This window comes from Streptomyces sp. AC512_CC834, from assembly GCF_019049325.1.
GTDB lineage: Bacteria > Actinomycetota > Actinomycetes > Streptomycetales > Streptomycetaceae > Streptomyces.
The window spans coordinates 4,681-61,824 of sequence record NZ_JAGMUO010000060.1 but is presented as its reverse complement, the minus strand read 5'-3'; the positions used below and the strand labels follow the sequence as shown (position 1 = coordinate 61,824).

Below are 57,144 nucleotides of genomic sequence, written 5' to 3'. Positions count from 1 at the left end.
GCACGGCGTCGGGATGATCCTCACCGCGGTCGCCGGCTACACCGCTCCCCCGCTGCTCGGTCTCGGCGGCTCGGCGCTGCTGGCCGCGGGACGCATCACCCTGCTGCTGTGGCTGGCGACGGTGCTGCTCGTCGCCCTGCTGGTGATGGTGCGCAACGCGTACGGGGTGCTGACGGTGGTGGTCACCGGCGGCACGTTCGTCCTGGTGTCGTGGCTGGCCGGACCGCAGGTGCAGGCGGCGTTCGCGTACGCGGTGGTGTGGTTCCTGCTGCTCGGCGGGGTGCGCCCGGCGTTCGAGCTGCAGGCCAAGCGGGCGCGGGGCGGCGCGGGTGACTCTGACGCGGACCAACTGGCGCGGCTGACCCACGCGCCTGCCGGGGTGTGGTTCTTCCTGTTCCACGCGGTGTCGCTGTGCTCGCTGATCGGCGGGGGGCGCTGGTTGCTGGAGCTGTGAGGCCCGGCCGGCGTCCACCCGCTCCCCGTGGCTGCGCATATATGCACGGCAATTGCACTGTTGCGTTTTCGGTCAGGTTTCGCCGCTTTTGATCAAGATCTCCGATCGTCCTCAGCCATTAAAGTGGGGCCCATGACCGTGAACCCCGCGCACACCGCCCTCTGGCCCGCCCCGCACGCGAGCGGAGGCGTCGACGCGACCGTCCACGTTCCCGGATCCAAGTCGGTCACCAACCGTGCCCTGGTGCTGGCCGCCCTCGCCTCCGAGCCCGGCTGGCTGCGCCGCCCGCTGCGCTCCCGCGACACCCTGTTGATGGCCGAGGCGCTGCGCGCGATGGGCGTCGAGATCGAGGAGGGCGTCGGTCCGGAGGGCACCGGCGAGTTCTGGCGGGTCATCCCGGCGGGCCTGCGCGGCCCCGCCACGGTCGACGTCGGCAACGCGGGCACGGTCATGCGCTTCCTGCCGCCGGTCGCCACACTCGCCGACGGCGCCGTCCGCTTCGACGGCGACCCGCGTTCGTACGAGCGTCCGCTGCACGGCGTGATCGACGCGTTGCGCGCCCTCGGCGCCCGCATCGACGACGACGGGCGCGGCGCGCTGCCGCTGACCGTGCACGGGAGCGGGGCACTGGAGGGCGGCCCGGTGGAGATCGACGCGTCGTCGTCCTCCCAGTTCGTCAGCGCCCTGCTGCTGTCGGGACCGCGCTTCAACCAGGGCGTCGAGGTCCGCCACACGGGCTCCGCGCTGCCTTCCATGCCGCACATCCGCATGACCGTCGACATGCTGCGCTCGGCCGGCGCCCAGGTCGACACCCCCGAGTCCGGCGGCGAGCCGAACGTCTGGCGCGTCACGGCGGGCGCGCTGCTCGGCCGGGACCTGACGATCGAGCCGGACCTGTCCAACGCCCAGCCGTTCCTGGCGGCGGCTCTGGTGACGGGCGGCAGGGTCGTGATCCCCGCCTGGCCGGCCCGCACCACCCAGCCCGGTGACCGGCTGCGCGAGATCTTCACCGAAATGGGCGGTTCCTGCGAACTGACCGACTACGGGCTCGTCTTCACCGGATCGGGCGCGGTCCACGGCATCGACGTCGACCTCGGCGAGGTCGGCGAGCTGACCCCGGGCATCGCGGCCGTCGCCGCCCTCGCGGACTCCCCCTCGACCCTGCGCAACGTCGCCCACCTGCGGCTGCACGAGACGGACCGTCTGGCCGCGCTCACCAAGGAGATCAACGAGCTCGGCGGTGACGTCACCGAGACCGCGGACGGTCTGCACATCCGCCCGCGCCGCCTGCACGACGGCGTCTTCCACACCTACGAGGACCATCGCATGGCCACCGCCGGCGCCGTCATCGGCCTCGCGGTCGAGGGGGTGCGGATCGAGAACGTGGCGACCACCGCCAAGACCCTGCCCGACTTCCCCGATCTGTGGACCGGGATGCTCGGGGCGTAGGGACGGATCGCCATGCGCCGCTACGGCAAGCACACCGACGAGGACGACATCCGCTCCCGCCCCAACCGCAAGGGCAACCGGCCGCGCACCCACACCCGGCCCAAACACGAGGACGCGGCGGAGGGCCTGGTCCTCACCGTGGACCGCGGGCGGCTGACCTGTCTCGTCGACGACCGGATCGTCATGGCGATGAAGGCACGCGAACTGGGCCGCAAGGCGGCGATCGTCGGCGACCGGGTGGCGCTGGTCGGCGACCTGAGCGGCAAGAAGGACACGCTCGCGCGCATCGTCCGCATCGCGGAACGCACCTCGGTCCTGCGCCGCACGGCGGACGACGACGACCCCTACGAGCGGGTGGTGGTCGCCAACGCCGACCAGCTCGCCGTCGTCACGGCCCTCGCCGACCCCGAGCCGCGCCCGCGCCTCATCGACCGCTGCCTGGTCGCGGCGTTCGACGGCGGCCTCACCCCGCTGCTCGTCATGACCAAGTCCGACCTCGCGTCGCCCGACGAACTCCTCGAGCTGTACGGCGCCTTGGACATCCCGTACGTCGTCACCAGCCGCGAGGAGCTGGAGAACGGCGCCGCCGCCGGCCTCGTACGCGAGCATCTGGACGGGAAGATCACGGCCTTCGTCGGCCACTCCGGTGTCGGCAAGACGACACTCGTCAACACCCTGGTGCCACAGGACCGCCGCCGGGTGACGGGCCACGTCAACGCGGTGACGGGACGCGGCCGCCACACGACGACCTCGGCCCTCGCGCTGCCGCTGTCCTCGGAGTCGGGCGGCTGGGTCGTCGACACTCCGGGCGTACGGTCGTTCGGGCTGGCGCACATCGACCCGTCCCGGGTGATCAACGCCTTCCCCGACCTGGTGCCCGGCACGGAGGGCTGCCCGCGCGCGTGCAGCCACGACGAGCCCGACTGCGCGCTGGACGCGTGGGTCGCCGAGGGGCACGCCGACCCGGCCCGGCTGTACTCGCTGCGCAGGCTGCTGTCGACACGGGAACGCAAGGAAGGCGACTGACCTCCGCGTTGTTTGCCGTGGCGTGCCACCGGTAAGTGCATAATCGCACCAAGCCGGAACCAAGCCTGAGCAAAGAGCCTGAGCAAAGAGCCTGACGAAGCCACTGATCGACAGCGACGCAGCGGTCACGGGTACGGGACTACGGGAGGACAAGACATGGCGTGGCTGCTGGTCATAGTGGCCGGGGTGCTCGAAACCGGCTTCGCCGTCTGTCTGAAGCTGTCGCACGGATTCACCCGGCTCTGGCCCACCGTCGCCTTCTGCGCCTTCGCGCTGGGCAGTTTCGGTCTGCTGACCATCTCACTGAAGAAGCTCGACGTCGGCCCCGCGTACGCGGTGTGGACCGGCATCGGCGCGGCCGGGACCGCCATCTACGGCATGGTCTTCCTCGGTGATCTGGTCTCGACCCTGAAGATCGTCTCGATCAGCTTCGTCATCATCGGCGTGATCGGGCTGCAGTTGTCGGGCTCGGCGCACTGACTCGTCGGCGCGCTGAGCCGTCGGCACGCTGAGCCGTCGGCGCACTGACTCGTCGGCGCGCCGACCGCTACGCCGTCAACCGGCGGGGCAGCGCGGTGCGTACGAGTTCCGCCACCCCGCCCTCCCTCTCCGCGGGCGGTGCCGCGACGCAGGACAGGGCGAGCCGTACGGCCAGTTCGCAGGAGCGGGCCAGCTCGGCGTCCGGCGGCGGGAGCGGGCCGGCGCCGTTCAGGACGGCCACGGCGCGGTCACGGACCAGGCGCACGAAGTCGCCGGGCGAGGGCAGCGGACCGTCGGCGCGGCGCTGGGCCGGTACCGCGGAGGCGGACGGCACCGCCGTCAGGGTCGGCGAGGGCAGCCGCTCACTCCAGCAGCCGGTGAGCATGGCCCGGACCAGCGCGTTGTCGTGGGCGGCGGACATCATCCACTCGGCGGTGGCGGTGAGCCGTTCGCGCGGGTCGATGGGCCCGGAGAGCGCGCGCTCCACGCCGGCGAGATAGCCGTCGGCCTCCCGCCGGACGAGCGCCCGGGCGAGGCCCTCCTTGCTGCCGAACTCGTTGTACAGCGTCTGCCGGGACACCCCGGCCGCCGCGGCGACGTCCACCATCCGCACGGCGGACCACGGCCGGCGCGCCAACGCCGTATATGCGGCATCGAGCAGGGACTCCCGGGCTGCAGGCACCCTCGCCTCCCTCGGGCCGAGCGACTTGCTGCACAGATTTGACGGGCATGGGGGCACTGTCAAGGGTCCTCGCGCCCCTTCCCGCACCCCGCCACGCCCGTCAAACCCCTGGTAGCCCCGCCCGGCCCCCGGCAGATAGCGTGGCGGCATGCCCGACTACCTCGACGATCTCCGCCTCGCCCACGTCCTCGCGGACGCCGCCGACGCCGCGACGATGGACCGCTTCAAGGCCCTCGACCTGAAGGTCGAGACGAAGCCGGACATGACCCCGGTGAGCGAAGCGGACAAGGCCGCCGAGGAACTCATCCGAGGCCACCTCGCCCGCGCCCGCCCCCGCGACTCGGTCCACGGAGAGGAGTTCGGCGTGGCGGGCAACAGCCCCCGCCGCTGGGTCATCGACCCGATCGACGGCACCAAGAACTACGTACGCGGCGTCCCCGTCTGGGCCACCCTCATCTCCCTCACGGAAGCCGCCGAGGGCGGGTACCAGCCCGTCGTGGGCCTCGTGTCCGCCCCGGCGCTCGGCCGCCGCTGGTGGGCGGTGCAGGACCACGGCGCGTTCACCGGCCGCAGCCTGACCTCCGCCCACCGGCTCCACGTCTCCCAGGTCTCCACGCTCTCCGACGCCTCCTTCGCGTACTCCTCGCTCGGCGGCTGGGAGGAGCAGGGCCGACTGGACGGCTTCCTCGACCTGACCCGCGAGGTGTGGCGCACGCGCGCGTACGGCGACTTCTGGCCGTACATGATGGTCGCCGAGGGATCGGTCGACATCTGCGCCGAACCCGAGCTCTCCCTCTGGGACATGGCCGCGAACGCGATCATCGTCACGGAGGCGGGCGGCACGTTCACCGGCCTCGACGGCCGCCCCGGTCCGCACAGCGGCAACGCGGCGGCGTCGAACGGGCGGCTCCACGACGAGCTGCTCGGGTACCTGAACCAGCGCTACTGAGCGCCGCCGGCTCCTCCGCCGACTCCCTCTCCGCACCCTCTTGTTGACCGGCGCTTTACCTGCCACTCTGAGAGTTCCCTGACTTGTGAACTTGTGAATCCATGAACCAACTCATGGATCACCGGCAGGAGGTGGCTCCACCCATGCTCGTCCGCGAAGTCATGAGCAAGGTCGTCCTCACCATCGGCCCCGCCCACACGCTCCGCCAAGCCGCCGCCCTGATGTCCGCGCGCCGCGTCGGCGCTGCCGTGGTGTACGACCCCGACGCCGGCGGCATCGGCATCCTCACCGAACGCGACGTCCTCGTCTCCGTGGGCCGGGGACAGGACCCGGACACCGAACGCGCCCACGCCCACACCACCACCGACGTCGTCTTCGCCGCGCCGTCCTGGACCGTGGAGGAGGCAGCGGGGGCGATGGTGCACGGCGGCTTCCGTCACCTCATCGTCCTCGAACACGGCGAGCCGGCGGGCATCGTCTCGGTGCGCGACATCATCCGCTGCTGGGCGCCGGCACGCTCACCCCACAACGCCCCGGTGGTGACCGCCTGACGCGGCGGGCGGGAGGACGAACGGGCCGGACCCCCCTTGCAGGGGATCCGGCCCGCCGCTACGGCAAGCGGTCCAGTGCTGGATGTCAGCCGCGCAGGACCTGGACCGCGGCCTCCAGCCGCTTGCCGAAGTCACCGTCGGCCTGACGGAAGTTGCCGATCGCGCGCTCGACGATGTCGTCGCGGGAGACGCCGGAGAGGGCACCGGCTGCCACAGGGCCCGGTCCGTCTGGAACGGACCGCCGAAGCTGTTCGGCTCGTAGTTCTGAAGTGGGCGAGCTTCTCCAGAAGGAGCTGGTCCTGCGCCAATCCTTAAAGCCTGTCTCTTGTCTCATGCCGTTCCTGATCCTACAATAGACAAGGTCTAAGTCAAGTGCGACTCCAAAGTCACATCTGTTCGGGACCTGGTCCCCCTTGCTGTTAGGCTGGTCTGTATGAGTGACCTTCTGGAACGGCTGCGTGGTCGTGGATGGCGCATGACCGCGCAGCGGCGCGTCGTGGCCGAGGTCCTCGAGGGCGAACACGTCCATCTGACGGCCGACGAGGTGCACGCCCGGGCCGTGGACAAGCTCCCCGAGATCTCCCGGGCGACGGTCTACAACACGCTGGGTGAGCTGGTCTCGCTCGGCGAGGTGCTGGAAGTCGCGACGGACAAGCGCGCCAAGCGCTACGACCCGAACGCGCACCAGCCGCACCACCACTTGGTCTGCGCCCGGTGCGGTGCGATCCGCGACGTCCACCCGACCGGCAACCCGCTGGCCGACCTCCCCGACTCGGAGCGCTTCGGCTTCACCGTGTCGGACGTCGAGGTGACGTACCGCGGCACCTGCCCGAACTGCGCGGCGGCATAAGCCTCGTCACACTCCAGGCTGACTCTGCAGGCATGACCCTGCAGGCAAGCGCGCGGCAACGCACCGAGGGCCGGAACCCTTTCGGATTCCGACCCTCGGCCTTCAGTAGCGGGGACAGGATTTGAACCTGCGACCTCTGGGTTATGAGCCCAGCGAGCTACCGAGCTGCTCCACCCCGCGTCGATGAATGGAACAGTACGTCAACTGAAAGACGAGAAGCAAATCGCTTCCACGTCGGCGCAGCGTCACACGTCACGCCCCACACGTCACGCTGACAGCTCCTGCCGCAACGCGTCCCGCAACCGAGCCGCCCGCTCCCCCACCTCCCGCGGCCCCAGCGACACCGCCAGGTCCGCCCACCGCTGCCCCTCCGCCAGCTCACCCCGCCGCGCGCAGACCAGCGCCAGCCGCAGCGCCGCGCGCCCGTGCCCGGCGTCGGCCGCCCGGCGCCACCACACAACGGCCTCCGGCTCGCTCCCCTCGCGGGCCAGCAGCAGCCCCAGGTTGAACGCACCGTTGCGGGACCCGGCCTCGGCCGCCTCGCGGTACCAGCGCGCGGCCTCCACCACGTCGCCCCGCGCCGCGGCGAGCATCCCGACGCGCACCTGTGCCCGCCGGTGCCCCTGGGAGGCCGCCCGCTCGTACCACTCCTCGCACTCGGACTTCTCCTGCGCCGGCTCACCCAGCTCGTGCGCGGGCTCCGGCGGCCGGCGCGCGTCGAGCACCGTGGCCAGGCGGTACGCGGCCTCCGCGCTGCCGCCTCCTGCCGCGCACCGCAGGAACCGCTCGGCCTCGCGCTCGTCCCCGGCGCGCAGGCGGGCCATTCCGACCTGGAGCGCCGCCTCGGTGTGCCCGGCCGCGGCGGCCCGCTCGTACCAGCGCAGCGCCGCCCGCTCCTCGCTCCGGCCCGCGTGCAGGATCCCGAGGTTGAAGGCGGCGTCAACGCTGCCCGCCTCGGCGGCCTTGGAGAACCACGGCTCGGCGCCGGTCTCGTCCCCGGCGCGCAGCAGCAGGATGGCCAGCGCGTTGGAGGCCTCCCGGTGTCCGGCGTAGGCGGCCCGCCGGTACCACTGCTCGGCCTGCGTGGTGCGCCCCTGCTCTGCGCAGAGCAGCCCGAGGTTGTACGCCCCGTTGTCGTCCCCGGCGTCCATCGCGGCCCGGTACCAGCGTTCGGCGGTCTGGGTCTCGCCGCGCTCGGCGTGCAGCGCTCCCAGCGCGTTGGCGGCGTTGCCGTCGCCGTCCTGTGCGGCGCGCAGCCACCACACGGCGGCGCTCTCGGTGTCTCCGGCGTCCCGCAGCAGGAAGCCGAGCGCGCAGGCGGCGCGAGCCTCGCCGTCCTTGGCGGACGTGAGGTACCAGCGGCCGGCCTCCTTCAGCTCGCCCCGCTTCTCCAGGATCGTCCCGAGGTGCAGTGCGCCCCGGCGGTGACCGCGCGCGGCGGCCTGCCGGTACCACTGCTCGGCCTCGTCGGCCGCGAGGGCGGCCGCCTTGTCGTCGCCGCGGTCCTGCCCGGCGCGGTCCTGCCCGCCGCGGTCCTGCCCGCCGCGGTCCTGCCCGGCGTGCCGGTCCAGTGTCCGCGCCAGCCGGTACGCGGCTTCCCGGTGCCCGCGCTCGGCCGCGGCCCGCATCCACCGCTCGGCCCCGGTGTCGTCGCCGCGGTGCTCCAGCAAGTCGGCGAGCGCGTAGGCGCCCAGTACATGGCCCTGCTCCGCGGACTGGCACAGCCAGTACTCGGCGGCGGGCTCGTCCCCGCGCTCGCGGAAGTGCCGTCCCAGCGCGTGAGCCGCGGCCGCGGACCCGGCCACGGCTGCGATCCGCCACCACCCTGCGGCCTCGTCGGCGTATCCGCGCTGGTGCAGCAGGACGCCCAGGTTGTTGGCGGCGGCCCGGTCACCGGCGGCGGTGGCGGCACGCAGATGGGACTCGGCTCCGTCGAAGTCGCCGCGGCGCAGCAGCATCGCGCCGAGGACACTCGTCGCCTCGACGTCACCGGCATCGACGGCGAGCCGCAGGCGCACTTCCTCCGCGGCCTCGTCGGCGGCTTCCTGAGCCTCGTCCGTGGCCTCCTCCTGACCGGACGGTTGCGCAAAACGCCCCGTCCCGAACAGATTTGCCATGTCCCCCATAACGTCCATCGTCGCACCACCCGCAGCCCTGGTACATCCGGTATACCGCAGCCAGTGAGGTCACTTCAGCGTTTTGTCGACATGCCCACAGGGAGACAAGTCAAACACGAATCTGTCCAACTCCCCTTGGCGGCACGGCCGTCGCTCTCACCGGCACATGCGTTCGCACATCACGAAGGCCCGGATCCCTTTCGGAATCCGGGCCTTCGTGGTCGATCGCACGTAGCTCACGACTTCAGTAGCGGGGACAGGATTTGAACCTGCGACCTCTGGGTTATGAGCCCAGCGAGCTACCGAGCTGCTCCACCCCGCGCCGTTGTGTTCACAACCCTAGCACGGCGCGGGATGGGCTTTGACCAGCTCGAACGCCTGGCTCGCAGCGGCGCGGTCAGCCGCTGTCCGAGCCTCCGCCGGCATCACCGGTCGGCGTCGCGCCCGGACTCGCCTTGTCGTCGCCGGCCTTGTCCGCGCTGTTCTTGTCGGTCTTGTCGGTCTTGTCGGCCTTGTCGTCGCCGTTCTTGCCACCGGCGCTCTCGTCGGCCTTGGCCTGTGCTTCCTCGGCCCGCTGGAGCGCGTCCTCAAGGTCCTTCTGTGCCTCGGCGTACGCGGCCAGATCCTTCTGTTCCAGGGCCTTCTGCCCGGCGTCGAAGGCCTTCTGCGCATCGCTCAGCGCTTCCCGGACCGTCGGATTCGTGGCCGTCGGTGGTGGCTCGGTCGTGTCGTCGCCCTCGTCCGGTGGCTGCTCGTTCTCGGCGGCCTGGGCTCCGAAGACCTTGTTGAGTGCCTCGTCGAGCGTGTCCTCGAAGGCGGTGTTGCCCCCGTAACTCACCAGGACCTTGCGCAACAAGGGGTACTTGAGATCGCCACCGCGGACGTAGACCGGCTCGACGTACAGCAGTCCTCCGTCGAGCGGCACCGTCAGCAGGTTGCCGTACTCGACCTCCGAGTCGCCGCCTCTCAGGAGTCTGATGGACTCGGCGATGTCCTGTTCGGAGTTGAACTGGCTCTGCACCTGTTTGGGTCCGTCGACGGTGGTACTGGTCGGCAGTTTCAGGATTCTGATCTTGCCGTAGTCACTCGTGCCCGCCTCGGCGTCGACCGACATGAACGCACTGAGGTTGTCCCGTCCGTTGGGCGTGAACGTCGTCGTCAGTGAGAACGCCTGTGCCTTCTGGTCGGGCATCTTCATGCTCAGGTAGTACGGCGGTACCGCGTCTCCCGACTTGTTGGTCGGGTCGTCCGGGACCTGCCACACCTCGCTGCCGCTGAGGAAGGTGTTGGCGTCCTTCACGTGGTAGCGCGTGAGCAGCTCACGCTGGACCTTGAACAGATCCTGCGGATAGCGCAGATGCGCCATCAGCTCCTTGGAGATCTCGCTCTTGTCCTTCACCGTGTCCGGGAACGCCTTCATCCAGGTCTTGAGGATCGGATCCTGGGTGTCCCACTGGTAGAGCTTCACGTCACCGCTGTACGCGTCGACGGTCGCCTTCACGGAGTTGCGGATGTAGTTGACCTGATTCTGCTGGGCCACCACCGCGCGCGAGTCGTTGTTGGCGGTCAGCGAGTCGGCGGTGGTGTCGCCGAGCGTCGTACGGGAGGCGTACGGATAGCCGTTCGTCGTCGTGTACGCGTCGACAATCCACTGGATACGGCCGTCCACCACCGCCGGATAGGCGTCGCCGTCGATGGTCAGCCAGGGGGCGACCGCCTCGACGCGCTCCTTGGGCGTGCGGTTGTACAGGATCCGCGAGCCCTCGCCGATCGCGCCGGAGTAGAGGATCTGCGGCTCACTGAAGGCCGCCGCGTACGCCGCCCGGTTGATCGGGTTGGACAGGTCGACCCCGCCGTCGCCCTTGTAGCTGAACGTCTTCTCCCCGGTGTCGTCGGAGTAGTCGATCTCCTTCTGGGGACCGCCGACGATCGAGTAGGTGGTGGTCTTCTCGCCGTAGTAGATCCGCTGCTCGTACTTTCCGAGGTCGCCCTCGGACGGCAGGTTGGACTCGGTGAAGACCGGGCGTCCCTCGGAGTCGACCTGGGTGCCCTTGGCCGCGACCACGCCGTAGCCGTGGGTGTAGCGGAAGTGGCTGTTGATCCAGTTCTTCTTCGGGATGCCGGCCAGGTTCAGCTCGCGCAGACCGATGACCGTGTCCTGGTCCTTGCCGTCCTTGGCGTAGCGGTCGACGTCCAGGTTGGTCGGGAACGCGTAGTAGTTACGCATCTGCTGAAGCTGCTGGAACGTCGGCGAGATGATGTTCGGGTCCATGATGCGGATGGACGCGGCGGCGTCCACGTCGTCACGGAGCTTGGTCTTGTCCTTGGTCTCGCTCTTGCCCGGGTACTCGCTGACCTGGGCGCCCTCGATGCCGTACGCGTCGCGCGTGGCCGCGAGGTTCTTCTCGACGTACGGCGCTTCCTTGGCCTGCTCGTTCGGCTGGACCTGGAACTTCTGGACGAGCGCCGGGTACAGGCCGCCGATGAGGATCGCGGAGAGCACCATCAGGCCGAAGCCGATCACCGGCAGTTGCCAGGTGCGCCGCCACAGCGTGGCGAAGAACAGCAGCGCGCAGATGACGGCGATGCAGAACAGGATCGTCTTGGCCGGCAGATAGGCGTTGGCGTCGACGTACCTGAGGCCCGTCCAGTTGTCGGTCGCCTTGAAGTCGCTGGACTTCACCGCAAGACCGTACCGGTCGAGCCAGTAGGCGACCGCCTTGAGGGCGACGAAGACGCCGATGAGCACCGACAGGTGACCGGTGGCGGCGGCCGTGGCGCGCGCACCCGGGCTGGTGACGCGGAGCCCGCCGTACAGATAGTGGGTGAGCGCGGCGGCGATCACGGAGATGATCACGGCTGCGAAACCGAAGCCGAGCAGGAACCGGTACCAGGGCAGGTCGAAGGCGTAGAAGGAGACGTCCAGTTTGAACTGGGGGTCCTTCTGCCCGAAGGACACGCCGTTGACCCACATCAGCCAGGTCCGCCACTGGCCGGACGCCGAGGCGCCGGCGATCAGGCCGACCAGCGCGGTGATGCCGAGCAGCAGCCACTTCTTGTACGGGGCGATGCCCATCCGGTACCGGTCGAGGTTCTGCTGCTCCATCGACATGGCGCTCAGCGGCGGCCGCAGGCGGTGGGCCAACCAGATGTTGAACCCCACGGCGAGCGCCATCAGCAGGCCGAAGACGAAGAAAAGTCCGATCTTGGTCCACAGGGTCGTCGTGAACACCGACGAGTAGTGGACCGACCGATACCAGAGCCAGTCCGTCCAGAATCCCGCGAACATGGTGAACGCCATGGCCAGCACGGCGAGGACACCAAGTGTCAGCAGCAGGGTTCGGACACGCCGGGACGGGCGGCCCACTCTGATCCGCGGCCCCGTCGGGGGGCCTCCGCCGCGGTCCGGCATCTGGAAAGCCAAGGTGCGCACCTCGAAGTTCGCTGTTGATCCGTCAGGCCCTCGGGTTCGCGGGCCCCCCGTGCGCCCCCGTGATCGCGGGCCCACACTTATGCAACTTACTCATCGTTTACTCGGTTCCCGATTCCGGCCATGAACGAGGCAGGATTGTGACTATGTCCAACACCCCGATGGCAGCGAGCCCCCTCACCCGGGCCGTACTCGAGATCGACGAGTACGTCTCCGGCCTCGGCTGGGACCAGCCCGCACGCCTCTTTGCACTTGTCGACACCGCACGTCTCAGGGCCGATCAGCCCTCGCTCGCGGACCGGCTCGGTCTGCGGGACGAGCCGGAGACCTCCGGCGTGACCCCGATCGAGCAGGACGAAGTTCCAACGGACCAGGCGCTCGACGAGTTCCTGGGCACCATCGCCTGGCCCGACTCGGTGGTCGGCTGCGCGCTCGCCGTGGAGCGCCTGATGCTGCCGCCCTCCGCCGAGGCCCAGGTGCCTCAGGGCCTCAACGAGACGAAGCTGGCGCAGTGGGTGGCGGAGCACCCGGACCGTCAGGAGGTCCGCATGACGGTCGCGGTCCTGCGCGACGGCGCCCGCGACTCGGCCCTGCGGCTGCGGGAGAAGGACGCGGCCACGGAGGTCCTCACGGGCTCCGATCTGGTGCCGGGTCTGGCCCAGGCGCTGACGGCGACCTTCGAGGAGTAGCGGCCGGCCGGGTTCCCCACGACCGCTCGTCGCGTCAGCGTCTCGTCGCGTCAGCCGGTCGTCGCGTCAGCCGGTCGTGCACTTCGGCAGGTCGGCGGTCTTTCCGGAGCTGATGTCCTTCAGCGCGCCGAGGGCGTCGTCGATGGTGTCCACCTTCACGAGGGTGAGCCCGTCGGGGGTGTCCTCGGCCGCCGTCGCGCAGTTGTCGGCGGGCGTCAGGAAGTACCGGGCTCCCTTGTCGTGCGCGCCGATGGTCTTCATGCCGATGCCGCCGATCGGACCGACCTTGCCGTTGTCGTCGATCGTCCCGGTACCGGCGACGAACTTGCCGCCGGTGAGGTCACCCGGGGTGAGCCTGTCGTAGATGCCGAGGGCGAACATCAGACCGGCGCTCGGGCCGCCGACGTCGGCGAGCTTGATGTCGATGGAGAACGGGAAGGTGTGATCGGTCCCGGCGGAGATCCCGACGATGGCGCGCTTCTCGCCGGCGTCGTCGGACGTCTCGGTGGTGATCGTGACCTTCTGCGTCTTCGTGGGCGTCCGGCCCTCCTTCTCCGCGGCGGCCTGCTCCTTGGCGGGCACGACCGTGAAGACGGTGTCCTCGCCGGGCTCGTGCTTGGTCACCAGCTCGGCGACGTCCGCGGGCTTCTTGACGGCGGTGCCGTCCACAGCCTTGATCACGTCACCGGCGTGCAGCCTGCCCTGCGACGGGGAGTCCTTGACGACCGTGGAGACGACCACCCAGGACTTCACCGGAATGTCGAGCGCCTTCAGGGCGGCGACCTTCGCGCTCTCCTGGGACTGGCTGAACTCCTCCGCGTTCTCCTGGGTGGCCTCTTCCTCGGTCTTGCCGTCCGGGTAGAGGGTCTCGTGCGGCACCACGCTGTTGTCGTGGGCCAGCCAGCCGTAGACGGCCTCCACGAGGTTCATCTTGTACTCGGCGCTGGTGACCCGGACGGTGGTCATGTTCAGATGACCGCTCGCCTCATAGGTCTTGTGACCGGAGATCTGCAGCACCGGCTCGCCGTCGTGGTCCCCAAGGGTGTTCACCGTCGGCCCGGGGGACATCTCCGAGTACGGCACGGGGATGAAAACACCCGCGCACAGGAGCGCGATCAGCATCAGGGTGGAGGCGAGCATCGTCGCGGTGCGGCGTGGCATGGCACGACAGTACGGGACGCGGCTGTCAGAGCACCGTCAGGGATGCGACCCGTCAGGCACCGGTGCGGGGCTTCTCCATGGCCTCGCGGAACCGGGCGTATCCGTCCAGTTCGGGACCGTCGCTGCGTGCCTTGCGGGTCCGGTTGGCCCAACTGCCCCACAGGCCCGCACCTACGGCGGCCACCAGTGGAATCAGCAACCAGGCAAGCGCTCCCATGCCCGACCTCCCAACCCCATGCGTGTCCGCGACTGACTGATCAGCAGATTAACCATCCGCAGTGACAACGCTCACGCCGGGGTGCGGGTTACGCAACCGGAGCCACGAGGGCTCTACGCGCCCTCAGCAAGCACCTACCCATTCATCGGTGCCGTCGGAGAACGTCTGGTGCTTCCAGATGGGCACCTCGTGCTTCAGGTCGTCGATCAGCTTGCGGCAGGCGTCGAAGGCCTCGCCCCGGTGCGGACAGGACACGGCGACGACCACGGCGAGATCCCCGACCTCCAGATCCCCCACCCGGTGCAGCGCCGCGAGCGCCCGTACGGGGTACTCCGCGACGACCTTCTCGGCGATCCGCCGCATCTCGGCCTCGGCGCTCGGGTGGCACGAGTACCCGAGCCGGTCGACGTCGGTGCCCCCGTCGTGGTTCCGGACGGTTCCCACGAACAGCGCGGTGCCGCCGGCCGCGTCGTCCCCGACGGCACGGAAGACCTCGTCCACGGAGAGGGGCGTCTCCCGGACGCCGATCAGCTTGACGGGGTCCGCTGCGGCCAGCTCACCGGGGTGGTCGTTCGTGGTTGCCATACGCCCATCGTGCCCCACGCCACGAACCGTGCGGAATAGCGTGATCGCCCGGCACGCGCGCGTACGGCGTTGGAGCCTCCTACAGAGCCTGTGGCCGGAGCGGGCGGGAACTGGCGGGAACAAGGCCGGAACGGGCGGGAGCGAGCCGGCGCGCGCCTCAGATGCGACGCCGGGCTTTGCGCGCCCGGCGCACGACCGCGGCCGCGCCCAGCAGCGCCACCGTCGCGCCCGCGGCCCCCGCCGCCGTCGCGTCCTTGCGCCCCAGGCGCCGCCCGGCGACCGTGTGCCGCCCCGCGACCTCCTCGAGCAGCTCGGCGAGCACCTCCTCGTTCGTGTACTTCGGACGCCAGCCCGCGTCGTGCAGCCGGCTGCCGCTCACCACCCAGGGGTACATCGTGTACGCCAGGTCCCCGGCCGGGGAGGGCGTCAGCCCGATCCGGTGCAGCCGGGCCGCCGCGCCGAGCGCGACCGCGGAGGGCAGCTCCATCCGCCGGATGCCGCTGAGCTCCTCGACCTCCTCCTGCTCCAGCCAGCCGTCGCACCCGACGGCCAGCTCGCCGTCGGCCTTCTCCAGGACGGCGTACTCCAGGGCACTGCACAGGTCGTCGATGTGGCAGAACTGCCAGGCGGGCCGCGATCCGGCCACGACGAGCAGCCGAGGGGACTCGAAGTACCTGGTCAGCGCGGTGTCCATGCCCCCGACCAGCACGCCGGGCCGCACGACGGTCACGTTGAGGCCCGGATGCGCCCGGGGCGCGCGCCGGGCGAGCCGCTCGATCTCGAGCAGGTCACCGACACCCGTGGCCTCGGCAGTGGCGCGCAGCTCGGCGTCCTCGGACAGCGGCAGCTCGTTGTCCGGGAGGGCGCCGTAGACCATCGCGGAGGTGCACAGCACGACGCGGTGCACGCCGGCGGCCGCGGCGGCGGTCAGGACGGTCTGGGTCCCCCGGACGTTGTAAGCCGTCCGGGCGGCCGCGTCGGTCTCCAGGTCGAGGTCGAGCGCCAGGTGCACCACAACGTCCGCACCTCGCAGTTTCTCGGCGATGGCCGGGTCCCGGACGTCCAGAATCTGCCACTGCGCCGCCTCGCACCCGCCGCGCCGTTCGTCGATGGCCACGACCTGTCTGACCTCGTCGGACGCGGCCAGCCGCTCGGTGAGCAGCGCCCCGACACCTGATGCGGCACCGGTGACCGCTACGACGGGTCCGCGCGCGCCGGGGCGGGCGGAACTGGTTGACTGGTTTCGCGCTGCGCGAACCTGCGGATCTGGGGAACTCACCGGGCGTCTCCAGCGGTTGTCTTCAGTACGGGCGCGAGCGACGCGTACGTACCAGGTGGCATCCATCCTGCCGCAGGCCGACAGTCGGCGAAGCACCGAGGCCCGAACGGCTTCGGGTGTCTACGCTGGGTGGTGAAGTCGGGCAGCCGTGCCGCCGGAAAGAACCGGCGGCCCTACCAGCCGAGGAATCCCGTGAGTGACACCCCATTCGGATTCGGCCTTCCGCCGGAGGAGCCGGACGACGGCGACGAGGGCAAGAAGAAGGACCAGCAGAGCGGCGGTGGTCAGGGACCGGCCAACCCGTTCGGTTTCGGGTCCGGAGCCGGAGGCCTTGGCGGCCCCGGTGCGGACAACCCGTTCGCTGCCATGTTCGGTTCCATGAACCCCAACGACCTGGGCGCCGCGTTCCAGCAGCTCGGCCAGATGCTCTCCTACGAGGGCGGTCCGGTGAACTGGGACATGGCCAAGCAGATCGCCCGCCAGACGGTCTCCCAGGGCACCCCGGACGGCCGGAAGGACGCCAGCGTCGGTCCCGCCGAGCGCAATGCCGTCCAGGAGGCCGTGCGCCTGGCCGACCTGTGGCTGGACGACGCGACCGCCCTGCCCTCCGGCGCGGGCACCGCGGTGGCCTGGAGCCGCGCGGAGTGGGTCGAGGCGACCCTGCCCGCCTGGCGTGAGCTGGTCGACCCGGTCGCCGAGCGCGTCGGCAACGCCATGGGCGACGTGCTGCCCGAGGAGATGCAGGCCATGGCCGGCCCGCTGATCGGCATGATGCGGTCCATGGGCGGCGCCATGTTCGGCACGCAGATCGGGCAGGCCGTCGGCGTCCTCGCCGGCGAGGTCGTCGGTTCGACCGACGTGGGCCTGCCGCTCGGCCCGGCCGGCAAGGCCGCGCTGCTGCCGGCGAACATCGAGTCGTTCGGCAAGGACCTCGGCGTGCCGCAGGAGGAGGTACGGCTGTACCTCGCCCTGCGTGAGGCCGCCCACCAGCGACTCTTCGCGCACGTGCCGTGGCTGCGCTCGCACCTGTTCGGCGCCGTCGACGGCTACGCCCGTGGGATCAAGGTGGACACGGCCAAGCTGGAGGACGTGGTCGGCCAGTTCGACCCGCAGAACCCCGAGCAGTTGCAGGAGGCTCTCCAGCAGGGCATGTTCCAGCCGGAGGACACCCCGGAGCAGAAGGCGGCCCTGGCCCGTCTGGAGACGGCTCTGGCGCTCGTCGAGGGCTGGGTGGACGCGGTGGTGCACACCGCCGCCAAGCCGCGCCTGTCCTCCGCCGACGCGCTGCGCGAGACGCTGCGCCGCCGTCGCGCCTCGGGCGGTCCCGCGGAGCAGACGTTCGCCACGCTGATCGGCCTGGAGCTGCGCCCGCGGCGGCTGCGCGACGCCTCCCGTCTGTGGGCGTCCCTGACGGACGCGCACGGGGTCGACGGCCGGGACGCCCTGTGGGCCCACCCGGACATGCTGCCGACCGCGACCGACCTGGACGACCCGGACGGTTTTGTCCACCGTGAGCAGCTCGACTTCTCCGAACTGGACAAGATGCTCGGCGAGGCGGCCGGCAAGCCCGACCTGGAGAAGAAGGCCGAGGAGAAGGACGAGACCGACGGCCAGGGCGACGGCAAGGGCGACGACACCGAGTGAGCCTCCATGACGACGCGCTCCTGGTCCTGAAGGACCACCGGGGCCAGGAAGAGCTGCGTCAGGTCTACCTGGACCACCTTGCGGCGCACCCCGACGGTCTGTGGAAGGCCTGTCGGGACGGGCACATCACGGCCAGCGCCCTGGTGATCGACCCGTCCCGTGAGCGGGTCCTGCTGACCCTCCACAAGAAGATGCGCAAGTGGCTGCAGATGGGCGGCCACTGCGAGCCGGTCGACGAGACGCTGGCGAGGGCTGCCCTGCGTGAGGCGACCGAGGAGTCGGGCATCGAGGGCCTGTCCCTGGCCCCGGGCGGTCCGGTGCGGCTGGACCGCCATCACACGCCCTGCGCCTGGCACCTGGACGTCCAGTACGCGGCGGTCGCCCCGGCCGGGGCCGTGGAGGCGATCAGCGACGAGTCCCTCGACCTGCGCTGGTTCCCGTACTCCGGGGTCGCGGACGTGGCCGACGACTCGGTCGTACGCCTGCTGGAGGCGACGCTCGCGCGGCTCTGAGCCGGCAGGGGGCCAGTAAGGGGTGACCGCCGTGGCGATCACCCCTTGACGAACGGAGCTCAGCGCCCCGTCCCGACGCCGGTCAGCTCCAGACGTTGCCCTGGTTCTGACTGCGGGCGCCGTGCTGTCCCATGCCGTACTGCGCGGCGACGCCCTGTCCGACCTGGGTGTTCTGCGGCGGCAGCAGCTCGCTGGGCTGGACGAGCGCGAAGCCGCTGCCCATGAAGCTCAGCTCCCAGCCCTCGCCCGTGTTGCCACGGCGCCGCCACACCCCGGAGGAGTGCGTCTGGGCCTGCATCTGCACGCGCAGGCCGGTGGACCAGGCGACGATCGCGTCGGCGTCGCAGTTGACGTACTTGTCGGGCGTCACCTGCATGAACAGCGGGGACCCCGAGGTCATCAGGGCGACCTTGCCGCGGCCGGTGATGTTGAGCTGGTACTTCCCCGAGCCGGAGATGCCGTACAGGCTGTCCACCGCGATGACCTCGTGGTGCAGGGACGAGTCCATCGCCAGTACGTAGCTGCTGTCGACGGTGAGACCGTCCTGGTCGACGTCCACGACGTGGACGCACTGGGAGAGGTTGGCGAAGAAGACTGTGCCCTGCCCGTGGCAGCGCATCAGGTCCAGGCCCTCACCGGTGTGCGCACGCGAGCGCGACTGGTTGTTGCTCTGGTACTCGGCGTCGAACTCGACGAGCCCCTGGTAGGCGACCATCGTGCCCTTGCGTGCGAGCACGTCGTCGTGGCCCGTCAGGGCGACGCGGAGCATGTGCTTGTTCTGCAGGCTCCAGACTTCCTGGGTCTGCTGGTCGTTGTAGGCGAAAAGCGGGCTCTGCATGATGTTCTGGCTCCCCCTCAGCCCCGGACCCGGAGGCGGTCGGTGCTGTCCTCGCTGGGCTGGACGACGACGATGCCCTGACCGGAGAAGGCCATCTGGAAGGCCTCGCCGCTGCCGCGGCCGATCAGCGACTGCGCCTTGAAGCTGCGCTTGCCCTTCACCTTGAGGTTCGGGGACCAGGCGACGAGTGCGTCCGGGTCGACGTAGGTCTCGTCCTCGCCACCGCCGCAGTCGACCACGATCGGCTTTCCCCGGGAGGTGAGCGCCACCCAGCCCTGTCCGGAGATCTTGGTGTTCCACAGGCCCTGCCCGGCGAACTTCGCCAGGCCCTTCACCCGCTCCACGCCCCACGTCAGGTGGGCGTCGAAGGCGAGCAGGTTGGTGGCGTTGACGGAGATCCCGTCGCCGTTGAGGTTGATGACGACGACGTTGGCGCCGTAGTCGGCGAGGTAGAGCAGACCGTCGCCGGAGCACTTCATCAGGGGCGCGCCCTCGCCGGTCATCCAGTCCTTCGCGATCTGGCGGACCGCCGGCGGGTTCGGCTCGTACTGGACGAAGCCCTCGTAGGCGGTCATCGAGCCCACGCGCGCGAGGAGGTCGTTTCCGGTCTGCATGGCGACCTTCAGCATGTGGTTGCCGTGGTTCTCCATGCGGGCACTGACGGGTGCGGGAGCATAGCCCGCGAGCGGCTGGTTCATGTCGGGCTCTCCCTCAGATCTCGTACGGCTGGACGACGACGAAGCTGCCGGGCGCCGCCCGGAACTGCAGGTTGACGCTCTCGCCCGTGTCGCCCGCGTAGGAGTTGCGGCGCATCCGCACCTGGCTGGAGACGACCACCTGGGCGGCGGCGGACCAGGCGACCACGGCGTTGCAGTCGGCGAACGTGGTGGGCGTGACCGGCAGCACCACGGGCACGCCACGCGTCTTGACGACGATCGTGCCGGTGCCCTGGAACTGCATCGTGAACAGCGCGCCACCCGGGATGCCGTGCCCCTCGATGCGGCGGACCTCGTACTGGAGGCTCTCGTCGAAGGCGAGGACGTTCTCCGCGGAGACGCACACGGCGTCACCCTGGAGCTCGATGGGGTGCAGCATCGCGGAGTTCTCCGCGAGGAACACCTGTCCCTTGCCGGTACAGCGCATTAGCTGCATCTCCTGGCCGGTGGCGTTGCCCACGACCCGGCCGGCGAATCCGGCGCCCTTGTAGCTGAAGTCGACCTTGCCCTGGTAGAGCACCATGCTGCCCTGCCGGGCGAGCACGGGCTGACCCTCCGCGCCGAGGTCGACGCGGACCAGCTTCTTGTTCTGCTGGGTCCAGCGCTGCCCGGGCGCCGTCTCCCGGAACTGCTGAAGCGCCGCCGTCACACCGGCGCCCTGCGGGGCGGCCGCGGGCATGCCGGGCGCCGCGCCTTGGGGAGCCTGCTGGCCGTAGCCCGGAGGCGGGGCCTGCTGGCCGTAGCCCGGAGGCGGGGCCTGCTGCCCGTAGCCGGGAGGCGCGGTCGGCGGCTGCCCGTAACCGGGCGGCGGCGCCGGGGCCTGGGGCGCCTGCGGCTGGCCGTAGCCGGGGGGCGGCGGCGCGGTCTGGCCGGGAACCTGCCCGTACGGCGGCTGCTGACCGGGCTGGCCCGGCTGGCCGTAGGGCGCGGGCGCCGGGCCCGGGGGCGGCACCGGGGCGCCGCCGGGGGGCGTGTTCATGGGCGCGACGATGGTCTGCGCGGCGTGCACGTCCGGCCCGGACGCCGGGGCGGGAGCCGGTGGCGGCGTGGCGGCGGGCGGAGGGGCGAAGCCCTGCGGTGCGGGCTGCGGCGCGGGGGCCGGGACCGGTGCGGCGGCGGGGCCGCCGAAGGCCGGCGGTGCCGAGGCCTGGGCGGGCGGGGCGAAGCCCGGGGTGGCGCCGGCCTGCGGCTGCTGCGGGGCGGGCGCCTCTTCCTGGGCCACCTCGCCGCCGAAGTTCCTCAGCAGCGCGTCGAGACCGCCGTCGAAGCCCTGGCCGACGGCGGCGAACCGCCACACGTCCTTCAGATAGAAGTCGCCCAGCATCACGGCGCGCTCGGTGGAGAACTCCGAGCCGCTGAACGGGTACCGGGCCACCTCCTCGCCGCCCGCGACGATCCGGATGTATCCGGGTCCGACCTGCGACATCTGGCCCGCGCCGTCGATCGTCGCCGTGAAGGACAGCTTCTGGATCTGCTGCGGAATCCTGTCGAAGGTGACCCGGAAGGCCTCCGTGTCACCCGCCTGTGCGCCCAGGAGCTGGATGGACTCCTCGGGGGTCTTCGGTTGGTTGAAGAACACGAAGTACCGGTCGTCCGACAACCGCTCGTCGGCGTCGAGACCGAAGCAGCTAATGTCGAAGCTCAGCCCGGGGCCCGAGATCTGCACACCGACGTACAGATCCGTGCCCGCGGTGAGGTCACTGATCCTGGCCTTGTGGCCGCGTTGAAATTCCCTGGCCATGCGTTACGACCGTCCCCCATCCGAATGTAAGTGCGTCGCGACAGGCTAACGGCAAACACCGACACCGGAGGAGGTCGGTACAGACCCGGTACGAAATCCGTGCGCGGCCGTGTCGGACTCCCTGCCGGGGGCGCGCGCTACTCGCTGCGGGCGCCGGGTACGTGCGGCAGCCGGTCGGCGGCGACCACGCCCTCCAGGTAGCCCCGGGCGCGCTCGGTCCGCGGATACGCCTCGAGCAGCCGCCAGAACCGGGGCCCGTGCCCGGGAACGAGCAGATGCGCCAGTTCGTGGAGGAGCACGTAGTCGACGACGTACTCGGGCATGCCCTGGAGGCGGTGCGACAGCCGGATGCTTCCCTCGGACGGGGTGCACGAGCCCCAGCGGGTGTTCTGGTTGGTGACCCAGCGGACCGCGGTGGGCCGGGCCCGGCCGTCGAAGTACTGACCCGACAGGCGCTCCGCGCGCTCGGCCAGCTCGGCGTCGCCGAGGACGCGCTTGCTCTCCTGGGCGGCCAGCTTGTCCAGCATGACGCTCACCCAGCGTTGCTCCTCCGCCTCGGACATCCGGGCGGGGATCAGCACGACGGTGCGATCGCCTTCGCGGTACGCGGATACCGTCCGGCGTCGCCGGGCGCTCCTGCGCACCTCGATCGCGCTCGTCCCCGAGCTGCTCGGCGGCGGATTCGTCGGTGTGCGCTGGGGCGCCCCGGCGCGGTGCAGTGGGTCGGCGGACACGCCACGACGTTACCCGCTGCACACGGGGAAGTCCCGGCTCATGGACGCTTCGGTGCCGATCCGCCACCTCTCCGTTGAGATGCACGACTGATTTGTATGACGAATATCCACCACCTGTGGACAACTTTCGGCACCCCGCCGCGCATCCGGGCATGCTGGCACTCGCATCCGAAGACGTACGGGGGACCTGGCATGCATCCGATGGTGAAGCCCGCGCTCAGGCGCGGCTGGCGCGACCTGAACACCGTGCAGTTCGGGATGACACCGGCGCACGCGCTGACGTTCGCACCGGTGGACACGGCGACGGGCAGCTTTCTCGAACTGCTCAACGGCACCCGTGGACCGGAGCTCCTGCGCGAGGCGGGGCACCGCATGGACCTGCCGGACGGGCATGTCGACCGGGTGGTGGAGCGACTGGCGCGGGCCGGTCTCCTCGACGACTCCCGGGGCGGCGGTCCGGCCGCCGACGCCCTGCGGGAGAAGAGCGACGTCCTCGACCGGCTCCGCCCCGACCTGGCCTCGCTGTCCCTGACCACCTCCGAACCGGGCGACGCGATCAGACACCTGGCCGCCCGACGCGCCCTGCGGGTGGGGGTGCGAGGTGCGGGTCGGGTGGGCGCGGTGCTGGCCGCCCTGCTGTCGGGTGCGGGCGTCGGCGAGATCGACGTGCGCGACGGCGGACGCGTCGAGCCCTGGGACGTCGCACCCGGCGGGCTCCCCGCGGAGTCCGTCGGCGACCGCCGCGACGAGACGGCCCGCCGTGTCGTCCGCCGGGCGGCCCCCGACCGGCCGCCCCGCCGAGGCCGGACGGCACCGCCCGAGGAGGGCGCCCCGGGCTTCTCCCTGGTGGTCGTCGCCCCGCGCGACGACGTCGCGGTGCACACGCCCGATCCCGCCTCGGCGGATTCCCTCATGGCCTCGGGTACGCCCCACCTGTACGCCGGGGTCGTGGAGGGGACAGGCGTCGTCGGTCCCCTGGTGCTGCCCGGCGAGACGGGGTGCGCCGGCTGTCTGCACGCGGACCGCGCCGACCGGGACCCGGCGTGGCCGCGCCTGGTGGCGCAGTGGCGCTCCGGCCGGCAGCGCCGGGTACCGCCGCCCTGCGACCTCACCCTCGCGACGACTGTCGCCGGGTACGCGGCGGCCCACGCGCTCGCCTTCCTGGACGGCCGGACGCCCTCGAGCGCCGGCGCCCGCTGGGAGGTCTCGCTGCCCGGTCTGCGCTGGCACGCACGGCCGGTCCGGGCACACCCCGCGTGCCCGTGCGGAGCCGTTGGGAAAGGTAAGCGGGAACACATCCCCGAGGACGGGGAGCGGCGCGCGACAATGGCTGGGCAAGGGCCGTCGCCGGAACCACGCCACGAGGCGGAACCGGCACGGCCGGCTGGGACTTGGAGGGCGCATGTCTGATCTTCCGCGCAAGGCGGTCACCCGGACCGCCAAGCTCGCCGCGCTCCCGCTCGGCTTCGCCGGGCGGGCCACCTGGGGGCTCGGCAAGCGGATCGTGGGCGAGTCCGCGGAGATCGTCGGCCAGCAGTTGCAGCAGCGCACCGCGGAACAGTTGTTCAAGGTGCTGGGCGAGCTCAAGGGCGGGGCGATGAAGTTCGGGCAGGCCTTGTCCGTCTTCGAGTCGGCGCTGCCCGAGGAGGTCGCGGGCCCCTACCGCGCGGCGCTGACCAAACTCCAGGAGGCGGCACCGCCGATGCCGACGAGCACGGTGCACTCCGTGCTCGCGGAGCGCCTCGGAGAGGACTGGCAGGAGCTGTTCCTGGAGTTCGACGACAAGCCCGCCGCTGCCGCCTCGATCGGGCAGGTGCACCGGGCGGTGTGGCACGACGGCCGCGAGGTGGCGGTCAAGGTGCAGTACCCGGGGGCCGGCGAGGCGCTGCTGTCCGACCTGAACCAGCTAAGCCGCTTCGCCCGCCTGCTCGGCCCGCTGGTCCCCGGCATGGACGTCAAGCCGCTGATCACGGAGCTGAAGGACCGGGTCTCGGAGGAGCTGGACTACGACCTGGAGGCACAGGCCCAGCAGACCCATGCCGAGGAGTTCGCGGACGACCCGGACATCGTGGTGCCGGACGTCGTCCACCAGTGTGAGCAGGTGCTGATCACCGAGTGGATCGACGGCATCCCGATGTCGGAGATCATCACCAACGGCACGCCGGAGCAGCGCGACCGGGCCGGCCAGTTGCTGGCCCACTTCCTCTTCTCCGGTCCGGCGCGCACCGGACTTCTGCACGCCGATCCGCACCCCGGCAACTTCCGTCTGCTGCCCGGCGGTCCGCAGGGCGAGGACGACTGGCACCTGGGCGTCCTGGACTTCGGCACGGTCGACCACCTCCCGGGCGGCCTGCCCGAGCCCATCGGCGAGGCTCTGCGCATGACGCTGGACGGCGAGGCGGAGGCCGTCTACGAGATGCTCTGTGCGGAGGGCTTCGTCAAGGAATCGATAGAGCTGGACCCCGACGCCGTTCTCGACTACCTGCTGCCGATCATCGAGCCGGCCAGGGTCGACGCCTTCACCTTCACCCGCGGCTGGATGCGGAGCCAGGCCGCCCGCATCGGCGATCCCCGCTCCCCCGCGTACCAACTGGCCAAGCAGCTCAATCTGCCGCCGTCGTACCTCCTGATCCACCGTGTGACCCTGAGCACCATCGGTGTGCTGTGCCAGTTGGGGGCGACGGTCCGGCTGCGCGACGAGCTGGAGGAGTGGCTGGTGGGGTTCCTCCCCGAGGACGAGGCGGAGGAGACGGCAGCGGAGGCGTGACCCACCGGCGCCGAACGCGGCGTGGGGGCCGGTCCGTTCGGACGGACCGGCCCCCACGGGCAGAGCTTCGTCTCCCGCGTCGGGAGACCACCGCTTCAGGTGTGTCGGTTACTGCATGACCGCCATGGCGAGCGCACGCCGAGCACGCAGCGAGGCGCGCTCCGCCCGGCGCTGCATCCGGCGAGCGGTCACCAGGCGCAGCGCCAGGCGTTCCTGCTCGGCCTCGTGCAGGCGGTCGTGCATATGCGCACGAGCCAAGGCTTCTGGGATGAGTTGCATCTCACGGGTCCTGTTCTGACGCGAGTCCTTCGCGCCACTGGTGGTGAAGTCTTCAGGCGTGGTGCCTGCGATGTCGTGGGTGGACGGCTTCATCGGGGCCTGCTTCTGGGGGTCGTACGTCAGGGGGCGGTCGATCGTTCCTGCGGTGTTCATGCCGAGACCGGGTTCTTGCGCGGGCGGCCACGGGGCCGCTTCCGGGCAACGACGACACCCTGGACGAACAGCTCGCCACCCCAGACGCCCCAGGGCTCACGCCGCTCCTTGGCGCCGGCGAGGCAGGCCTCGATCAGCGGGCAGGTGCGGCAGAGGGACTTGGCGTACTCGACGTCCGCGGGCGACTCGGCGAAGAAGACCTCCGGGTCGTAGGAGCGGCACGGGACGGGCACGCCGAGGTTCTCGATGGCGTCGTCGAGCGCGGTGAGCGCGGTGAGCGGGGTCAAGGTGGAGTCCTCCGTGGAACAGGGCTTGGGGATCGTGTCGGAAGGCGGTACGGACGGGGCGTGCGCTTCGAGTTGCACGGGTGGTCTTCCTCGTCTGGTCGTTCCGGCCGGTTGGCCGGGTGGCGGCTTGGTACCGGGTTCTTTTCTTGTCCCGAGGCTCCTTCGTGCTGTCGTCCCCGTTCGGGGACAAACAGAAGGGCCGCGGATCCCGGGTGGGGTTCCGCGGCCCTGAAGGCGCCGGCCTGATCGCCGATCAGGCTGGATCACTCCAGGGTTCTGGCCCACGGAAGGCCCACATCAGGTGGTGCTGCGTCGTCTGCTTCCGGAATCCGGCACCGGTCGCGGTAAAGGCATAGGCCTGCGCCTGTGCCGTTACTGCTGCTTCCAGTGCCTTGGTCGGTCGCTCATTGCGCTCACGGACGGGAAGGCCCGCGGGGGCGGCGGAGAGGGCGGCCGGACGCACGGCACGAATGCCGGACAGACCGGTGCCCGAGTTGGAAGCGCCGAGTGTGCACAGGGAGACGGCCGAGCGATCGGTCATTTTGGCGGTGGAGCTGACGACGGAGCTGATGTTGATGCTGATCACTGGACTCGCCTCCTCTCGGCGTCTCGGGGGACTGGGACGAACCAGTCCGCGGATATGCAAGTACAACACGGATTCAGGGCCTCCGGGAAGGCCGCTGTCCCCATGACCAAGAACCTATGGGGATTCCCGGGGCATGCGCAAACTATTTTCTCGACGAGTTTGTATCAGCCGTCGTCGTCACGCCCCACTCCCTCCTGGCCTGCGCAGATGGCCAGGACGTCGGCTCCGTAGCGGTTGAGCTTGCGCGCCCCGACGCCCGGGATCCGTGCCAGATCACGCTCGTCCTCCGGGACGGACTCGGCGATCGCCATCAGAGTCTTGTCGGTGAAGACGCAGAACGCAGGCTGTCCGCTGCGCCCCGCCTGCACCGCCCGCCACTCGCGCAGCCGCTCGTAGACGCCCTCGTCCATGTCGGAGGGGCAGCCCTCGCAGCGCATCAGCTTCATCTCACCGGCGTCGGTGAGCGTGCGCCCGCAGACCCGGCAGCGGGCCGGCGTCCGCCGGGTCCGTCTCGGCACGGCGGTCACGGCGGCCGCGCCCCCGAATCCGCGCTCCACGCCTCCGGAGCCGACGGCGGCCGCCCGCCCGTCGGCCGTGCCCGAACCGGGCCGCAGCCCCTTGAGGAACCGACTGGGCCGACGGCTCGCCCGGCCGCCGGGCGAGCGGGCCAGCGCCCAGGACAGGTGCAGGCGTTCGCGCGCGCGGGTGACGCCGACGTAGAGAAGGCGGCGTTCCTCCTCGATCTGCTCGTCGGTCTTTGCGTAGGCGATCGGCATCATGCCCTCGGCGACACCGACGAGGAAGACGACGTCCCACTCCAGGCCCTTGGCCGAGTGCAGGGAGGCGAGGGTGACGCCCTGCACCGTCGGGGCGTGCTGGGCGCCCGCCCGCTCGTCGAGCTCCACAACAAGGTCGCTCAGTGTGGCTCCCGCTCTGGCGGCGGCGAAGTCCTGGGCGAGGCCGACCAGCGCGGCCAGCGACTCCCAGCGTTCCCGCACCGCACCCGAACCGGCCGGGGGCTCGGTCGTCCAGCCCTCCCCGGACAGCACCGCGCGCACCTGCGAGGGCAGGTCGACGACGTCGTCGAGGAGGGAGTCGTTGCCGCCGAAGCGCGCCGCGGCGCGCAGCGCGCTGTTGGCCCTGCGCACCTCCGGCCGGTCGAAGAAGCGCTCCGCGCCCCGTAGCTGGTAGGGGACGGCAGCGTCGGCGAGAGCCTGCTCGTAGGACTCCGACTGGGAATTGGTGCGGAACAGGATCGCGATCTCGGCGGCGGGCACGCCCGAGTCGATGAGCCCGCGGATGCGGCGGGCCGCGCCCTCGGCCTCGGCCGGTTCGTCGGTGTACTCGGCGTAGACGGGCTCGGGGCCCGCTGAACGCTGGGAGACCAGCTCCAGACGGTGATCGGCGGCCCGGCCCCGGGCCTGGGCGAGCAGGCCGTTGGCGAGGTGGACGACCTGGGGGGTGGAGCGGTAGTCGCGGACCAGCTTGACGACGGTGGCACCGGGATGGCCGGTGCGGAAGTCGAGCAGATGGTCGGGGGTTGCTCCCGTGAACGAATAGATCGTCTGGCTGGCGTCGCCGACCACGCACAGGTCGTCGCGGTCCCCGAGCCACAGCTCCAGCAGACGCTGCTGGAGGGGGCTGACGTCCTGGTACTCGTCGACGACGAAGTGCTGGTACTGGGCGCGTACCTGGTCGGCGACGTCGTGCCGGTCCTGGAGGACGGCCACCGTCAGCAGCAGCACGTCCTCGAAGTCGATCACACCGCGCCCGCGCTTGAGGTCCTCGTAGGCGGAGTAGAGCTGGGCGATCTCCGCCGGGTCACGGGGCGCCTCACGGCCTGCCCTGGCCGCCGCCAGGGCGTAGTCGGCGGGGACGGTCTGGGTCACCTTGGACCACTCGATCTCCGCGGTGGCGTCGCGCAGCTCGCCGCGGTCGAGGCGGATGCGGCAGGCGGCGGCCGCGTCGGCGACGAGCTGGATCTTGCGGTCGACGAGCCTGGGCAGGGAGCCGCCGATCGCTTTCGGCCAGAAATACTGGAGCTGGCGCAGCGCCGCCGAGTGGAAGGTGCGGGCCTGGACGCCGGACGCCCCGAGTTGGCGCAGCCGGCCGCGCATCTCCCCGGCGGCACGGTTGGTGAAGGTGACGGCGAGGACGCTGGAGGGCTGGAGGATCCCGGCGCGCACGCCGTAGGCGATGCGGTGGGTGATCGCGCGGGTCTTGCCCGTACCGGCTCCCGCCAGCACGCACACCGGGCCGCGCAGGGCGGTCGCCACCTCGCGCTGCTCGGGGTCGAGCCCTTCGAGCACCGCGTCGGCCGAGTCCGGTACCTGCGGGAAGAGGGTGGAGTGCGTTGCTGCTGTCACACCGCCATGCTGCCAGGTCTCGCGAGACGGGTGTGTCGGTTGTCCACAGGCGCGCACCGATAGTCGTACCAATGCGACAGGCGTCACGCGCCGGGAATGGTGGCGCCGCCGCGGACGTTCCCTTCGTGCGAACTCATCCCCGAGCCGCCGTTTCCCAGAGTCGCCGAAGGAGCACGAGAGACATGCCGGGCACTGTGACGATGTACAGCACCACGTGGTGCGGCTACTGCCGTCGGCTGAAGAGCCAGATGGACCGCGAGGGCATCGCGTACACCGAGGTCAACATCGAGCACGACCCGGAGTCCGCCGCCTTCGTGGAGAAGGCGAATGGCGGAAACCAGACGGTGCCCACGGTTCTGGTACTTCCCGCCACGGGTGACGGCGAGGTGGTCATGACGAACCCGAGCCTTGCCCAGGTGAAGCAGGCTCTCGGCGCGTAAGCGGTGCTCGGATAGGCCATGGATGCGTGAGCCACGGATGCGTGAGTCATAGAGGGGTGGCCCTCCCCTGCCGGGGAGGGCCACCCCTCTATGGCGTTCTGCCTCAGAAGGCGCCGCGCGTCGGCAGTGGCCTGCCGTACCAGAGCTCGATGAGGCGGGCCGCGATCGAGATGCCGTAGGGCGGGAGCACCTCGCCGGACTCGAAGGCGGCGCCCAGTTCCTCGCGGGAGAACCAGCGCGCCTCGTGGATCTCGTCTCCGTCGACGTTGATGTCGGTCGAGGTGGCGTGGGCCATGAAGCCCAGCATCAGGCTGGACGGGAAGGGCCACGGCTGGCTGGCGACGTACTCGACGGGGCCGACCGTGATGCCGGCCTCCTCCTGGACCTCGCGGCGCACCGACTGCTCGATGGACTCGCCGGGCTCCACGAAACCGGCGAGGGTCGAGAAGCGGCCCTCGGGCCAGTGCACCTGGCGGCCGAGCAGGATGCGGTCCTCGGCGTCCGTGACCGCCATGATCACGGCGGGGTCGGTGCGCGGGTAGTGCTCGGCGCCGCAGGCGGGGCAGCGCCGGATGTGGCCGGCCGCGGCGATGACGGTGCGCTCGCCGCAGCGGGAGCAGAACCGGTGCAGGCGCTGCCAGTTCTCCAGGGCGACCGCGTGGGCCATCAGGCCCGCGTCGCGGGGCGACAGGAGCAGACCGGCCTCGCGCAGGCCAGCCGGGCGCGCGGACTGGTCCATGCGGCCGGGCAGGGAGTCCTTCTGGAGGGCGAAGTAGCTGGTCCCGTCGTCGTCGGTGCCCAGGAAGTAGCGGTGTGCCTCGGTGAGCGGGGCCTCGAAGGAGGGGGTCATGACGACTTCGGTGGCCCCGTCGGGCGTCTCGTCGATGAGGACCTGGCCGCCGGAGACCACGAAGCAGCGCGTCGAGGGGTGGCTCCACGCCGCCGCGAGCCAGGCCTCGTCGAGGCGGTGGTGGGCGGCGCGGTCGATGCCGCTCGGGGCGGTGAGCGAGATGGGACGGTCGGCGGTGCGGTCGGTCCAGGTGGTCACGGGTGCTTCCAACTCCCCCGGTGAGCGGGTCGGTTCGGCAGGCGGGTTCAGCGGTTCGTACGGCGGGTGGTGACCGGGTCCGGGAGGGTGCGGCGGTGCGGGCGGCATTTCCAGTGTGCCGCGCGCGATGCCGATCCGGTCCGGAGACGGTCCGGGGACGGTTCGGGGACAGGGCGGGGCGCTCAGGGCTCGTGACGCCAGTGCTCCGCCAGGTCGCCCCAGAGGTGGGCGGAGGTTTCGACGCCCTTGAGGAGCAGGTCCAGTTCCACCTTCTCGTCGGGGGCGTGCCAGCCGTCGGACGGGACGGAGATGCCGAGGAACAGCACCGGAGCGCCGAGGACCTCCTGAAGGTCGGCGGCCGGTCCGGAGCCGCCCTCGCGGGTGAAGCGGACCGGTTTCCCGAAGGCCCGGCCCATCGCGCGGACCACCGACTGCAGCGCCGGGTGGTCGAGCGGCGTCAGGCACGGGCGCGTGGCCCCGCTGAAGGTGACCCCGCACCGGATCCCGGCGGGCACCTGCTCGACGACCCAGGCACGGACGGCCTTCTCCACGTGGTCCGGGTCCTGGCCCGCGACCAGGCGGAACGAGAGCTTCACCATGGCCGACGAGGGGATGACCGTCTTGCTGCCCGGACCCTGGTAGCCGCCGCCGATGCCGTTGACCTCGGCGGTGGGGCGGGCCCAGACGCGCTCCAGGGTGGTGTGTCCCGCTTCGCCGTGGGCGGCGTGCGACTTTGCCGTGTGCAGCCACTGCCGCTCGTCGAAGGGCAGCTCGGCGAAGAGTTCACGTTCGCGGTCGGTGAGTTCGATCACGCCGTCGTAGAAGCCGGGGATCGTCACGCGCGCGTGCTCGTCGTGCAGGGCTGCCACGAGGCGGGCGACGGCGGTGGCCGGGTTGGGGACCGCGCCGCCGAAGGAGCCCGAGTGGATGTCCTGGTCGGGTCCGTGCAGCCGGATCTCGCATTCGGCCAGGCCCCGCATGCCGGTGCAGACGGTGGGGGTGTCCTCGGACCACATGCCGGTGTCGGAGACGATCACCGCGTCGGCGGTGAGCCGCTCGGCGCGCTCGTCGACGAGGGCACGGAAGTGCGGGGAGCCGGATTCCTCCTCGCCCTCGATCAGCAGCTTGAGGCTCACCGCGGGGGTGGTACGGCCGGTGGCTGCGAGATGGGCGCGGACGCCGAGTGTGTGAAAGAACACCTGCCCCTTGTCGTCGGCCGCCCCGCGCGCGTACAGACGGTTTTCGCGGACGACGGGCTCGAAGGGGTCGCTGTTCCAGCCGTCCTCGCGGGCGGCGGGCTGTACGTCGTGGTGGCCGTAGACGAGGATCGTCGGTGCCTGCGGATCTGCGGAGGGCCACTCGGCGAAGACCGCGGGGGCGCCCTCGGTCGGCCAGACCTCGGCGGTCGGGAAGCCGGTCTCCTTCAGCTTGGCGGCGAGCCAGTCGGCGCTGCGGTGCACATCGGTCGCGTGGTCGGGCTGGGCCGACACGGACGGGATGCGCAGCCAATCGACGAGGTCGTCGAGGAAGGCGGCGCGGTGCCGCTCGATGTACGTACGGACAGCGCTGACAGCATTGTCAACGGGGTGGCTCATGCTCACGAGCCTATCGGCCCGCACGGGCACCCCGATCGTGCGGTTCGTCACCGACCGGCTCGGCCAGCAGCAGCTCCTCCAGCGCGACGCGGTCCGGCAGGCCCTCGGGCCGTACGACCTCGCCGGTGCGTACGTACAGGAACGCGGCCGTCACCGATTCCAGCGGTACGTGCTGCTGCTCGGCCCAGGCGAGGCGGTAGAGCGCGAGCTGGAGCGGGTCCGCGGTGGCGGCGCGGTTCGTCTTCCAGTCGACGATCTCGTACGTCGCCGTCCTGCCGTCGCCCGCCTTGTAGACGGCGTCGATCCGTCCGCGTACGACCCGCCCGGCGAGCGAGAGCTGGAAGGGCGCCTCGACGCGGAAGGGGGTGCGGCGGGCGTATTCGGTGCGTTCGAAGGCGTCCTTCAGGAACTCCAGATCGTGTTCGTCGGCGATCTCGGCGTCGCTGCCGGGCAGCTCCTCCGGTTCCAGCAGGGGCAGCGTCAGGGGTTCGAAGCGGGCCTCGACCCAGGCGTGGAATCGGGTGCCTCGGCGGGCGGCGGGCTGGGGCGGGCGGGGCATGGGACGGGCCAGCTCCTGTGCGAAACCGTCCGGGTCGGCGGCCAGGCTCAGCAGTTGGGAGGCGGTCAGCGACGCCGGGAGAGGGACCTTGGTGACGCTCTCGCGGGCGCGCAGGAGTTCGCCGGTGAGCGCGTCGAGGTCGCGGTCCCAGGAGGCGACGGTACGGGCCTCCTCCGGCGTGAGGCGGGCACGGGCCTGGTGAGGGACGGTGGGGCGATTCCGCGGAGCGGCGGCATCCGGTGGAGCGGCGGCCGGTGGACCGGTGGGATCCGCCGGGGCGGTGGGGCGGTCCGCGGTCCAGGAGTCCCAGGCGGCGGGGTCATCGGTCCGGTCGGGGTCCGCTTCCTCCTGGAGCATGTCGTCGTCCTCGGGGGGCGGCGGCCAGTCCGGGTCGTCGTAGGTGTCGGGGTCGTGCGGGGCGCCGGCGGGGTGGGCTTCCTCGTGGGAGGCGAGGCCGTCCAGGTGGGCGAGGACTGTCTCGGCGGCGGCCCGACGGCGGGCGAGTGCCGAGTCGTCCAGGGGCAGGGGCCAGACCTCGGCGGCGGTCGCCCGGTGCAGGGCCGGGTTCTCCTCGTCCTCGGCGGGTTCGTCCGCCCAGGCCTCGATCTCGCCGTGTCCGGCTGCGCAGTGCTCGTACAGGGCCGTGAGGAAGTCGGACGGTCCGCGGGGCTTCTTCTGGCTGGGGCCCCACCAGTGGCCGGAACCGAGGAGCAGGGAGCGGGGGCGGGTGAAGGTGACGTAGCCGAGGCGCAGCTCCTCGGTGTGCTGGTGGTCCTTCATGGCCTCGTGGAAGGCCCTCAGGCCCCGGGAGTCCCAGGACTCGACGACGGGCAGGGTGTCGGCGTCGCCGCGCAGGCCGTGCGGCAGCACCTTGCCCTGGGCGGTCCACTTCTCGCGGCCCTGGCCGCTGGGGAAGGTGCCGGTGACCAGGCCGGGTACGGCGACGACGTCCCACTCCAGGCCCTTGGACCTGTGGGCGGTGAGCACCTTGACGGTGTTCTCGCCGCCGGGCAGGGCGTTGTCCAGGCCCTTCTCGTACTGGGCGGCGGTGCGCAGGAAGCCGAGGAAGGCGAGGAGGGTGGCCTCGCCCTCGCTCGCCGCGAAGGACGCGGCGACGTCCAGGAAGTTGGACAGGGTCTCGCGGCGGCGGGCCGCCAGGGCGTGCGGGGACGCCGACAGCTCGACCTCCAGTCCGGTGACGGCCAGAATCCGGTGCAGGACGTCCATGAGCGGGTCGGACAGGGCTCGGCGCAGGTCGCGCAGTTCGGTGGCCAGCCGCGCGAACCGCACGCGCGCGTCCGGTGAGAAGGGCAGCCCGTCGTCGTCACCGGTGCCGTCCAGCGGCGTCTCCAGGAAGGTGTCGAGGGCGTCCGCGAGCGATATCACCTCGGACGGGTCGACTCCCTCGACGGCCTCGGCGAGTCTCCGGTCGGGGTCGTCGTCGCCCTCCACGCGCGCGTGGCTCACCAGCAGCCGGGCGCGGCGGCCCAGGAGGGCGAGGTCGCGTGGGCCGATGCGCCAGCGGGGCCCGGACAGCAGACGGACCAGGGAGGCGTTGGCGCCCGGGTCCTGGAGGACTTCGCAGACGGCGACCAGGTCGGCCACCTCGGGCAGGTGCAGCAGCCCGGACAGGCCCACCACCTCGACGGGGACGTCGCGGGCCACCAGCGCGCCCTGGATCTGCGCGAAGTCGGTCGCCGTGCGGCACAGGACGGCGATCTCACCGGGCGCCTTGCCGGTGCGTACGAGGTGGGCGACCGAGTCGGCGATCCAGTCGATCTCCTCGGCGTGGGTGGACAGCAGGGCGCAGCGCACCATGCCGTCGCGCTCGGCGCCCGGGGCGGGGCGCAGGGCCTCCACGCCCGCGTGCATGGCGCGCAGGGGCTCGGCGAGGCCGTTGGCGAGGTCGAGGAGGCGGCCGCCGCTGCGGCGGTTCTCGCTGAGCGCCTGACGGGCGGCGGGGCGGCCGTCCGCGTGTGAGAAGTGCTCGGGGAAGTCGTCGAGGTTGGCGACGGAGGCGCCGCGCCAGCCGTAGATCGCCTGGCAGGGGTCGCCCACGGCGGTCACGGGGTGGCCGGTGCCGCCGCCGAACAGGCCCGCCAGGAGGATGCGCTGGGCCACCGAGGTGTCCTGGTACTCGTCGAGCAGGACGACCCGGAACTCGTCGCGCAGGACGCGGCCCACCTCCGGCAGCCCGGCGAGCTGTGCGGACAGGGCGATCTGGTCGCCGAAGTCGAGCAGGTCCCGTTGGCGCTTGGCGGCCCGGTAGCGGATGACCAGGTCGGCCAGCTCGCGGCGCGCGGCGGCTGCCTCGGGGACCTTGCGCAACTCGGCGTTGCTGAGCCTGACGCCGTGCAGGGAGTCCAGGAGGCCGGCGTCCCAGGCGCGCAGTTCCTCGGGGCGTACGAGGTGTTCGGCGAGTTCGGCGTCGAGGGCGAGGAGGTCGCTGACCAGGTCGGCGAAGGATCGGGTGAGTGCCGGGTAGGGGCCGGGGGCCTCGCGCAGGACTCGCGCGGCGAGCTGGTAGCGGGTGGCGTCGGCGAGCAGCCGGGAGGTCGGCTCCAGCCCGAGGCGCAGACCGTGGTCGGTCAGCAGGCGGCCCGCGAAGGCGTGGTACGTCGAGATCGCCGGCTCGCCCGGCGGGTGGTCCGGGTCGATCACGTCGGGGTCGGTGACGCCCGCCCTGACGAGCGCCTTGCGGACGCGTTCGGCGAGTTCACCGGCGGCCTTGTTGGTGAAGGTGAGACCGAGGACCTGTTCCGGGGCGACCTGGCCGGTGCCGACCAGCCACACCACGCGTGCCGCCATCACCGTCGTCTTGCCCGACCCGGCTCCGGCCACGATCACCTGCGGGGCGGGCGGCGCGACGATGCATGCCGTCTGCTCGGGGGTGAAGGAGATGCCGAGGAGCTCCTTGAGCTGCTCGGGATCGGTGATGTGGGCGGGCACGTCAGAGAGGCTAGCGGCGGGCACTGACAGTGGGTGCCGGATCTCCCTCGGGGGCGAGAGAAGCGCAGGTCGACCGACGTGGTGCGACTTGTCACACCCCGCTCACTCGACGACGTGCCGTCCCTCGGGCCGCGCGCTGCACGACGCCCGGAAGGCGCAGTGGGTGCAGTGCTGGCCCGCGGTCGGGGTGAACCGTTCGTCGAGGACCTTGCCCGCGGCCGTGGCCAGCAGGTCTGCGACCCACTCGCCCGCCTCGCCCTCCTGCGACTCCTGAACCTGCACCTTGGGCAGGGTCTCGCCGCCGTCCCGCTTGGGCGCGCCCTGGCGCAACTGGACGAGTTCGGCTCCGCCCGGTTCGGGGCGTATGCCGTCGAAGGCCCCGTCGACGGCGCCCTCGCGGACGGCGAGCTGGTAGACGGCGAGTTGGGGGTGGCGGGCCACCTCCGCGGACGTGGGCGCCTGTTTGCCGGTCTTGAAGTCGACGACGTAGGCGCGGCCGTCGCCGTCGGCCTCCACGCGGTCCAACTGGCCGCGGACGCGCACCTCGTAGTCGCCCGCCTCCAGGGTCACGTCGAAGTCGTGCTCGCTCGCCACCGGGGTGCGCCCGGCACGGTCCATGACGTGCCACTTCAGGAAGCGTTCGAGCGCCACGCGCGCGTTGGCCTTCTCCTGCGCCGACTTCCACGGCGCGTCGAAGGCGAGCGCGTTCCACACGGAGTCCAGGCGCTCCATGAGCACGGCGAGGTCGGCGGGGGTGTGTCCGGAGGCCACCTCGTCGGCGAGTACGTGCACCACGTTGCCGAAGCCCTGGGCAGCGGTCGCGGGCGCGTCGGCCTTCACCTCACGGCCCAGGAACCACTGCAGGGCGCAGGTGTTGGCGAGCTGGTCCAGGGCGCTGCCCGAGAGCGTGACGGGCTGGTCGCGGTCGCGCAGCGGCACCTTGCTCTCGGTCGGGTCCCACATGCCCCACCAGCGGTAGGGATGGGCGGACGGCACCAAGGGGCGGCCGTCCTCGTCGGCCAGGCCGGCGAGGCGGGCCAGGCGGCGGGCGGCGGCCTCCCTGAGGGGTTCGGAGACGCGGGGATCGACGGTGGTGGCGCGCAGTTCCGCGACGAGCGCGGCGACGGCGAGAGGGCGGCGCGGACGGCCCGTGACGTCGGCGGGTACGACGCCGAGTTCGGTCAGGAACCGGGAGGGCTGGTCCCCGTCGTCGGACGGTGCCTTCACCGCGGTCACGACGAGCCGTTCACGCGCGCGTGTGGCGGCCACGTAGAACAAGCGGCGTTCTTCGGCGAGCAGAGCGCCGGGGGTGAGGGGTTCGGCGAGTCCGTCGCGGCCGATCCGGTCGGCCTCCAGCAGGGAGCCGCGGCGGCGCAGGTCGGGCCACAGGCCCTCCTGAACGCCCGCGACGACGACCAGCCGCCATTCCAGCCCCTTGGAGCGGTGCGCGGTCATCAGGCGAGCGGCGTCGGGGCGTACGGCACGCCGCGTGAGGGTGTCGGCGGCGATGTCCTCGGCGTCGACCTCCTCCAGGAAGTTCAGGGCGCCCCGGCCGCCGGTGCGCTCCTCCGCGCGGGCGGCCGTCGCGAACAGCGCGCACACGGCGTCCAGGTCGCGGTCGGCGTTGCGGCCGGCCGCGCCGCCGCGCCGGGCGGAGCGTTCGAGGCGGGTGGGCCACGGGGTGCCGTCCCACAGGTCCCACAGCGCCTCCTCGGCGCTGCCGCCTCCCGCCAGGCGCTCACGGGCCCTGCGGAGCAGTGCGCCGAGGCGCTGGGCGCCGCGCGCGTACGCGGGGTCGTGCACGGCGAGCCGCTCCGGCTCGGCGAGGGCCCGCGCGAGCAGTTCGTCCGACGGCGGCGGCAGCGGATTGCCGGCGGCACGCTGCTCGTCGCGCAGGGCGCGGCCGAGGCGGCGCAGGTCTGCGGCGTCCATGCCGGCGAGGGGCGAGGTGAGCAGGGCCAGGGCGGTCTCGGTGGACAGCCAGCACGACCCGTCCACGCGGCCTGCACGTTCACCCGTCGCGGACTCCACCTCGGTGTCGCCGCCGGGCTCCGTGTCGGCCCCAGGCTCCAGCTCGGCGTCGAACTCTGGCTCGGCGTCGGGCTCCGTGTCGACGCCAGGCTCCGAGGCACCCCCAGGCCCCGGCTCGGCGCCAGGCCCCAGCCCGGCCCTAGACCCCGGCTCGGCCCTAGGCACCGGCTCGGCATCGGGCTCCGTGTCGGCGCCAGGCTCTGGCTCGGCATCGGGCCCCGGCTCGACGCCAGGCTCCGAGTCGACCCCAGGCCCGGGCTCGGCATCGGGCCCCAGCCCGGCATCGGGCTCCGTGTCGGCGCCAGGCCCCAGCCCGGCCCCAGGCCCCAGCCCGCCCCCAGGCCCCGAGTCGATCCCAAGCCCCGTCCCGGCCCCGGGCCCCGTGTCGACCCCAAGCTCCAGCCCAACCCCAGGCCCCGGCTCGGCATCGGGCTCCGGCTCGGCGTTCGACGTCGGCTCGGGTGTGGTCTTCGCGGCTGGATCGGCGTCGGCATCGGCTCGGGTCGCGTCACCGCCGTCGGCCGCGCCCCGGGCCTCCCCCGCCTCGGCCTGCGCCACGGCTCGCAGTGCCGTCAGCAGCGGTGCCACCGCCGGTTCGTGGCGAAGGGGGAGGTCGTCGCCGTCGATGTCCAGGGGGACGCCGGCCGCGGTGAGGGCACGGCGGAGCGTGGGGATGGTGCGCGAGCCGGCCCGCACCAGGACGGCCATGTCGCCCCAGGGGACGCCGTCCTCGAGGTGCGCCCGGCGCAGGATGTCGGCGATGTTGTCCAGCTCGGTGCCGGAGGTCGGGTACGTGTACACCTCGACGCGCCCGCCGTCCCGCACCGGGGCGAGATCGCGGTGGGCGCGGACCTTGTCGGCGGGAAGGCGGGTCAGCGGCATGCGCTGGGTCAGCAGCCGGGTGGCGGCGAGCAGGCCGGCCCCGGACCGGCGTGAGGTCCGCAGCACCTCGACCGGCGCCGGACGGCCGTCCGCGCGCGGGAAGGCGTCCGGGAAGTCGAGGATGCCGTTGACGTCCGCGCCCCGGAAGGCGTAGATCGACTGATCGGGGTCGCCGAAGGCGACGAGGGTGCGTCCCCCGCCCGCCAGGGCGTGCAGCAGCCGTACCTGGGCCGGGTCGGTGTCCTGGTACTCGTCGACGTACACCGCGTCGTACTGGGCGCTCAGGCGCGCGGCGACCTCGGGGCGGCGGGCGAGGAGCACCGCGCGGTGGACCAGTTCCGCGTAGTCGAGCACGCCCTGGAGGTCGAGCACGTCGAGGTACTCGGCGAGGAAGACGGCGGCGGCGCGCCAGTCGGGGCGGCCGATGCGCCGGGCGAAGGCCCCCAGGGCCTCCGGGCCGAGACCCAGTTCGCGGCTGCGGGCGAGCACCGCGCGGACCTCGTCGGCGAAGCCGCGGGTGGTCAGGCAGGCTCGCAGCTCGTCGGGCCAGCGCACATGGGCCAGCCCGAGCCGCTCCAGGTCCACCTGCCCGGCGAGCAGCTCGCGCACCGTCACGTCCTGCTCCGGGCCGGACAGCAGCCGCAGGGGCTCCACGAAGAGCTCGCTGTCCTGGTGGGCGCGGACCAGGGCGTAACCGAAGGAGTGAAAGGTCGTCGCCCGGGGGGCACGCGCGGCACCCATGCGCAGCGCCATCCGGTCGCGCAGCTCGACGGCCGCCTTGCGACTGAAGGTCAGCACCAGGACGCGCTCGGGATCGCCGCCCTTGGCGATCCGGTCCGCCACCGACTCGACCAGCGTGGTGGTCTTGCCGGTGCCCGGCCCCGCGAGGACGAGCAGCGGTCCGGCCGGGTGGTCAACCACGGCGCGCTGTGTGGCGTCCAGACGAGGGGGATTCATGCGTGCCGGCGGGGTACGCACCAGTCGGTAAGCGCCACGGCTCCCCCGTCGCACCGGGGGGTGCGACGGGTGTCCTGTGGAGGAAGAGGAGCTCACGTGGTTCGCCGGTCCTGGTGGGTGTGCTGGTGGGCCGTCCGCGCCGCGGGCGGGGCGGTGACCGCGGGATGAGCGGGGCACGTGCGGCCGACGCTACGCCGACGAATGAGGCGGAAGTGGCGCTTCCTCTTCTTCCCTCGGGTCACTCGCGGCACGGACGTCCCCCGCCCCACGAACGTACGTCATGCCACGGACGTGCCCGAAGTGTCCCGTTTACCTCGTACGGATCACAGGCCACACATCGGTCGGCCGCATGGCGGAAGCTGTCAGGTGTGACCCTGTGCGCGTCCGCCGCCGTCCCACCGCGCCCGCTTCAGGTCGAGGCGCGGCACGTGCCCCTCGGCGGCTCTGCTCGCCTCCTTCAGCGGTGTGCCTTCCTCCCGGTAGCGGTCGAGCGCCTCCAGTTCCTGCCCCGCGAGCAGGACCCCGTCCGCGCGGACGACACGCCACCACGGAACACCTCCTCCGTAGAGGGACATCACCCGGCCGACCTGCCGGGGTCCCCCCTCCTCCAGATACTCGGCGACGTCCCCGTACGTCATGACGCGGCCCCGTGGGATCAGTTCGGTCACATCGAGGACACGCTCGGCGTACTCGGGCAGCGCGTCCGCGTTCTCCGGGCGGACGCCGTCCGGAAGGCTCTGCTCGCTCATCCGCCCCATCCTGCCGCACCGCACCGACAACGCGACGCGATGCCGACGGTGCGCGTCCCTCGCCCGGAAGCGGCGCTTCGGGCAGACTGTGCGGCCCGCACGGGCACCCTGATGCCTGCCGAGACCGACGCGGCATGCCACCATCGTGCGGGCGGTGACCAGTGATACGAGAGCAAGAAGAGGCGATGAAGCAGCAGGGTGTGCACCCCGAGGACGCCGAGGGCACCTCTGACGCTTCGTCGCGCCCGGACACCGCGGAGGCAGGTGACGGGAAGGCAGGCGAGGGGGAGGCCGGCGAGCGGACGACCCCGGCCACGCCGTCGGGAGCGACGGCCGCCGACCCCGACGACGTGGCGCACATCGACGAGGTTGAGGGCGACGAACCGCTGCTCCCCGCGCGCGTGCACCGCCCGTCCGACCTGATGCGCCTCCTGGTGGGCGTGCTCGCCGTCGCCGTACTCCTCGCCGTCGCCGCCTTCGCGCACGGCACCACCTCGGGCCTCGAACAGGACATCAACAAAGGCACCGGACAGGCGCCCGACCTGCTCATCAAGATCGCGGGACTGGCCTCCAGCATCGCGATCCTCCTGGTGCCGGTCGCCTTCGCGATCGAGCGGCTGATCAAACGGGACGGGCTGCGGATCGCCGACGGCGTACTGGCGGCGGTCCTCGCCCACGGGGTGACCCTCGCCACCGACCTGTGGGTCGCCAAGGCCGCTCCCGGCTCCATCCAGGAGGCACTCACCCAGCCGTCGCCGGGTGACATCCACGCGCTGACCGACCCGGTGCACGGCTACCTGGCGCCGGTCATCGCGTACATGACGGCCGTCGGCATGTCCCGCAGACCCCGCTGGCGCGCGGTGCTGTGGATCGTGCTGCTCCTCGACGCCTTCTCGATGCTCGTCACCGGCTACACGACGCCGTTCTCGATCATCCTGACCGTCCTCATCGGCTGGACCGTGGCCTACGGCACGCTGTACGCGGTCGGCTCCCCCAACGTCCGCCCCACGGGACGGACGCTGATGGCGGGCCTGCGGCACGTCGGGTTCCGCCCGGTGACCGCCGCCCGGCAGGAAGCGCCGCCGGACAACGCGGAGACCGGTGACCGCGGCCGCCGCTACTTCGTCACACTGGAGGACGGCCGGCCGCTCGACGTGACGGTGGTGGACCGCGAGCAGCAGGCGCAGGGCTTCTTCTACCGCGCGTGGCGCAATCTGACGCTGCGCGGCTTCGCCACCCGCAGCAGCCTTCCCTCGCTGCGGCAGGCCCTCGAGCAGGAGGCGCTGCTCGCCTACGCCGCGATCGGGGCCGGCGCCAACGCCCCCAAGCTGATCGCGACGTCCGAGCTGGGTCCCGACGCCGTGATGCTCGTCTACGAGCACACCGGCGGGCGCTCCCTGGACTCGTTGGCGGACGAGGAGATCACCGACGACCTGCTGCGTGACACCTGGGAGCAGGTGCGGGCCCTGCAGTCGCGGCGTATCGCGCACCGCAGGCTGGTGGGCGACGCGATCCTGGTGGATCGTTCCGGCACAGTGATCCTCACCGACCTGCGCATCGGCGAGATCGCCGCCGGCGACCTGCTGCTGCGCATGGACATCTCCCAGCTCCTCGTGACGCTCGGCCTGCGGGTCGGCGCCGAGCGCGCGGTCGCGTCGGCGGTGGGCGTCCTCGGCCCCGACACCGTGGCGGACTGCCTGCCCATGCTGCAGCCCATCGCGCTCAGCCGCTCCACGCGCGCGACCCTGCGCAAACTGGCCCGGGAACGGGCCCAGCGCGAGCGCGAGGCGGTCCTGGAGTCGTCCCGGCAGGCCAAGGCGGCTCGCGCGGAGGCGGCCGACAGCGACGACGCGAGCCCCGCACCCGATCAGACCGACAAGCCCACCAAGGGCGACAAGCCAGACAAAAAAGCCGTACGTGCCGAGCAGCGGGCCGAGAAGAGGGCCGTCGACGAGGCCCTGGAGGAGGTGCGCGAGGAGGATCTGCTCACCCAGATCCGCCACGCGGTGCTGCGCATCAGGCCACAAGCCCCTGTCGAGCCGGCCCGCCTGGAGCGGGTGCGGCCGCGCACCCTGATCAGCTTCATCGCCGGCGCGATCGGCGCCTACTTCCTGCTGACGCAGCTCACCCACATCGAGCTCGGGCCGCTGATCTCGAACGCCGAGTGGGGCTGGGTGGCCGCGGCCGTGCTGTTCTCGGCGGCGAGCTACATCGCGGCGGCGATGTCCCTGCTGGGCTTCGTACCCGAGAGGGTGCCGTTCCTGCGCACCGTGGCCGCGCAGGTCGCCGGGTCCTTCGTGAAGATCGTCGCGCCCGCGGCGGTCGGCGGCGTCGCCCTGAACACCCGCTTCCTGCAACGCGCGGGCGTGCGCCCGGGGCTCGCGGTGGCGAGTGTCGGCGCGTCCCAGTTGTTCGGGCTCGGCTGCCACATCCTGATGCTGCTGTCCTTCGGCTATCTGACCGGCACCGAGAAGACGCCGTCGCTGTCGCCGTCCCGGACGGTCATCGCGGGTCTGCTGACCGTGGCGGTACTGGTGCTGGTGGTGACGTCGGTGCCGTTCCTGCGCAAATTCCTCGTCACGCGCGTGCGGTCGCTCTTCGCCGGGGTCGTGCCCCGCATGCTGGACGTGCTGCAACGGCCGCAGAAGCTGGTCACCGGCATCGGCGGCATGCTCCTGCTCACGGCCTGTTTCGTGATGTGCCTGGACGCCTCGATCCGCGCCTTCGGTGACGAGTCGACGTCGATCAGTCTGGCGAGCGTCGCGGTCGTCTTCCTCGCGGGCAACGCCCTGGGGTCCGCCGCGCCGACGCCGGGCGGTGTGGGCGCGGTGGAGGCGACGCTGACGGTCGGTCTGATCGCCGTCGGCCTCCCCAAGGAGGTCGCCGCGCCCGCGGTACTGCTCTACCGACTGCTCACACTGTGGCTGCCGGTGCTGCCGGGGTGGCTGGTCTTCAACCACCTGACGCGGAAAGAGGCGCTGTAGCGGGCCCCGCCCACGTCTCAGCACCCGGTTCGCCCGTACACGGTCCCGTGAGGAGCCACGTCCGCCGCGCGCGCGACGGCGCACCGTACCTCGTACGGCCTCCGCCCCGGGCGCACCGTCCGGCGCGACCGCACGATGGAGGCATGCCGAATCCCTCCCGGCTGCACGCCGCCGCCCTGACCGCCACCGCCGTCACGCTGTCCGTCCTGCTGGCGGGCTGCGGCGGGGGATCGCAGGAGGACGACGACGAGGACCTGAGGGACCAGAAGCTCGGCTGGAAGGACTGCCCGGCAGCGTCCGAGGCCGAGGGCGGCGGCGGCGCCCCCTCCCCGTTGCCCGACGGCGACGAGTGGCAGTGCGCCACGATGAAGGTGCCGCTCGACTGGGACGACCCCAAGGGCGACACGATCGACCTCGCGCTGATCCGGGCCGAGGCCAGCGGCGCGGCGGACCGGCGAATCGGCTCGCTCGTCTTCAACTTCGGCGGGCCGGGCGGATCGGGCGTCACGACACTGCCCGCGTTCGGTCAGGACTACGCGAAGCTGCGCACCCGCTACGACCTGGTCAGCTTCGACCCGCGCGGCGTCGGCCGCAGCGCCCCCGTGGAGTGCCTGGACGACAAACAGCTCGACACCTACTTCCAGCAGGACGCCACCCCCGACGACCAGGCCGAGCGCACCGAGCTGCTGGACAACACGGAGAAGTTCAACGCGGCCTGCGAGAAGCACTCGAAGAAGATCCTGCCGCACGTGCGCACCACCGACGCGGCCCGCGACATGGACCTGATGCGCCAGGTCCTGGGCGACGCGAAGCTGCACTACTTCGGCATCTCCTACGGCACCGAACTCGGCGGCGTCTACGCCCACCTGTTCCCCGAGCACGTGGGCCGTGCCGTCTTCGACGCGGTCGTCGACCCGACGCAGACCGCGGAACAGGGTTCCCTCGGCCAGGCCGAGGGCTTCCAACTGGCGCTCGACAACTTCGCCGAGGACTGTGTGTCGAAGGTCGAGGACTGCCCCATCGGGGACACGGCCGAGGATGTCAAAGCACGCATCGCACGGCTGTTGAAAGACCTCGACCGCAAACCGATCCCCGGCGTCTTCCCCCGCGAACTCACCGAGACCGCCGCGACCGGCGGCATCGCGCAGTCCCTGTACTCGAAGGACTTCTGGGAGTACCTCACCGAAGGCCTCGAGCAGGCGTACGACGGCGACGGGCGGGTCCTCATGGTGCTGTCGGACGCGTTGAACGGGCGCAACGAGGACGGCGAGTACAGCAACATCACCGCGGCCAACGTCGCCATCAACTGCGCCGACGACAAGCCGCGGTACGACCCCGCTTACGTGGAACGCAAGCTGCCCGAGTTCCGGGAGGCCTCCCCGCTGTTCGGGGACTACCTCGCCTGGTCCATGCTGAGCTGCACCGACTGGCCGGTCGCCGGCGCCGCCGACCATCCGGACGTCAGCGCGCCCGGTGCGCCGCCGATCCTGGTGATCGGCAACACCGGCGACCCCGCGACGCCCTACGAGGGCGCCGGGAGGATGGCGGACGCGCTGGGCAAGGGCGTCGGCGTGGAACTGACCTACAAGGGCCAGGGGCACGGTGCCTACGACAGCAAGAACAAGTGTGTGCAGGACGCGGTGCACGGCTACCTGCTGGACGGCAGGGAACCGGCGGCCGGGACCGTCTGCTCCTGATCGTCGACAGCGCCGCAGATTGAACAAATTGGCAGGTCAGAGAGTTATCCACAGGGGTCAGCGGGCGCTGATGGATCCGCCTACCATGGCATGACCGCCATCCGCCGCACGGCGCGGACGGCTTGCCAGGGGGGAGAGGACATGGCGCAGGACATGGTGCGTCTCGTCCGGTGGACGGCTCTGACGGCCGCCGCCGCACTGCTGACGGCGGGCTGCAGCAGCGGCTCGTCCGGCGGCGACAAGGACGACGGGGGCAGGAGCAGCGCAAGGCCGTCGGCCGCGGCACCGTCGGGGGTGCCCAAGTCGCTGGCGTCGCAGACGCTGGACTGGGGCCGCTGCAAGGGCACCGCCGATGCCCCCGCGCCGGACGGCGACTGGCGGTGCGCCACGCTCAAGGCGCCGCTGAACTGGTCCGATCCGGACGGCGAGACGATAGATCTCGCGCTGATCCGGGCCGGGGCGACCGGGGACGAGCGCATCGGCTCCCTGCTGTTCAACTTCGGTGGCCCCGGCGGCTCCGGCGTCTCCATGATGCCGTCCTACGCCGACACCGTCTCCTCGCTGCACGAGCGGTACGACCTGGTGAGCTGGGACCCGCGCGGCGTCGCCGCCAGCGAAGGCGTCCGCTGCCGCGACGACGAGGCGATCGAGGACGCCGAGTCGGTGGACTCCACGCCGGACACCCCGGCCGAGGAGCAGGCATACCTGAAGGACGCCGCCGACTTCGGCAAGGGCTGTGAGAAGGCCGCCGGCAAGCTCATGGAGCATGTCTCGACCACGGACACCGCACGCGACATGGACCTGATGCGGCACGTCCTGGGCGACGCGAAGCTGCACTACTTCGGCATCTCCTACGGCACCGAACTCGGCGGCGTCTACGCCCACCTGTTCCCCAAGCACGTGGGGCGCGTGATCCTCGACGCCGTCGTGGACCCGGCCGCCGACACCATGGGCCACGCCGAGAACCAGGCCAGGGGTTTCCAGCGGGCACTGGACGACTACCTGAAGTCGACCGGGCAGGAGCCCGAGCAGGGTTCACGGAAGATCACCGACCTGCTGGACCGGCTGGACTCGAAACCGCTGCCGACGTCGTCGCCGGAGCGGAAGCTGACACAGACGCTCGCCCTCACCGGGATCGTGCTGCCGCTGTACAGCGAGAGCGGCTGGCCGGCCCTGACCAGTGCGCTGGCGGCGGCCGAGGAGGGCGACGGATCGGAGCTGCTGGCCCTCGCCGACGGCTACAACGAGCGCGACGCCTCGGGGCACTACGGCACGACGACCCACTCGCAACGGGTCATATCGTGCCTCGACGACAAGCAGCGGCCGACCCTGGAGGAGACGAGGAAGCTGCTGCCGAAGTTCGAGAAGGTCTCGCCCGTCTTCGGCGCCTTCCTCGGCTGGGACACGGCCGGATGGTGCCACGACTGGCCGGTGGCCGGGCAGTACGAGACCCCGGAGGTGAGCGCGCCCGGCGCGGCTCCGATCCTGGTGGTCGGCAACACGGGCGACCCGGCCACGCCCTACGAGGGTGCCCGCAGGATGGCGGACGAGCTGGGCAAGGACGTCGGTGTGGTGCTGACCTGGAAGGGCGAGGGACACGGCGCGTACGGGAGCGGGAGCGACTGTGTCGACTCCGCGGTGGACGCCTACCTGCTGAAGGGGACGGTGCCGAAGGACGGCAAGGTCTGCTCATGACGGCGGCGGGGGCTTCGGGCACCTGCGGTGCGCGAAACCCCCGCCGCCGGGGAAACCGGTCCGGGGTCCGGTCAGTAGACGGGCTTGGCCGGCTCGATCTGGTTGACCCAACCGATCACGCCGCCGCCGACGTGGACGGCGTCCGAGAAGCCGGCGGACTTGAGGACCGCCAGGACTTCCGCACTGCGGACACCCGTCTTGCAGTTCAAGACGATCTTCTTGTCCTGCGGGAGGCTCTCCAGGGCGGAGCCCATGAGGAACTCGTTCTTGGGGATCAGCCTGGCGCCCGGGATGGCGACGATCTCGAACTCGTTCGGCTCGCGCACGTCGATGAGTTCGATGTTCTCGCCGTCGTCGAGCCACTCCTTGAGCTGCTTGGGAGTGATCGTGGAGTCGGCGGCCGCCGCCTGGGCCTCCTCGGACACGACGCCGCAGAAGGCCTCGTAGTCGATGAGCTCGGTGACGGTCGGGTTCTCGCCGCAGACCGCGCAGTCGGGGTCCTTGCGGACCTTGACCTGGCGGTACGTCATCTCCAGGGCGTCGTAGATCATCAGGCGGCCGACCAGCGGCTCGCCGATGCCCTGGAGAAGCTTGATGGCCTCGTTGGTCTGGATGGAACCGATGGACGCGCACAGCACGCCCAGCACACCGCCCTCGGCGCAGGAGGGGACCATGCCGGGGGGCGGGGGCTCCGGGTAGAGGCAGCGGTAGCAGGGACCGTGCTCGGACCAGAAGACGGATGCCTGGCCGTCGAAGCGGTAGATCGAACCCCAGACGTAGGGCTTGTTCAGCAGCACGCAGGCGTCGTTGACCAGGTAACGGGTCGCGAAGTTGTCCGTGCCGTCGACGATCAGGTCGTACTGGCTGAAGATGTCCATCACGTTGTCGGCCTCGAGCCGCTCCTGGTGAAGGATCACGTCCACGTACGGGTTGATGCCCTGGATGGTGTCGCGGGCGGACTCGGCCTTGGGGCGGCCGATGTCGGCCTGGCTGTGGATGACCTGACGCTGCAGGTTGGACTCGTCGACCTCGTCGAACTCGATGATGCCGAGCGTGCCGACACCGGCTGCCGCCAGGTACATCAGGGTCGGCGAACCGAGGCCGCCCGCTCCCACGGCGAGCACCTTGGCGTTCTTCAGCCGCTTCTGCCCGTCCATCCCCACATCGGGGATGATCAGGTGGCGGGAGTACCTGCGGACCTCGTCTACGGTGAGCTCGGCGGCCGGCTCGACCAGGGGTGGCAGCGACACGGGGACTCCGTTGGTCGGTCAGTAATTACGGTTGTTCTCCCGGTAACACTGCCACGGCCTTTTTCATTCCGAGACACCTGTCCCGACTCGCGAGACGATTTCGTCCCAGTAGCCGGGCATCGTCTCCCAGGGGTCGGCCCGGCCGTGGTCCGTGCGGTCGGTGAAGTAGATCGTCGCGGCTCCCTGCCAACGGGCGATGCGCAGCGCCTCTTCCAGGTGCCCGCGGGGGACGCCGTGGACGAAGTGGCAGAAGCGCTCGGGCGGATGGTCCGCACTCCACTCGGCCGCCTGGGACCAGCGGTAGTCGGCCCAGGTGCCGGAGAAGGTGACGAGTTGGTCGGCGTTCTCGGCGTAGCCGGGGTGGGGGTGGGTGCCGTGGCCGAGGACGATGTGGGCATCGTCACGGATCGTCCGCAGGGCGGTGACCGTGCGGCGGACCTCGGGGAGGGCGGCCCGTTCGGACGGGCAGCGGTCGAGGAGGAAGCCGTCGGCCTGGTACCAGTCGAGATACCGGTGTGCGTCGGAGATCTGCTGCCCGAGGCCGCGGGCTCCGTACGCGGCGTCGAGATGGCCGAGGACGCGGACGCCCGCGTTGCGCAGACGGCCGGCGGCCTCCAGGCAGCGCGGGTCGGGATGGGCGCCGGGACCGTCGGCGATGTTGAGGACGACCCAGTGCAGCGGGGTGCCGGGGCGGGTGAGGCCGGCCCACTCGTCGGGGGCGACGAGGGGGTGGGCCAGCCCCGGGACACCGAGGCCGGTGCGGACGCCGGTGCTCGCGGTGCCCGCTCTGGTACTGGTCAGATACGGCATGCCGCCTCCATCCAGATGTCGGCGAGGGACTCCTCGAGGGCGATCCTCGGCCGCCAGCCGAGCCGGTCGCGTGCGGTGCGCACATCGGCCTGCTGCCAGTTGCCGCAGCCGTCCGGGTAGGAGGGGTGCGCGGCCGGGGCGGCCTGCTCGCCGTCGGTGCGTTCGCCGCGGTGTCCGAGGGGTTCCGGGCGGTGGTGGCCGAGGCCGTCGGCGCGGTGGTGACCGAGGCCGTCGACGCGGTGGCCGACGGATTCGGTGCGGGGGTGGCCGATGGTCGGCCGCAGTGCGCCGGGCGGTCCGTCGAGTTCGTGCAGGGCGCCGCCGTAGCCGGCGACCCGGGCCAGGGTGGCGGCGGCGTCGCGCAGGCGGACGGCTCGGCCGGAGCCGATGTTGATGACGCCCTGTGCGGCGGAGAGCGAGGCGGCGTGCACGGCGCGGGCGACGTCGCGGACGTCGATGAAGTCGCGCTGGGCGCCGAGGCCACCGAGCCGCAGTTCACCGTCGCCGGACTGCATCGCACGGCGCATGGCCTCGGCGAGCCGGCCCAGTGGGGAGCCGGCGGGCGTGCCGGGGCCGGCGGGCGAGAAGACGCGGAGGACGACGGCGTCCAGGCCGGAGCCGAGGACGAGTTCGGTCGCGGCGAGCTTGCTGACGCCGTAGGGGCCGCCGGGGCGGGGGACGGCGTCCTCCGCGGTCGAGGAGCCGGGCTGGCTGGGACCGTACTCCGCGCTGCAGCCGACCTGCACCAGACGGGCGCCGCAGCCGCTGCGGCGCAGAGCCTCGCAGACGGTGGCGACGGCGACGGTGTTGTGCCGGGTGAGTTCGCGGGCACCGCCCCGGGTGGTGCCCGCGCAGTTGACGACCACACCGGGATGGACCGCGTCGAGGAAGCGGGTGAGGGCGCCGGGGCTCCCGGTGGCGAGGTCGAAGCGGACGTCGGCGTCGTCACCGCGGCCGAGCGCGGTGAGCTGGACGGCGGGGTCGGCGAGCAGGCGGTCGGCGACGAATCGGCCGATGTAGCCGTTGGCTCCGATCAGCAGGACTCTCATCGGGCGGCTCCCGGTGCCGAGGCGTCGGGTCGGGAGGTGGTCATCTGGGGGCTCCTTCAAAGGGTGATGCGAGGGTGATGAGGACGTGTGAGGCGCTGTCCGTGCGCGCGCTCACCGCGGACGCTCCGGCGACGCGTGGGCCGAGGCCCTGGTCAGGCGGCGGCACGCGTGGACCAGGAGGGTCAGAGCACCGAGGCCGCAGGCGACCGTCGGGACACCGGCCGGGCCACAGACGTCGACCAGGGCCTCCACGGGGGCGGCCAGGAAGCCGCAACCGGGGAGGCGGCCGGCGAAGAGCGTGGCCAGGGCTGCCGCCTCGGCGGTGGCCGTGGCGGTGAGGACGAGCGTGGTGGCGTGGATGTGACCGTGCACGGTCAGCAGCCGGGCGAGCATGAGCAGGGCGCCCAGAGTGAGGGCCTGGGCAGGCGCGGCAGGCTCGCCGAGCACGGCGCCGGTCAGCGCGAGCAGGGCCCCGAGGGCACCCATGTACAGGGCGAACATGCCGAGCAGCAGAGGCCGTACGGAGGCGGAGAAGTCGGCCAGGCCCCGGCTGGACGTCAGTTTGCGGCGGGCGCGCACGGCGAAGAGGTGGGCGCACACCGCCGCGGGCGCGCAGGACAGCGCGAGGGCCAGGACGGGGGCGACGGTGACGGGCCACGGACCGTCGGCGGTGCCGTCGGGCAGCCCGTCGGGGCCGCCGCCGACGGCGGTGCGCAGGAGTCCGTCGCCGAGGAGGGCGTAGCCGACGAGCCAGCAGGTCCAGGTACTGGTGGTGCGCGTCGCGGCGCTCAGCGGTCCTCGGCGCAGTGTGGCGCCCAGGGCCAGGGTCACCGCGAGCACCCCGACGACGGCCGCGATCAGCCGCGGCCGGCCGTCGGTGAGACGCAGTCCGGCCACGGTGGCGGCGCACAGCACGCCGGGCAGCAGGGCGACGACGATCCAGGCGGTACGTGGCCGGGGTGCCGGCGGGTCGGCGGGGCGCGCAGGGGTGTCGCCGTCGCGCGGGACACGGGCGTACATCTCTTCCGCGAGGGCGAAGACGTCCCGGTGGCGGAAGCGTGCGGCGGTCCGGTCGGTGACGCCGTGCGCCTCGAGGCCCGCCGCGATCTCCAGCGGGTCCACCGCGCGTTCGCACAGTTCGCGGTGCCGGTGCAGCAATCCCTTGACGGGGTCCGCGGCGGCGCGGCGCGCGGCGGGCGGCGCCTGCCTGCTCTCGCGGGCCGGGCGCCGGTTCTCGTCCGGACGTGGCGGACGTGGCCCGGTGGACTCGGCCGCGTCGAGTACCGCGTCGGGTGCCACGTCGAGTGGCGCGCCGAGTGCCGCGTCGAGTGCCGCGTCGGTCAGGGACTCGCGTGAGCGTTCGTCCCAGGCGCCCGGGCTGCGGGGTGTCTCGGGCCGGTCCAGTTCGCCGAGGCCGCTCATCGGGCCGCTCCCTCGGTCGCCGAAACCGGGGTCGTGGCCCGGACGGGGGCGTCCGTCGCCCAGCCGGGACCGCTCCGGGCCGCGCCGGGACCGCCCCTGGCCGCCACCCGCGCCGCCGGGTCGCTCCAGCGGCCCGGGACGTGTGCCTCGGCGGGTACGGAGAAGGGCAGGGGTTCGCCGGCGTCGTCGAGAGCGACGCGGCGGACCGGTGTGCGCGAGAGGATCTCCAGGTAAATGCCGTGAAATGCCGTGATGTTCTGCTCGACGGTGAACAGCTCCAGTGCGCGGGCGCGTGCGGCGGCGCCCAGGCGTTCACGGCGCTCGGGGTCGCGCAACAGCGCGACGCACGCCTCGGCGAGCGCCCGCGGATTGCGCGGGGGCACGACGAGTCCGGTGCCGCCGATGGCCTCCACCACGGCGCCGACGTCCGTGGACACCGTCGCGCGGCCGCAGAACATGGCCTCGACGAGCCCCGCCGGGAATCCCTCGACGACGCTGGAGAGCACCACCAGGGCACCCGAGGCGTACGCGTCGGCGCGGGACGGCAGTTCGGGTCCGCCGGTCTCCTCGAAGGACACCGGGTTGCGGCCGACGGCGTGCGGACCGTCGGCCTCGTCGGGGAACAACTGTGCGGCCAGGCCCTTGCAGTGGGCGAGGTACGCCGCACCCTCGGGGCCGCAGGGGGCGCCGACGATCCTGAGCCGTGCGCCGGGCTCCGCCCTGCGGATCTCCGCGAAGGCGTGCAGCAGCGAGACCAGGTCCTTGGCCGGCTCGACACGGCCGACCCAGACGAGGGTCTGCGGGTCGGCGCACTCAGGCGACTCCCCCGCCTCCGCGAAGGGGGCCGCGTCCATGCCCGGGTGGACCGTGCGCAGCTTGGCCCGGTCGGCCCCACAGCGCTCCTGCCAGCGGCGGGCGTGCGTGTTGCCGGGCGTGATCACGGTCGCGCGCCGGTAGGTCTCGGCGGCCAGCCGGCCGTGGAAGGCGGCGAGCAGGGACCGTATCGCGGGCGGGGAGTCCGGTTCCGTGAGGTAGTGCGTCCGCAGCCGCACGCCGTACTCGGTGACCAGCAGGGGCACGTCGCAGAAGTGCCGGGCGAGCAGGCCCGGCAGGGCGGCCGTGCCGCCGGAGGCCGCGTGGCACAGGTCCACGGCGCCGAGGTCGTCGTCCTCGTACCAGTCCAGCGACAGGGGGCGCAGGGCGCGTTCGAGGCGCGCGGCGACCGTGAGCAGGTCGGGGACGCGCGCCTCGCGCGCGGAGCGGTGGGCGCCGGGCGCGCGACAGGCGCGTTCCAGGGCGCGTACGGCGGTCTCCGAACGGAGTGCGGCGGGCAGCCCGCCCTCGTCTCGGGCGAGTTCGGCGAGGCCGTACAGCGCACTGGCGAAACGGTCCGCCTCAAGGGGCGACTCTCCTGCCTGCTCCCCTGTCGCCTCCCCCTCCGGGACCCCGGAGGGATCTCCGGAGGGATCTCCGGGGACGGTGGTCCACAGGGCCGCGGCAAGCTCGCCGTAACACTCGGCGAAGCGCCGGCGGGCGCGCCGGCCGTGGACGATCCCGTCGTCCACGGCTTCCCACAGCGAGGCGGTGCGTACCCGGCCGACCTGCGGCGGCAGCGGCACCCATCCGTCGGCCTCCTGGCGCTCACTGCGACTGAGCGCGTAGACGTCGAACTCGTGCTGCTCCAACCCGCGCACGAGCCGGTCGCACCAGAGCCCGGCCTCACCGCTCACATACGGATAGCCACCCTCCGTAAGCAGTCCGATGCGCACGCGCGCACCCCCGATCTCCCGTTTGGGGAGCCGCCGTTGGCCCGGCGGCTCGCAGCGGGACGAACGTATGCGGACAAGGAGGTGGTGCGATGGACGGTTGTCCATCGCACCACCAAAAGGGGTGAACGGTCGTAACTTTCCCGTGCGGGGCGCGTTCGGTCGCGCTAAGAGATCAAGAAGTCACCACGAGTGACGCGTGGGCCAGACCTGGCCCGGCCCGGCCTGGCCTGGCCGGTCAACCGTTCGGGTACGCCCAGGGGTTGGGGCGGCAGTCGATTCCGTCGTGGTCCACGAACTTCGTCTGCTGCTGCATGACGGGCGCGAGTTCGCCGTCCTTGTCGCACGTGACGTGGTTGAAGCCGATGCGGTGGCCGACCTCGTGGTTGATCAGCATCTGCCGGTACGCGTAGATCGCGTCGCCGTACGGCTTGGCGCCCTGCGCCCACCGGTAGCCATTGATCATCACGCGTTCGGTGGCGGCCGAGTCGCAGGACACATGGTCCTCGGTGGTGTCCAGGCCGGACTTGGCGCACCACTCGGCGGTGGTGCCGGGGCTGGCCAGTGTGATCACGAAGTCGGGCTGCCCGGTCTCGATGCGCTCGAAGGTGCGGGCGCCGTTGTGGGCCCAGCTCCGGTCGTCGTTGAGCGTCTTCTGCACGGCCTCGGCGAAGAGTTCTCCGTCGAGGTCGAGCCCCTGCTCCACGTCCACGCGGTAGGTGTACTTCTGTCCCTTCCCTGGCGCCTTGGCGATGCCCGGGATCGCCTCGAACTTCCCGGAGCCCTTGAGCGTGGTGCTGAGCGGGTAGGTCTTGCCCATCTTCTGCTGGTACGTCAGCGGCGCCGCGGCCCCGGTCGCGGACGGCGTCGGCCGTCCTTCCGCCCGTGACGCGGAGTCGTGGGCGTCCCGCGCCTGATCGGTGGCGGACTGCGAGCGCACGTCGTCCCCGTCCGCCCCGTCGGCGACCTGACCGGCCACGACGACGGCCAGCACGGTGGTGACGGCGGCCGCGGCGATGCCGGTGAAGGCACGGCCCTTGGCACCCTTGACCGGCGCGGGTTCACCCGTGGGCGGCGCGTCGTCGGGGTCCGCGTCGCCGTCGGCGAGGGTGCCGCCGCCCCCGACCGCGCCCCCGTCGCCGGCACTCCAGTCGGTGACGGAGGCATACGGGTCGGCGGGCTGGGCGGGACCGGGGGCGCGACGCGCGGGGCGGGCCGCGAAGACGTCGTCGTCGTGACCGAAGGCGTCCAGGTACTCCTGGCGCGGCCCTCCCGGGGGCGCCTGCCGCTGCCTCGGGAAGGGCACGCCGGGCCTCGCGGACCGACCGGGAGGCCCGAGGGGCCCGGAAGGCCCGGAAGGTCCCGGCGGCGCAGAAGGCCCGGACGGCCCGAACGGCGCGAAGGGTGCGGGAGCGCCGTTGGGCGGGCCCGCCACGGCATCGTGTCCGGCACCGCCCCGCCCGCTCACCTCGCCCCAGCCACCGCCGGGTTCACGCTGCTCGGGATGACCGCCCCGAACCCGCGGCACACCGTGCGCCGGGGTGCCGTCGGGAAACCTCGGGACACCCTGCGCGGGCGTACCGTCCGCCATCCGCGGAAACCCCCGCGCCGGCGTGCCGGGCGTACCGTCCGCGACGCCGGGGAATCCGTGCGCCGGCGTCCCGTCCGGGAATCGTGCGCCCGGGCCGCCCGGGCCGCCCGGTCCGCCCGGGCCAGGACCGGGGCCCGGACGCGCGTATCCCTGGCGGCTGTCGCGGGCCTCGCCCGGTGTCGGTGCGCCGCGAGGCGCCCCGCCGGGCATGTCGCCCGCCTGCGGCACCCGCTGCCCCTGCTGTCCCTGCTGCGGGGGCCCGGCAGTACGGCCGCGGTCCGGCCGCCCGGGCCGGTTCTCGCGTGTTGCGGCGGTGTCCCCGGCGTCGGCCTTGGGGGCGGGTCCGCGGCGGCTGTGGCGTCCCACGTCGCGCCTCAGCCTCCTGTGGTCTGGTTGGCGGGCTCGTCGTCGACGATCCCGTCGGTCCGCTCGCCGACCGCCGACTCCCCGGTGTCCGCGAGGAGTTCGCGGAACGCCGTGGCTACGGTCTCCGGATATTCCATCATCGCCACGTGTCCCGCGTCCGGCAGGGTCAGCAGCCGGGAGTCACGGAAGGCGCGGGCAGCCCGCTGGGCCATGCGGTAGCCGACGAGTTGGTCCCGTCCACCGTAGACCAGGAGCGTGGGTGCGAGAACCCGCTCGGCCTGTCGCCACAGTCCGTACTGGCCGCCCACCGTGTACGCGTTGACGAGTCCGCGGGTGGAACGCGCCATCGCGTCCCAGAAGTACGGCAGCCGCAGCCGCCGCTCCATCTCCTCCACGGCGTTGCGGAAGCCTTCCGGCGACACCCGCCCCGGGTCGCCGTAGCACAGCGCCGTCACACCGCGGACCCGCTGCTCCGCGGTCCACTCCCGGGTGATCCGGGTGAAGAGCGACACCACCCCCGGCAGCGCCAGCAGCGCCGTCGGCACGGCGCTGCGCTGCACGCGGATCTCCGGCAGCGCGGGCGACACGAGGGTCAGCGTCCGCACCAGGTCGGGCCGCACCGCGGCGACGCGGGTGACAACGGCGCCGCCCAGCGAGTTCGCGAAGAGGTGCACGGGACCCCGCCCGGCCGCGTCCAGATAACGGACGACCGCGCGCGCGTGGCCCGTGATCGAGTAGTCGCCGTCGTCCGGTGGCGGGGAGTCGCCGAAGCCCGGCAGGTCGACGGCCTCGCTCTGGACGACGCCGTCCAGCAGGGGCATCAGCGCGGACCAGTTCTGCGAGGAGCCGCCGAGGCCGTGCACGTAGAGGGCGGGGGGCAGGCCCTCGCGGACCGGGTGTCTCGAGCGCACCGTCAGGGTGATGCCGGCGAGGTGGACCGACCGGAGCCGCTCGCCGTCCGCGACCTTGACGGCCGCGACCTTCGGCAGCACGTTGGCGGGCGGCACGGACGGCGGATCGATCGAAGGCATGCGGCAATGTTACGAGACGATCACGCACTGGCTCATGTGTTCGCCGTCACAGATACGGCTGCGGCGGCGCGTCGGCCGGGTACGGATGCCCGAGCACCCCGAGTACGCCGGTACGAGGACCGGGCGTGAGCGGCGCATGGCGTCCGGACCAGGTGTCTCCTAGGCTCGTGAGGTGGGCACCCGCGTGTGGCCCCTGCACGCCAGGGACGTTCGTAGGAAGGGAGCCCAGCATGACTGTCGACCCGACCGACCCCGAGACCTTCGACGACGAGACACCGGATCCGGAGGAGCGTGACGTCGAGGCACCCGACGCCGACACGGACGAGCAGCGGACGGACACCGGACAGGAGCGCGACGAACCGCTGACCGACGCCGAGCAGGACCGCGCCAACGAGGCCGACCTGGCCGAACAGGCCCGGGTCGTCTCCCAGGACGAGGACGACTACCGCTGAACGCTGAACCGCGGCGCCACGAGGCGGCACAGAGGCCGCACCCGGCGGAAGGGAGGCCGATCTTTGCCCGGCCTGAACCCTTTTGAAACCTGTTGTGCGGCTTTCGCCACCGTCCGGTCCGTGAAATTCTGCGCTCGCAGCGCACACACCACGGTTACCGAAAAGTACGATGGCGACGCGGCGCACACCGCACGAGGACGACTATGGGAGGCGGCGTGACAGCCATCGAGCAGACAGAGGCGGTACGCCCGCGGGGCACACGCCTTCCCCGCCGAGCCCGACGCAACCAACTGCTGGGCGCCGCACAGGAAGTGTTCGTCGCCCAGGGCTACCACGCGGCCGCGATGGACGACATCGCCGAGCGCGCCGGTGTCAGCAAGCCGGTGCTCTACCAGCACTTCCCGGGCAAGCTCGATCTCTATCTCGCCCTGCTGGACCAGCACTGCGAGGCACTGATCCAGTCCGTACGCAGCGCCCTCGCGTCGACGACCGACAACAAGCAGCGCGTCCGGGCGACGATGGACGCGTACTTCGCGTACGTCGAGGACGACGGCGGCGCCTTCCGGCTGGTCTTCGAGTCGGACCTGACCAACGAGCCCGCCGTGCGCGAGCGCGTGGACAAGGTGACGAACGAGTGCGCCGAGGCGATCTGCGAGGTCATCGCGGAGGACACCGGTCTCTCGCGCGCCGAGTCGATGCTGCTGGCCTCGGGTCTGGGCGGCCTCGCCCAGGTGGTGGCCCGTTCCTGGCTGCACAGCGACCGCAGCGTGCCGCGCGACCAGGCGGTCCAGTTGCTGACGTCGCTGGCCTGGCGTGGCATCGCCGGCTTCCCGCTGCACGGCACCGACCAGCACTGAGCCTGTTCCCTCCGTCTGTTCCCTCCGCCTGTTCCCGCCGTCTGTTCCCGCCGTCTGTTCGCTCCTGGCGTTCTCCGACGGAGCGTGTACGTCCCCTCACCGGGCTAATGTGTGCTGGGTACGGCGCGGAAGATCGCGCACTTACTGACCGTCGGAGGGACATAGCCGTGGAGGTCAAGATCGGCGTGCAGCACGCGCCCCGCGAGATCGTTCTGGAGAGCGGTCAGAGCGCCGAGGAGGTCGAGCGCGTGGTGGGCGAGGCACTGGCCGGCAAGACGCAGCTTCTGAGCCTGGTGGACGAACACGGCCGCAAGGTCCTGGTGCCGGCCGACCGTCTCGCCTACGTCGAGATCGGTGAGCCGGCCCCGCGCAAGGTGGGCTTCGGCGCGCTGTAGCGGCGGACGCGGGACGACGGACGAAGA

At 71.8% G+C, this 57,144-nt stretch carries 46 protein-coding genes, 2 tRNA genes and 1 pseudogene (1 of these 49 only partly in view); 19 read left to right on the top strand and 30 right to left on the bottom strand.

The features are described from left to right. From KUM40_RS21085 to KUM40_RS21070, 4 genes are all read left to right on the top strand, one after another. On the top strand, window positions 1–454 hold the 3' portion of the coding sequence (locus KUM40_RS21085) for a M50 family metallopeptidase (RefSeq protein ID WP_217167577.1). The gene continues 269 nt to the left of window position 1, outside the view; the window shows 454 of its 723 coding nt (coding positions 270–723); its start codon lies off the left edge, out of view; the stop codon is at window positions 452–454. 132 nt (window positions 455–586) lie between these two features. Then, a complete protein-coding gene (gene aroA / locus KUM40_RS21080; RefSeq protein WP_217167576.1) occupies window positions 587–1,903 on the top strand; it encodes a 3-phosphoshikimate 1-carboxyvinyltransferase in 1,317 nt (438 codons plus the stop codon). A gap of 12 nt (window positions 1,904–1,915) precedes the next feature. Next, entirely contained in the window at window positions 1,916–2,929 is a 1,014-nt protein-coding gene (rsgA, locus tag KUM40_RS21075) for a ribosome small subunit-dependent GTPase A (RefSeq protein ID WP_217167575.1), read from the top strand. A 156-nt stretch (window positions 2,930–3,085) separates the two neighbouring features. Then, entirely contained in the window at window positions 3,086–3,409 is a 324-nt protein-coding gene (locus KUM40_RS21070; protein WP_217167574.1) for a multidrug efflux SMR transporter, read from the top strand. Between the two features lie 67 nt (window positions 3,410–3,476). On the opposite strand, the gene KUM40_RS21065 is transcribed toward KUM40_RS21070, so the two are convergent. Next, window positions 3,477–4,091 (bottom strand): TetR/AcrR family transcriptional regulator, encoded by a 615-nt coding sequence (locus tag KUM40_RS21065; protein ID WP_217167573.1) that lies wholly within the window; start codon window positions 4,089–4,091, stop codon window positions 3,477–3,479. 148 nt (window positions 4,092–4,239) lie between these two features. Here KUM40_RS21065 and hisN point away from each other — a divergent pair, with 148 nt between their 5' ends. Continuing rightward, a complete protein-coding gene (gene hisN / locus KUM40_RS21060; RefSeq protein WP_217167572.1) occupies window positions 4,240–5,040 on the top strand; it encodes a histidinol-phosphatase in 801 nt (266 codons plus the stop codon). A gap of 143 nt (window positions 5,041–5,183) precedes the next feature. After that, the gene (locus tag KUM40_RS21055) at window positions 5,184–5,591 is read left to right on the top strand and encodes a cyclic nucleotide-binding/CBS domain-containing protein (RefSeq protein ID WP_217167571.1); all 408 of its coding nucleotides are present in this window, start codon (window positions 5,184–5,186) and stop codon (window positions 5,589–5,591) included. Window positions 5,592–5,676: 85 nt separating this feature from the next. Here KUM40_RS21055 and KUM40_RS21050 read toward each other — a convergent pair. Further along, window positions 5,677–5,876: pseudogene (locus KUM40_RS21050) on the bottom strand (catalase); the annotation flags it as partial. Window positions 5,877–6,024: 148 nt separating this feature from the next. On the opposite strand from KUM40_RS21050, the gene KUM40_RS21045 reads away from it, so the two are divergent. Continuing rightward, window positions 6,025–6,441, top strand: a complete 417-nt coding sequence (locus KUM40_RS21045; protein WP_217167570.1) for a Fur family transcriptional regulator — start codon at window positions 6,025–6,027, stop codon at window positions 6,439–6,441. A 106-nt stretch (window positions 6,442–6,547) separates the two neighbouring features. On the opposite strand, the gene KUM40_RS21040 is transcribed toward KUM40_RS21045, so the two are convergent. The 4 genes from KUM40_RS21040 to KUM40_RS21025 form a co-directional block, all read right to left on the bottom strand. Continuing rightward, window positions 6,548–6,621: transfer RNA gene (locus KUM40_RS21040), tRNA-Met, on the bottom strand. An 86-nt stretch (window positions 6,622–6,707) separates the two neighbouring features. After that, on the bottom strand, window positions 6,708–8,567 hold the full coding sequence (locus KUM40_RS21035; protein WP_254395432.1) for a tetratricopeptide repeat protein: 1,860 nt from the start codon (window positions 8,565–8,567) through the stop codon (window positions 6,708–6,710). A gap of 239 nt (window positions 8,568–8,806) precedes the next feature. Further along, window positions 8,807–8,880 (bottom strand) — tRNA-Met (locus KUM40_RS21030). Window positions 8,881–8,955: 75 nt separating this feature from the next. After that, on the bottom strand, window positions 8,956–11,970 hold the full coding sequence (locus KUM40_RS21025; RefSeq protein ID WP_217167670.1) for a UPF0182 family protein: 3,015 nt from the start codon (window positions 11,968–11,970) through the stop codon (window positions 8,956–8,958). A gap of 164 nt (window positions 11,971–12,134) precedes the next feature. Between KUM40_RS21025 and KUM40_RS21020 the strand changes: the two genes are divergently transcribed. Next, window positions 12,135–12,677, top strand: coding sequence for a PPA1309 family protein (locus KUM40_RS21020; RefSeq protein WP_217167568.1), 543 nt, complete (start codon window positions 12,135–12,137; stop codon window positions 12,675–12,677). Window positions 12,678–12,743: 66 nt separating this feature from the next. Here the strand turns inward: KUM40_RS21020 and KUM40_RS21015 are convergent, their stop codons facing one another. The 4 genes from KUM40_RS21015 to KUM40_RS21000 all read right to left on the bottom strand — a co-directional run bounded on the left by KUM40_RS21015 (window position 12,744) and on the right by KUM40_RS21000 (window position 15,919). Continuing rightward, window positions 12,744–13,838 (bottom strand): PDZ domain-containing protein, encoded by a 1,095-nt coding sequence (locus KUM40_RS21015; protein ID WP_217167567.1) that lies wholly within the window; start codon window positions 13,836–13,838, stop codon window positions 12,744–12,746. A 52-nt stretch (window positions 13,839–13,890) separates the two neighbouring features. Continuing rightward, on the bottom strand, window positions 13,891–14,055 hold the full coding sequence (locus tag KUM40_RS21010) for a hypothetical protein (protein WP_167469678.1): 165 nt from the start codon (window positions 14,053–14,055) through the stop codon (window positions 13,891–13,893). A 123-nt stretch (window positions 14,056–14,178) separates the two neighbouring features. Further along, window positions 14,179–14,640 (bottom strand): molybdenum cofactor biosynthesis protein MoaE, encoded by a 462-nt coding sequence (locus KUM40_RS21005; RefSeq protein WP_217167566.1) that lies wholly within the window; start codon window positions 14,638–14,640, stop codon window positions 14,179–14,181. Between the two features lie 157 nt (window positions 14,641–14,797). Beyond that, entirely contained in the window at window positions 14,798–15,919 is a 1,122-nt protein-coding gene (locus KUM40_RS21000) for an SDR family oxidoreductase (protein ID WP_217167565.1), read from the bottom strand. Window positions 15,920–16,111: 192 nt separating this feature from the next. Here KUM40_RS21000 and KUM40_RS20995 point away from each other — a divergent pair, with 192 nt between their 5' ends. Beyond that, window positions 16,112–17,563, top strand: a complete 1,452-nt coding sequence (locus KUM40_RS20995) for a zinc-dependent metalloprotease (RefSeq protein WP_217167564.1) — start codon at window positions 16,112–16,114, stop codon at window positions 17,561–17,563. After that, a complete protein-coding gene (locus KUM40_RS20990; protein ID WP_217167563.1) occupies window positions 17,560–18,075 on the top strand; it encodes an NUDIX hydrolase in 516 nt (171 codons plus the stop codon). Before KUM40_RS20995 ends, KUM40_RS20990 begins: the two co-directional genes overlap by 4 nt. 82 nt (window positions 18,076–18,157) lie before the next feature. On the opposite strand, the gene KUM40_RS20985 is transcribed toward KUM40_RS20990, so the two are convergent. The 4 genes from KUM40_RS20985 to KUM40_RS20970 all read right to left on the bottom strand — a co-directional run bounded on the left by KUM40_RS20985 (window position 18,158) and on the right by KUM40_RS20970 (window position 22,104). Further along, window positions 18,158–18,913, bottom strand: a complete 756-nt coding sequence (locus KUM40_RS20985; RefSeq protein ID WP_217167562.1) for an AIM24 family protein — start codon at window positions 18,911–18,913, stop codon at window positions 18,158–18,160. Window positions 18,914–18,930: 17 nt separating this feature from the next. Beyond that, window positions 18,931–19,611 (bottom strand): AIM24 family protein, encoded by a 681-nt coding sequence (locus KUM40_RS20980; RefSeq protein ID WP_217167561.1) that lies wholly within the window; start codon window positions 19,609–19,611, stop codon window positions 18,931–18,933. 13 nt (window positions 19,612–19,624) lie between these two features. Continuing rightward, window positions 19,625–21,370: a TerD family protein gene (locus KUM40_RS20975; protein WP_217167560.1), complete on the bottom strand. Its 1,746-nt coding sequence runs from the start codon at window positions 21,368–21,370 to the stop codon at window positions 19,625–19,627. Window positions 21,371–21,507: 137 nt separating this feature from the next. Beyond that, window positions 21,508–22,104 carry a M48 family metallopeptidase gene (locus tag KUM40_RS20970; RefSeq protein ID WP_217167559.1) on the bottom strand — a complete coding sequence of 199 codons (597 nt, stop codon included), beginning with the start codon at window positions 22,102–22,104 and terminating at the stop codon, window positions 21,508–21,510. 192 nt (window positions 22,105–22,296) lie between these two features. Between KUM40_RS20970 and KUM40_RS20965 the strand changes: the two genes are divergently transcribed. Both KUM40_RS20965 and KUM40_RS20960 read left to right on the top strand, forming a co-directional pair. Next, the gene (locus KUM40_RS20965; RefSeq protein ID WP_217167558.1) at window positions 22,297–23,514 is read left to right on the top strand and encodes a TOMM precursor leader peptide-binding protein; all 1,218 of its coding nucleotides are present in this window, start codon (window positions 22,297–22,299) and stop codon (window positions 23,512–23,514) included. Then, on the top strand, window positions 23,507–24,871 hold the full coding sequence (locus tag KUM40_RS20960) for an AarF/ABC1/UbiB kinase family protein (RefSeq protein WP_217167557.1): 1,365 nt from the start codon (window positions 23,507–23,509) through the stop codon (window positions 24,869–24,871). Before KUM40_RS20965 ends, KUM40_RS20960 begins: the two co-directional genes overlap by 8 nt. A gap of 108 nt (window positions 24,872–24,979) precedes the next feature. On the opposite strand, the gene KUM40_RS20955 is transcribed toward KUM40_RS20960, so the two are convergent. From KUM40_RS20955 to KUM40_RS20940, 4 genes are all read right to left on the bottom strand, one after another. Further along, window positions 24,980–25,303 carry a hypothetical protein gene (locus KUM40_RS20955; RefSeq protein ID WP_217167556.1) on the bottom strand — a complete coding sequence of 108 codons (324 nt, stop codon included), beginning with the start codon at window positions 25,301–25,303 and terminating at the stop codon, window positions 24,980–24,982. Next, window positions 25,300–25,668 (bottom strand): WhiB family transcriptional regulator, encoded by a 369-nt coding sequence (locus KUM40_RS20950; RefSeq protein WP_003973786.1) that lies wholly within the window; start codon window positions 25,666–25,668, stop codon window positions 25,300–25,302. Before KUM40_RS20950 ends, KUM40_RS20955 begins: the two co-directional genes overlap by 4 nt. Window positions 25,669–25,843: 175 nt before the next feature. After that, window positions 25,844–26,176 carry a hypothetical protein gene (locus tag KUM40_RS20945; RefSeq protein WP_217167555.1) on the bottom strand — a complete coding sequence of 111 codons (333 nt, stop codon included), beginning with the start codon at window positions 26,174–26,176 and terminating at the stop codon, window positions 25,844–25,846. 164 nt (window positions 26,177–26,340) lie between these two features. Beyond that, window positions 26,341–28,599, bottom strand: a complete 2,259-nt coding sequence (locus tag KUM40_RS20940; protein ID WP_374227403.1) for an ATP-dependent DNA helicase UvrD2 — start codon at window positions 28,597–28,599, stop codon at window positions 26,341–26,343. A 125-nt stretch (window positions 28,600–28,724) separates the two neighbouring features. Between KUM40_RS20940 and KUM40_RS20935 the strand changes: the two genes are divergently transcribed. Continuing rightward, the gene (locus KUM40_RS20935; protein ID WP_217167553.1) at window positions 28,725–28,982 is read left to right on the top strand and encodes a mycoredoxin; all 258 of its coding nucleotides are present in this window, start codon (window positions 28,725–28,727) and stop codon (window positions 28,980–28,982) included. 103 nt (window positions 28,983–29,085) lie between these two features. On the opposite strand, the gene nudC is transcribed toward KUM40_RS20935, so the two are convergent. From nudC to KUM40_RS20910, 5 genes are all read right to left on the bottom strand, one after another. Next, complete coding sequence (gene nudC, locus KUM40_RS20930; RefSeq protein WP_217167552.1) at window positions 29,086–30,030, bottom strand: NAD(+) diphosphatase; 945 nt, start codon at window positions 30,028–30,030, stop codon at window positions 29,086–29,088. A gap of 182 nt (window positions 30,031–30,212) precedes the next feature. Beyond that, complete coding sequence (locus KUM40_RS20925; protein WP_217167551.1) at window positions 30,213–31,625, bottom strand: dipeptidase; 1,413 nt, start codon at window positions 31,623–31,625, stop codon at window positions 30,213–30,215. 10 nt (window positions 31,626–31,635) lie between these two features. After that, on the bottom strand, window positions 31,636–35,133 hold the full coding sequence (locus KUM40_RS20920; RefSeq protein WP_217167550.1) for an ATP-dependent DNA helicase: 3,498 nt from the start codon (window positions 35,131–35,133) through the stop codon (window positions 31,636–31,638). A 102-nt stretch (window positions 35,134–35,235) separates the two neighbouring features. Then, window positions 35,236–39,099 carry a UvrD-helicase domain-containing protein gene (locus KUM40_RS20915; protein WP_217167549.1) on the bottom strand — a complete coding sequence of 1,288 codons (3,864 nt, stop codon included), beginning with the start codon at window positions 39,097–39,099 and terminating at the stop codon, window positions 35,236–35,238. Between the two features lie 266 nt (window positions 39,100–39,365). Next, window positions 39,366–39,752: an MGMT family protein gene (locus tag KUM40_RS20910; protein WP_302180883.1), complete on the bottom strand. Its 387-nt coding sequence runs from the start codon at window positions 39,750–39,752 to the stop codon at window positions 39,366–39,368. A gap of 185 nt (window positions 39,753–39,937) precedes the next feature. Here KUM40_RS20910 and KUM40_RS20905 point away from each other — a divergent pair, with 185 nt between their 5' ends. From KUM40_RS20905 to KUM40_RS20895, 3 genes are all read left to right on the top strand, one after another. Next, window positions 39,938–42,736: a lysylphosphatidylglycerol synthase transmembrane domain-containing protein gene (locus tag KUM40_RS20905; protein ID WP_217167547.1), complete on the top strand. Its 2,799-nt coding sequence runs from the start codon at window positions 39,938–39,940 to the stop codon at window positions 42,734–42,736. A 143-nt stretch (window positions 42,737–42,879) separates the two neighbouring features. Beyond that, entirely contained in the window at window positions 42,880–44,433 is a 1,554-nt protein-coding gene (locus KUM40_RS20900) for an alpha/beta hydrolase (protein ID WP_217167546.1), read from the top strand. 153 nt (window positions 44,434–44,586) lie between these two features. Next, entirely contained in the window at window positions 44,587–46,128 is a 1,542-nt protein-coding gene (locus KUM40_RS20895) for an alpha/beta hydrolase (RefSeq protein WP_217167669.1), read from the top strand. Between the two features lie 71 nt (window positions 46,129–46,199). Here the strand turns inward: KUM40_RS20895 and moeZ are convergent, their stop codons facing one another. The 7 genes from moeZ to KUM40_RS20860 form a co-directional block, all read right to left on the bottom strand. Next, window positions 46,200–47,378: an adenylyltransferase/sulfurtransferase MoeZ gene (gene moeZ / locus KUM40_RS20890; protein WP_217167545.1), complete on the bottom strand. Its 1,179-nt coding sequence runs from the start codon at window positions 47,376–47,378 to the stop codon at window positions 46,200–46,202. Window positions 47,379–47,441: 63 nt separating this feature from the next. Next, window positions 47,442–48,188: a spherulation-specific family 4 protein gene (locus KUM40_RS20885; protein ID WP_217167544.1), complete on the bottom strand. Its 747-nt coding sequence runs from the start codon at window positions 48,186–48,188 to the stop codon at window positions 47,442–47,444. Then, window positions 48,176–49,237 carry an NAD-dependent epimerase/dehydratase family protein gene (locus KUM40_RS20880; protein ID WP_217167543.1) on the bottom strand — a complete coding sequence of 354 codons (1,062 nt, stop codon included), beginning with the start codon at window positions 49,235–49,237 and terminating at the stop codon, window positions 48,176–48,178. The genes KUM40_RS20885 and KUM40_RS20880 overlap by 13 nt, the downstream gene beginning before the upstream one ends. 111 nt (window positions 49,238–49,348) lie before the next feature. Next, window positions 49,349–50,659, bottom strand: a complete 1,311-nt coding sequence (locus tag KUM40_RS20875) for a hypothetical protein (RefSeq protein ID WP_217167542.1) — start codon at window positions 50,657–50,659, stop codon at window positions 49,349–49,351. Beyond that, entirely contained in the window at window positions 50,656–52,428 is a 1,773-nt protein-coding gene (locus KUM40_RS20870) for a DUF3492 domain-containing protein (protein ID WP_217167541.1), read from the bottom strand. Before KUM40_RS20870 ends, KUM40_RS20875 begins: the two co-directional genes overlap by 4 nt. A 235-nt stretch (window positions 52,429–52,663) precedes the next feature. After that, a complete protein-coding gene (locus tag KUM40_RS20865) occupies window positions 52,664–54,382 on the bottom strand; it encodes a DUF3152 domain-containing protein (protein ID WP_217167540.1) in 1,719 nt (572 codons plus the stop codon). Window positions 54,383–54,390: 8 nt separating this feature from the next. Further along, window positions 54,391–55,413: an alpha/beta fold hydrolase gene (locus tag KUM40_RS20860; RefSeq protein ID WP_217167539.1), complete on the bottom strand. Its 1,023-nt coding sequence runs from the start codon at window positions 55,411–55,413 to the stop codon at window positions 54,391–54,393. A 230-nt stretch (window positions 55,414–55,643) separates the two neighbouring features. Between KUM40_RS20860 and KUM40_RS20855 the strand changes: the two genes are divergently transcribed. The 3 genes from KUM40_RS20855 to KUM40_RS20845 all read left to right on the top strand — a co-directional run bounded on the left by KUM40_RS20855 (window position 55,644) and on the right by KUM40_RS20845 (window position 57,117). After that, window positions 55,644–55,865, top strand: coding sequence for a hypothetical protein (locus tag KUM40_RS20855; protein ID WP_217167538.1), 222 nt, complete (start codon window positions 55,644–55,646; stop codon window positions 55,863–55,865). Window positions 55,866–56,080: 215 nt separating this feature from the next. Continuing rightward, on the top strand, window positions 56,081–56,722 hold the full coding sequence (locus KUM40_RS20850; RefSeq protein WP_217167537.1) for a TetR/AcrR family transcriptional regulator: 642 nt from the start codon (window positions 56,081–56,083) through the stop codon (window positions 56,720–56,722). Window positions 56,723–56,889: 167 nt separating this feature from the next. After that, window positions 56,890–57,117, top strand: coding sequence for a DUF3107 domain-containing protein (locus KUM40_RS20845; RefSeq protein ID WP_217167536.1), 228 nt, complete (start codon window positions 56,890–56,892; stop codon window positions 57,115–57,117). The last annotated feature ends 27 nt before the right edge of the window (window positions 57,118–57,144 follow it).

What these genes read in the sequence shown, in the direction of transcription:
- aroA (WP_217167576.1), top strand. Translation starts at nt 587, where the DNA reads ATGACCGTGAACCCCGCGCACACCGCCCTCTGGCCCGCCCCGCACGCG.
- rsgA (WP_217167575.1), top strand. Translation starts at nt 1,916, where the DNA reads ATGCGCCGCTACGGCAAGCACACCGACGAGGACGACATCCGCTCCCGC.
- KUM40_RS21070 (WP_217167574.1), top strand. Translation starts at nt 3,086, where the DNA reads ATGGCGTGGCTGCTGGTCATAGTGGCCGGGGTGCTCGAAACCGGCTTC.
- hisN (WP_217167572.1), top strand. Translation starts at nt 4,240, where the DNA reads ATGCCCGACTACCTCGACGATCTCCGCCTCGCCCACGTCCTCGCGGAC.
- KUM40_RS21055 (WP_217167571.1), top strand. Translation starts at nt 5,184, where the DNA reads ATGCTCGTCCGCGAAGTCATGAGCAAGGTCGTCCTCACCATCGGCCCC.
- KUM40_RS21045 (WP_217167570.1), top strand. Translation starts at nt 6,025, where the DNA reads ATGAGTGACCTTCTGGAACGGCTGCGTGGTCGTGGATGGCGCATGACC.
- KUM40_RS21035 (WP_254395432.1), bottom strand. Translation starts at nt 8,567, where the DNA reads ATGGGGGACATGGCAAATCTGTTCGGGACGGGGCGTTTTGCGCAACCG.
- KUM40_RS21025 (WP_217167670.1), bottom strand. Translation starts at nt 11,970, where the DNA reads ATGCCGGACCGCGGCGGAGGCCCCCCGACGGGGCCGCGGATCAGAGTG.
- KUM40_RS21020 (WP_217167568.1), top strand. Translation starts at nt 12,135, where the DNA reads ATGTCCAACACCCCGATGGCAGCGAGCCCCCTCACCCGGGCCGTACTC.
- KUM40_RS21015 (WP_217167567.1), bottom strand. Translation starts at nt 13,838, where the DNA reads ATGCCACGCCGCACCGCGACGATGCTCGCCTCCACCCTGATGCTGATC.
- KUM40_RS21010 (WP_167469678.1), bottom strand. Translation starts at nt 14,055, where the DNA reads ATGGGAGCGCTTGCCTGGTTGCTGATTCCACTGGTGGCCGCCGTAGGT.
- KUM40_RS21005 (WP_217167566.1), bottom strand. Translation starts at nt 14,640, where the DNA reads ATGGCAACCACGAACGACCACCCCGGTGAGCTGGCCGCAGCGGACCCC.
- KUM40_RS20985 (WP_217167562.1), bottom strand. Translation starts at nt 18,913, where the DNA reads ATGCAGAGCCCGCTTTTCGCCTACAACGACCAGCAGACCCAGGAAGTC.
- KUM40_RS20980 (WP_217167561.1), bottom strand. Translation starts at nt 19,611, where the DNA reads ATGAACCAGCCGCTCGCGGGCTATGCTCCCGCACCCGTCAGTGCCCGC.
- KUM40_RS20975 (WP_217167560.1), bottom strand. Translation starts at nt 21,370, where the DNA reads ATGGCCAGGGAATTTCAACGCGGCCACAAGGCCAGGATCAGTGACCTC.
- KUM40_RS20965 (WP_217167558.1), top strand. Translation starts at nt 22,297, where the DNA reads ATGCATCCGATGGTGAAGCCCGCGCTCAGGCGCGGCTGGCGCGACCTG.
- KUM40_RS20960 (WP_217167557.1), top strand. Translation starts at nt 23,507, where the DNA reads ATGTCTGATCTTCCGCGCAAGGCGGTCACCCGGACCGCCAAGCTCGCC.
- KUM40_RS20955 (WP_217167556.1), bottom strand. Translation starts at nt 25,303, where the DNA reads ATGAACACCGCAGGAACGATCGACCGCCCCCTGACGTACGACCCCCAG.
- KUM40_RS20935 (WP_217167553.1), top strand. Translation starts at nt 28,725, where the DNA reads ATGCCGGGCACTGTGACGATGTACAGCACCACGTGGTGCGGCTACTGC.
- KUM40_RS20925 (WP_217167551.1), bottom strand. Translation starts at nt 31,625, where the DNA reads ATGAGCCACCCCGTTGACAATGCTGTCAGCGCTGTCCGTACGTACATC.
- KUM40_RS20910 (WP_302180883.1), bottom strand. Translation starts at nt 39,752, where the DNA reads ATGAGCGAGCAGAGCCTTCCGGACGGCGTCCGCCCGGAGAACGCGGAC.
- KUM40_RS20905 (WP_217167547.1), top strand. Translation starts at nt 39,938, where the DNA reads ATGAAGCAGCAGGGTGTGCACCCCGAGGACGCCGAGGGCACCTCTGAC.
- KUM40_RS20900 (WP_217167546.1), top strand. Translation starts at nt 42,880, where the DNA reads ATGCCGAATCCCTCCCGGCTGCACGCCGCCGCCCTGACCGCCACCGCC.
- KUM40_RS20895 (WP_217167669.1), top strand. Translation starts at nt 44,587, where the DNA reads ATGGTGCGTCTCGTCCGGTGGACGGCTCTGACGGCCGCCGCCGCACTG.
- KUM40_RS20885 (WP_217167544.1), bottom strand. Translation starts at nt 48,188, where the DNA reads ATGCCGTATCTGACCAGTACCAGAGCGGGCACCGCGAGCACCGGCGTC.
- KUM40_RS20880 (WP_217167543.1), bottom strand. Translation starts at nt 49,237, where the DNA reads ATGAGAGTCCTGCTGATCGGAGCCAACGGCTACATCGGCCGATTCGTC.
- KUM40_RS20875 (WP_217167542.1), bottom strand. Translation starts at nt 50,659, where the DNA reads ATGAGCGGCCTCGGCGAACTGGACCGGCCCGAGACACCCCGCAGCCCG.
- KUM40_RS20860 (WP_217167539.1), bottom strand. Translation starts at nt 55,413, where the DNA reads ATGCCTTCGATCGATCCGCCGTCCGTGCCGCCCGCCAACGTGCTGCCG.
- KUM40_RS20855 (WP_217167538.1), top strand. Translation starts at nt 55,644, where the DNA reads ATGACTGTCGACCCGACCGACCCCGAGACCTTCGACGACGAGACACCG.